The 56,731-nt window shown below is 56.0% G+C and carries 54 protein-coding genes; 14 read left to right on the top strand and 40 right to left on the bottom strand.

Annotated elements, in window-relative coordinates:
• Positions 1 to 83: 83 nt before the first annotated feature.
• The 3 genes from ACR1XV_RS16295 to ACR1XV_RS16305 all read right to left on the bottom strand — a co-directional run bounded on the left by ACR1XV_RS16295 (position 84) and on the right by ACR1XV_RS16305 (position 2,082).
• Positions 84 to 554, bottom strand: a complete 471-nt coding sequence (locus tag ACR1XV_RS16295) for a GFA family protein (RefSeq protein ID WP_480533214.1) — start codon at positions 552 to 554, stop codon at positions 84 to 86.
• A 229-nt stretch (positions 555 to 783) separates the two neighbouring features.
• Positions 784 to 1,449 carry a DUF2268 domain-containing putative Zn-dependent protease gene (locus ACR1XV_RS16300; RefSeq protein WP_480533216.1) on the bottom strand — a complete coding sequence of 222 codons (666 nt, stop codon included), beginning with the start codon at positions 1,447 to 1,449 and terminating at the stop codon, positions 784 to 786.
• A gap of 39 nt (positions 1,450 to 1,488) precedes the next feature.
• Positions 1,489 to 2,082: a recombinase family protein gene (locus tag ACR1XV_RS16305; RefSeq protein WP_480533218.1), complete on the bottom strand. Its 594-nt coding sequence runs from the start codon at positions 2,080 to 2,082 to the stop codon at positions 1,489 to 1,491.
• Positions 2,083 to 2,266: 184 nt separating this feature from the next.
• Here ACR1XV_RS16305 and ACR1XV_RS16310 point away from each other — a divergent pair, with 184 nt between their 5' ends.
• The 3 genes from ACR1XV_RS16310 (at position 2,267) to ACR1XV_RS16320 (ending at position 4,508) form a co-directional block, all read left to right on the top strand.
• Positions 2,267 to 3,154: a helix-turn-helix domain-containing protein gene (locus ACR1XV_RS16310; RefSeq protein WP_480533220.1), complete on the top strand. Its 888-nt coding sequence runs from the start codon at positions 2,267 to 2,269 to the stop codon at positions 3,152 to 3,154.
• Between the two features lie 116 nt (positions 3,155 to 3,270).
• A complete protein-coding gene (locus tag ACR1XV_RS16315; protein WP_480533222.1) occupies positions 3,271 to 3,690 on the top strand; it encodes a Mu transposase C-terminal domain-containing protein in 420 nt (139 codons plus the stop codon).
• On the top strand, positions 3,690 to 4,508 hold the full coding sequence (locus ACR1XV_RS16320; protein WP_480533224.1) for an AAA family ATPase: 819 nt from the start codon (positions 3,690 to 3,692) through the stop codon (positions 4,506 to 4,508). The genes ACR1XV_RS16315 and ACR1XV_RS16320 overlap by 1 nt, the downstream gene beginning before the upstream one ends.
• Positions 4,509 to 4,704: 196 nt before the next feature.
• Here ACR1XV_RS16320 and ACR1XV_RS16325 read toward each other — a convergent pair whose 3' ends face one another.
• Positions 4,705 to 6,045, bottom strand: a complete 1,341-nt coding sequence (locus ACR1XV_RS16325) for an IS1182 family transposase (RefSeq protein WP_480533226.1) — start codon at positions 6,043 to 6,045, stop codon at positions 4,705 to 4,707.
• An 81-nt stretch (positions 6,046 to 6,126) separates the two neighbouring features.
• Positions 6,127 to 6,681, bottom strand: coding sequence for a hypothetical protein (locus ACR1XV_RS16330; RefSeq protein ID WP_480533228.1), 555 nt, complete (start codon positions 6,679 to 6,681; stop codon positions 6,127 to 6,129).
• A 176-nt stretch (positions 6,682 to 6,857) separates the two neighbouring features.
• On the opposite strand from ACR1XV_RS16330, the gene ACR1XV_RS16335 reads away from it, so the two are divergent.
• On the top strand, positions 6,858 to 7,385 hold the full coding sequence (locus ACR1XV_RS16335) for a GNAT family N-acetyltransferase (RefSeq protein WP_480533230.1): 528 nt from the start codon (positions 6,858 to 6,860) through the stop codon (positions 7,383 to 7,385).
• Between the two features lie 156 nt (positions 7,386 to 7,541).
• Here ACR1XV_RS16335 and ACR1XV_RS16340 read toward each other — a convergent pair whose 3' ends face one another.
• From ACR1XV_RS16340 to gcvA, 6 genes are all read right to left on the bottom strand, one after another.
• Positions 7,542 to 8,126, bottom strand: coding sequence for a 2'-5' RNA ligase family protein (locus tag ACR1XV_RS16340; protein ID WP_480533232.1), 585 nt, complete (start codon positions 8,124 to 8,126; stop codon positions 7,542 to 7,544).
• A 45-nt stretch (positions 8,127 to 8,171) separates the two neighbouring features.
• Positions 8,172 to 8,606, bottom strand: a complete 435-nt coding sequence (locus ACR1XV_RS16345; protein ID WP_480533234.1) for an HIT family protein — start codon at positions 8,604 to 8,606, stop codon at positions 8,172 to 8,174.
• A 256-nt stretch (positions 8,607 to 8,862) separates the two neighbouring features.
• Positions 8,863 to 8,997: a hypothetical protein gene (locus tag ACR1XV_RS16350; protein WP_480533236.1), complete on the bottom strand. Its 135-nt coding sequence runs from the start codon at positions 8,995 to 8,997 to the stop codon at positions 8,863 to 8,865.
• A gap of 403 nt (positions 8,998 to 9,400) precedes the next feature.
• Positions 9,401 to 9,526, bottom strand: a complete 126-nt coding sequence (locus ACR1XV_RS16355) for a hypothetical protein (protein ID WP_480533238.1) — start codon at positions 9,524 to 9,526, stop codon at positions 9,401 to 9,403.
• Between the two features lie 2 nt (positions 9,527 to 9,528).
• Positions 9,529 to 10,023: a hypothetical protein gene (locus tag ACR1XV_RS16360; RefSeq protein ID WP_480533240.1), complete on the bottom strand. Its 495-nt coding sequence runs from the start codon at positions 10,021 to 10,023 to the stop codon at positions 9,529 to 9,531.
• 951 nt (positions 10,024 to 10,974) lie between these two features.
• Positions 10,975 to 11,904 carry a transcriptional regulator GcvA gene (gene gcvA / locus ACR1XV_RS16365; RefSeq protein WP_480533242.1) on the bottom strand — a complete coding sequence of 310 codons (930 nt, stop codon included), beginning with the start codon at positions 11,902 to 11,904 and terminating at the stop codon, positions 10,975 to 10,977.
• 133 nt (positions 11,905 to 12,037) lie between these two features.
• Between gcvA and ACR1XV_RS16370 the strand changes: the two genes are divergently transcribed.
• Positions 12,038 to 12,916: a DMT family transporter gene (locus tag ACR1XV_RS16370; RefSeq protein ID WP_480533244.1), complete on the top strand. Its 879-nt coding sequence runs from the start codon at positions 12,038 to 12,040 to the stop codon at positions 12,914 to 12,916.
• A 56-nt stretch (positions 12,917 to 12,972) separates the two neighbouring features.
• Here the strand turns inward: ACR1XV_RS16370 and ACR1XV_RS16375 are convergent, their stop codons facing one another.
• A complete protein-coding gene (locus tag ACR1XV_RS16375) occupies positions 12,973 to 13,599 on the bottom strand; it encodes a LysE family translocator (RefSeq protein WP_480533246.1) in 627 nt (208 codons plus the stop codon).
• Between the two features lie 163 nt (positions 13,600 to 13,762).
• On the opposite strand from ACR1XV_RS16375, the gene ACR1XV_RS16380 reads away from it, so the two are divergent.
• Positions 13,763 to 14,452, top strand: coding sequence for an AraC family ligand binding domain-containing protein (locus ACR1XV_RS16380; protein WP_480533248.1), 690 nt, complete (start codon positions 13,763 to 13,765; stop codon positions 14,450 to 14,452).
• 9 nt (positions 14,453 to 14,461) lie between these two features.
• Here ACR1XV_RS16380 and mobQ read toward each other — a convergent pair whose 3' ends face one another.
• From mobQ to ACR1XV_RS16405, 5 genes are all read right to left on the bottom strand, one after another.
• On the bottom strand, positions 14,462 to 15,727 hold the full coding sequence (gene mobQ, locus ACR1XV_RS16385; protein ID WP_480533250.1) for a MobQ family relaxase: 1,266 nt from the start codon (positions 15,725 to 15,727) through the stop codon (positions 14,462 to 14,464).
• Positions 15,728 to 16,543: 816 nt separating this feature from the next.
• Positions 16,544 to 17,524, bottom strand: coding sequence for an ATPase, T2SS/T4P/T4SS family (locus tag ACR1XV_RS16390; protein WP_480533252.1), 981 nt, complete (start codon positions 17,522 to 17,524; stop codon positions 16,544 to 16,546).
• Complete coding sequence (locus tag ACR1XV_RS16395) at positions 17,521 to 20,316, bottom strand: relaxase/mobilization nuclease domain-containing protein (RefSeq protein WP_480533254.1); 2,796 nt, start codon at positions 20,314 to 20,316, stop codon at positions 17,521 to 17,523. Before ACR1XV_RS16395 ends, ACR1XV_RS16390 begins: the two co-directional genes overlap by 4 nt.
• Positions 20,313 to 20,771, bottom strand: coding sequence for a plasmid mobilization relaxosome protein MobC (mobC, locus tag ACR1XV_RS16400; RefSeq protein ID WP_480533256.1), 459 nt, complete (start codon positions 20,769 to 20,771; stop codon positions 20,313 to 20,315). Before mobC ends, ACR1XV_RS16395 begins: the two co-directional genes overlap by 4 nt.
• Before the next feature lie 123 nt (positions 20,772 to 20,894).
• Positions 20,895 to 21,143 carry a hypothetical protein gene (locus tag ACR1XV_RS16405; protein ID WP_480533258.1) on the bottom strand — a complete coding sequence of 83 codons (249 nt, stop codon included), beginning with the start codon at positions 21,141 to 21,143 and terminating at the stop codon, positions 20,895 to 20,897.
• 155 nt (positions 21,144 to 21,298) lie between these two features.
• Here ACR1XV_RS16405 and ACR1XV_RS16410 point away from each other — a divergent pair, with 155 nt between their 5' ends.
• The 3 genes from ACR1XV_RS16410 to ACR1XV_RS16420 are packed head-to-tail and all read left to right on the top strand — an operon-like array spanning position 21,299 to position 22,711.
• Entirely contained in the window at positions 21,299 to 22,075 is a 777-nt protein-coding gene (locus ACR1XV_RS16410; RefSeq protein ID WP_480533261.1) for a ParA family protein, read from the top strand.
• Entirely contained in the window at positions 22,062 to 22,442 is a 381-nt protein-coding gene (locus ACR1XV_RS16415; RefSeq protein ID WP_480533263.1) for a hypothetical protein, read from the top strand. Before ACR1XV_RS16410 ends, ACR1XV_RS16415 begins: the two co-directional genes overlap by 14 nt.
• Positions 22,443 to 22,447: 5 nt before the next feature.
• Positions 22,448 to 22,711, top strand: coding sequence for a hypothetical protein (locus tag ACR1XV_RS16420; protein ID WP_480533265.1), 264 nt, complete (start codon positions 22,448 to 22,450; stop codon positions 22,709 to 22,711).
• 83 nt (positions 22,712 to 22,794) lie between these two features.
• On the opposite strand, the gene ACR1XV_RS16425 is transcribed toward ACR1XV_RS16420, so the two are convergent.
• Positions 22,795 to 23,190, bottom strand: a complete 396-nt coding sequence (locus tag ACR1XV_RS16425; RefSeq protein ID WP_480533267.1) for a single-stranded DNA-binding protein — start codon at positions 23,188 to 23,190, stop codon at positions 22,795 to 22,797.
• Between the two features lie 744 nt (positions 23,191 to 23,934).
• On the opposite strand from ACR1XV_RS16425, the gene ACR1XV_RS16430 reads away from it, so the two are divergent.
• A complete protein-coding gene (locus ACR1XV_RS16430; RefSeq protein ID WP_480533269.1) occupies positions 23,935 to 24,873 on the top strand; it encodes a carbon-nitrogen hydrolase family protein in 939 nt (312 codons plus the stop codon).
• An 833-nt stretch (positions 24,874 to 25,706) separates the two neighbouring features.
• On the opposite strand, the gene ACR1XV_RS16435 is transcribed toward ACR1XV_RS16430, so the two are convergent.
• A complete protein-coding gene (locus ACR1XV_RS16435) occupies positions 25,707 to 26,573 on the bottom strand; it encodes a hypothetical protein (RefSeq protein WP_480533271.1) in 867 nt (288 codons plus the stop codon).
• Positions 26,574 to 27,017: 444 nt separating this feature from the next.
• On the opposite strand from ACR1XV_RS16435, the gene ACR1XV_RS16440 reads away from it, so the two are divergent.
• Positions 27,018 to 28,120, top strand: a protein-coding gene (locus ACR1XV_RS16440; RefSeq protein WP_480533273.1) for an IS3 family transposase whose coding sequence is annotated in 2 segments (ribosomal slippage) — positions 27,018 to 27,279 and positions 27,279 to 28,120 — 1,104 coding nt in all. Because the reading frame shifts where the segments join, the coding sequence is not laid out codon by codon here.
• Positions 28,121 to 28,228: 108 nt separating this feature from the next.
• Here ACR1XV_RS16440 and ACR1XV_RS16445 read toward each other — a convergent pair.
• The 5 genes from ACR1XV_RS16445 to ACR1XV_RS16465 all read right to left on the bottom strand — a co-directional run bounded on the left by ACR1XV_RS16445 (position 28,229) and on the right by ACR1XV_RS16465 (position 33,722).
• Positions 28,229 to 29,341, bottom strand: a complete 1,113-nt coding sequence (locus ACR1XV_RS16445) for a ferritin-like domain-containing protein (protein WP_480533275.1) — start codon at positions 29,339 to 29,341, stop codon at positions 28,229 to 28,231.
• 2 nt (positions 29,342 to 29,343) lie between these two features.
• Positions 29,344 to 30,915, bottom strand: coding sequence for a GMC oxidoreductase (locus ACR1XV_RS16450; RefSeq protein WP_480533277.1), 1,572 nt, complete (start codon positions 30,913 to 30,915; stop codon positions 29,344 to 29,346).
• Positions 30,912 to 31,397, bottom strand: coding sequence for a hypothetical protein (locus ACR1XV_RS16455; RefSeq protein WP_480533279.1), 486 nt, complete (start codon positions 31,395 to 31,397; stop codon positions 30,912 to 30,914). The genes ACR1XV_RS16450 and ACR1XV_RS16455 overlap by 4 nt, the downstream gene beginning before the upstream one ends.
• 252 nt (positions 31,398 to 31,649) lie before the next feature.
• Complete coding sequence (locus ACR1XV_RS16460) at positions 31,650 to 33,227, bottom strand: hypothetical protein (protein WP_480533281.1); 1,578 nt, start codon at positions 33,225 to 33,227, stop codon at positions 31,650 to 31,652.
• Between the two features lie 9 nt (positions 33,228 to 33,236).
• On the bottom strand, positions 33,237 to 33,722 hold the full coding sequence (locus ACR1XV_RS16465) for a hypothetical protein (RefSeq protein WP_480533283.1): 486 nt from the start codon (positions 33,720 to 33,722) through the stop codon (positions 33,237 to 33,239).
• A 267-nt stretch (positions 33,723 to 33,989) separates the two neighbouring features.
• On the opposite strand from ACR1XV_RS16465, the gene ACR1XV_RS16470 reads away from it, so the two are divergent.
• Positions 33,990 to 37,637 carry a hypothetical protein gene (locus ACR1XV_RS16470; RefSeq protein WP_480533285.1) on the top strand — a complete coding sequence of 1,216 codons (3,648 nt, stop codon included), beginning with the start codon at positions 33,990 to 33,992 and terminating at the stop codon, positions 37,635 to 37,637.
• 219 nt (positions 37,638 to 37,856) lie between these two features.
• On the opposite strand, the gene ACR1XV_RS16475 is transcribed toward ACR1XV_RS16470, so the two are convergent.
• The 3 genes from ACR1XV_RS16475 to ACR1XV_RS16485 form a co-directional block, all read right to left on the bottom strand.
• Positions 37,857 to 38,795: a DUF2493 domain-containing protein gene (locus ACR1XV_RS16475; protein WP_480533546.1), complete on the bottom strand. Its 939-nt coding sequence runs from the start codon at positions 38,793 to 38,795 to the stop codon at positions 37,857 to 37,859.
• A 367-nt stretch (positions 38,796 to 39,162) separates the two neighbouring features.
• Complete coding sequence (locus ACR1XV_RS16480; RefSeq protein ID WP_480533287.1) at positions 39,163 to 40,176, bottom strand: DUF7146 domain-containing protein; 1,014 nt, start codon at positions 40,174 to 40,176, stop codon at positions 39,163 to 39,165.
• Positions 40,176 to 44,495 (bottom strand): strawberry notch-like NTP hydrolase domain-containing protein, encoded by a 4,320-nt coding sequence (locus ACR1XV_RS16485; protein WP_480533548.1) that lies wholly within the window; start codon positions 44,493 to 44,495, stop codon positions 40,176 to 40,178. Before ACR1XV_RS16485 ends, ACR1XV_RS16480 begins: the two co-directional genes overlap by 1 nt.
• A 190-nt stretch (positions 44,496 to 44,685) precedes the next feature.
• Between ACR1XV_RS16485 and ACR1XV_RS16490 the strand changes: the two genes are divergently transcribed.
• A complete protein-coding gene (locus tag ACR1XV_RS16490) occupies positions 44,686 to 46,038 on the top strand; it encodes a hypothetical protein (protein ID WP_480533289.1) in 1,353 nt (450 codons plus the stop codon).
• Between the two features lie 98 nt (positions 46,039 to 46,136).
• Here the strand turns inward: ACR1XV_RS16490 and ACR1XV_RS16495 are convergent, their stop codons facing one another.
• Together ACR1XV_RS16495 and ACR1XV_RS16500 are read right to left on the bottom strand one after the other, a co-directional pair.
• On the bottom strand, positions 46,137 to 47,531 hold the full coding sequence (locus ACR1XV_RS16495) for a S8 family serine peptidase (RefSeq protein ID WP_480533291.1): 1,395 nt from the start codon (positions 47,529 to 47,531) through the stop codon (positions 46,137 to 46,139).
• A gap of 12 nt (positions 47,532 to 47,543) precedes the next feature.
• Entirely contained in the window at positions 47,544 to 47,855 is a 312-nt protein-coding gene (locus ACR1XV_RS16500; RefSeq protein WP_480533293.1) for a hypothetical protein, read from the bottom strand.
• Positions 47,856 to 48,257: 402 nt separating this feature from the next.
• Between ACR1XV_RS16500 and ACR1XV_RS16505 the strand changes: the two genes are divergently transcribed.
• Positions 48,258 to 49,997, top strand: a complete 1,740-nt coding sequence (locus ACR1XV_RS16505) for a hypothetical protein (protein ID WP_480533295.1) — start codon at positions 48,258 to 48,260, stop codon at positions 49,995 to 49,997.
• Positions 49,998 to 50,057: 60 nt separating this feature from the next.
• Here ACR1XV_RS16505 and ACR1XV_RS16510 read toward each other — a convergent pair whose 3' ends face one another.
• The 11 genes from ACR1XV_RS16510 to ACR1XV_RS16560 form a co-directional block, all read right to left on the bottom strand.
• Positions 50,058 to 50,465, bottom strand: a complete 408-nt coding sequence (locus ACR1XV_RS16510; RefSeq protein WP_480533297.1) for a hypothetical protein — start codon at positions 50,463 to 50,465, stop codon at positions 50,058 to 50,060.
• Positions 50,466 to 50,588: 123 nt separating this feature from the next.
• The gene (locus ACR1XV_RS16515; RefSeq protein ID WP_480533550.1) at positions 50,589 to 51,116 is read right to left on the bottom strand and encodes a hypothetical protein; all 528 of its coding nucleotides are present in this window, start codon (positions 51,114 to 51,116) and stop codon (positions 50,589 to 50,591) included.
• Entirely contained in the window at positions 51,053 to 51,556 is a 504-nt protein-coding gene (locus ACR1XV_RS16520) for a hypothetical protein (RefSeq protein WP_480533556.1), read from the bottom strand. The genes ACR1XV_RS16515 and ACR1XV_RS16520 overlap by 64 nt, the downstream gene beginning before the upstream one ends.
• 67 nt (positions 51,557 to 51,623) lie before the next feature.
• Positions 51,624 to 51,929, bottom strand: a complete 306-nt coding sequence (locus ACR1XV_RS16525) for a DUF5983 family protein (protein WP_480533299.1) — start codon at positions 51,927 to 51,929, stop codon at positions 51,624 to 51,626.
• Between the two features lie 62 nt (positions 51,930 to 51,991).
• The gene (locus tag ACR1XV_RS16530; RefSeq protein ID WP_480533301.1) at positions 51,992 to 52,513 is read right to left on the bottom strand and encodes a hypothetical protein; all 522 of its coding nucleotides are present in this window, start codon (positions 52,511 to 52,513) and stop codon (positions 51,992 to 51,994) included.
• Positions 52,514 to 52,594: 81 nt separating this feature from the next.
• Positions 52,595 to 52,972 carry a DUF6915 family protein gene (locus ACR1XV_RS16535; RefSeq protein ID WP_480533303.1) on the bottom strand — a complete coding sequence of 126 codons (378 nt, stop codon included), beginning with the start codon at positions 52,970 to 52,972 and terminating at the stop codon, positions 52,595 to 52,597.
• Positions 52,973 to 52,983: 11 nt separating this feature from the next.
• Positions 52,984 to 53,457 carry a DUF6878 family protein gene (locus ACR1XV_RS16540; RefSeq protein WP_480533305.1) on the bottom strand — a complete coding sequence of 158 codons (474 nt, stop codon included), beginning with the start codon at positions 53,455 to 53,457 and terminating at the stop codon, positions 52,984 to 52,986.
• 84 nt (positions 53,458 to 53,541) lie between these two features.
• The gene (locus ACR1XV_RS16545; RefSeq protein WP_480533307.1) at positions 53,542 to 53,841 is read right to left on the bottom strand and encodes a hypothetical protein; all 300 of its coding nucleotides are present in this window, start codon (positions 53,839 to 53,841) and stop codon (positions 53,542 to 53,544) included.
• Complete coding sequence (locus ACR1XV_RS16550; RefSeq protein WP_480533309.1) at positions 53,828 to 54,067, bottom strand: DUF6117 family protein; 240 nt, start codon at positions 54,065 to 54,067, stop codon at positions 53,828 to 53,830. The genes ACR1XV_RS16545 and ACR1XV_RS16550 overlap by 14 nt, the downstream gene beginning before the upstream one ends.
• Before the next feature lie 64 nt (positions 54,068 to 54,131).
• A complete protein-coding gene (locus ACR1XV_RS16555) occupies positions 54,132 to 54,569 on the bottom strand; it encodes a hypothetical protein (RefSeq protein WP_480533311.1) in 438 nt (145 codons plus the stop codon).
• A 76-nt stretch (positions 54,570 to 54,645) separates the two neighbouring features.
• Positions 54,646 to 56,694, bottom strand: a complete 2,049-nt coding sequence (locus tag ACR1XV_RS16560) for a ParB/RepB/Spo0J family partition protein (protein WP_480533313.1) — start codon at positions 56,692 to 56,694, stop codon at positions 54,646 to 54,648.
• Positions 56,695 to 56,731: the final 37 nt, after the last annotated feature.

Below are 56,731 nucleotides of genomic sequence, written 5' to 3' on the forward strand. Positions count from 1 at the left end.
ATGAGCTGGTTTCATTGGCCGAGCATAGACAGCGTGTTCCGTTTGTTCCTTTCACGTAGACACCTACGTGAAGGTAGGAACCGCTAGGTGTCGTGATCAGGATGCTGGTTCGACACCACGGTTTCATTCCAGGATTCATCTGCCTCTTGCAACTCCAATGATTTTTCGGGGAGGCCATGAAGCCCCTCGAAACACTGCCTGCGGTAGCGGGCATTCACCTGAACTTCGGGTTGAGCAAGGTCCGGATCGTCAAGAGTTCCGATTGCAATCTCAATTCCGCCATCAAACTCATATGTGAGAGGTGTTCCGCAGTTACTGCAAAATCCTCGCCAGTTTGTCTTGGAACTCCGAAATATGGACCGTTCGCCTCGTGTCCAAACAATATCATATGCTTCAACCAAAGGCGCAAAGAGGCCGCCAAACGCTTTTTGACACATCCTGCAATGACAGATTGATGCCTTGCCAAGACGTCCGATGGAAAATCGAACTGCCCCACATTGGCAGCCGCCAGAAACACTAAGCGCATTACTGTCAATGGTCTTTGAGTTTGTCATGGAGCATTGCCTCTTTATTGGAGTCGCCTCGAGGGAACTTTCTGATCGATCATGGGTTATCTTCACCCTAGAGACCACGCCCGTCCAACAGTAGAAACTTCCGGCACAAACCTGCCAAAACTGCTTGAGTTTCGCCGGGGGTTTTTGACCGGTTTATGCGATTGATCTGTCGTGTGACCTTCATCGTTATTTGGCGCGATATTTTCTGCAATATTTGGCGGCGAGGTGTTCAGTTTCGCTTATTACCTAGGATACCTGTAACAGCTAGAATCTGTTCGGCCGACGTGCTGATCCAGCCTGCTTTATCTTTCGGACCTCTCTTGTGAAGCCACTGACCAACAATGTGATACCCCATTGTGTAACCCAGCCAGCGGGGCAATTCTTTTGTGCCAAAGAACCACTCCGGGTGATCATATTTTTGGGACCAAAGTATTTTCTCATCAGGGAAATAATCGGGAAGTTCTTTCAGATCGACAGCCGCTTCCCATAGTTCAGGTGGCGTGCCAAGTACATGCTCCACAAATCGCCCTGCAAGCCCTTCGCTGATGATTGCTTCCGCGAGGGTGGAGCCATAACCCGGCCCAGTTCTTCGCAGGCAATGATGCACTTCATGTACCGCTTGCCGCTTCAATGCACCGTTCGAGACGCTACTTGCAAAGTGCGGGTTCTCCGGGTTGCAGGCAATAAGGAACATAGAATGTGAATAGGCAAAGCCGCACAGCCCGAGTTCGGGGATCACAGGGCCTTCCCGACGATGGGCGATGAGTACATCGATTGCCTGAGCCTGAACAACAGACTGAACAGCTTCTTCGGCGGCGCATAGCTGCTCGGATACTTCATCCTTCCATGTGGACAAACTGCCTTCAGCTTCGAGCCAGTGTAAGTGCCACGTCATTGATCGCTCCTGTTTAGGCTGGAATACCTATTCTCCACATCACCTGACATCTACAGAACTTGCGGCTGTTCGCTGCAAGACTCGATAGACAGTTGGTCGCGAAACATCGAACACTTCCGCCAGATCACTGATCGAATAGTCGCCAGTGTCGTACATGCGGCGCAACTCGGTCTGACGGCGATCAGACAGTTTGGGTTTCTTGCCCTTCAGCTTTCCCTTGGCGCGGGCAATGGCCATGCCTTCACGGGTGCGCATCCGGATAAGGTCTGCCTCAAATTCAGCGAAGGTGGCCAGAATGTTGAAGAACATCTTCCCCATCGGGTCGGCTGGATCGTAAACGCTACCACCCAAGGCCAGCTTGACGCCCCGGCTTTCCAGTTCATCTGCTATGGCGCGAGCATCCGGAACAGAACGGGCGAGCCGATCAAGTTTCGACACGACGAATATGTCGCCCTCTCGCACGGCCGCCAGAGCCTGTGCCAATCCTGGCCTCTCTCGTTTGGTACCGGTCAGGCCGTGGTCTGTGTAGATGCGATCCTCCGAAACCCCGAGGTTAAGTAGCGCCGCCCGTTGTGTTGCGAGGTCCTGTTTGTCGGTGGAACAGCGGGCGTATCCGATGCGGGTTTCTGTCATGATCCTGCCTGTTGAGCCGGAAATGGCCTAGTTCTGGTTCGGGCGGCATGGACTGTAACGCATGGCACCCCTTCAATGATAATATCACCGTACCAATCAAATGAGAATCGTTTTCCGTAAGGAATTTAGGAGCGACTGGTGTGTGCTGCGCTGTCCGCTGACCGGCCCCCTTACGGACAGTGGAATGGAGGATGCAATGGAAGAAGCCATGCGCCGCTTTGCAGTTCTTAGACCTCACATCGAAGATGGTGTTGCTCTGACCGCTGCGGCACGGGCAGCAGATGTTCCGATCCGGACGGCACAACGCTGGTTGTCTCGCTACCAAGCGTTCGGGTTGGAAGGTTTGGAACGGCGGGTGCGGTCTGACGCAAAAACCCGCAAGCTGCCGCACGAGCTGGTACGTCTGATCGAAGGGCTGGCATTGCACAAACCCCGCCTATCCAGCGCAGCAATCCACCGGCGTATCACGGCGGCGGCAAAGGCCCAGGACTGGTGCGTCCCGAGTTACCGAACCGTCTACGACATTATCCGGGTTCTTGATCCAGCCATGGTCGCACTGGCGCAGGATGGGGCCGCTGCCTACCGTGATCGCTATGAACTGGTCTACCGGCACCGGGCCACGGGCCCCAATGCACTTTGGCAGGCCGATCATACGATGCTCGATATCATGATCCTTGATGCGAATGGAGCGGCGGTGCGCCCGTGGCTGACCGTGATCATGGACGACTATTCCCGCGTCATTGCCGGATATCTGGTGTTTCTGGGTGCGCCATCTGCCTTGCAAACATCCCTCGCGCTCCGGCAGGCAATCTGGCGTAAGCAGAACCCGAATTGGCCGGTCTGCGGCATTCCGGATGTGCTCTATGTTGATCACGGGAGTGACTTCACATCGGAACACCTTGATCAGGCGGCGGCAGCCTTGCGCTTTCAGATCATCTACTCTGCCGTCGCGCGGCCACAGGGGCGCGGAAAGATCGAACGGTTCTTCGGGACGGTGAACACTGAGGTACTGTCAGACCTGCCCGGTTGTCTTGCACACGGCAAACCTGCGATCCGCCAAAGCTCTCACTGACAGAACTGGACGCCGCGATTGGCGCGTGGATCATCAACACCTACAATGCGCGCATCCACAGTGAGACTGGTACGACACCTATATCGTGCTGGTGCGGCAAAGGCTGGTTGCCGCAGATGCCAGAGAGCCTTGAAGACCTCGATCTGCTGCTGGTCATGGTTGCCAAACCCCGCACCGTGCGCCGCGATGGCGTCCACTTTCAGGGATTGCGCTTCATGAGCCCAATACTGGCCCCCTATGTCGGTGAGGCCGTAACCATCCGTTATGATCCGCGCGATCTCTCGGAACTCCGTGTTTTCCACAAGAACCGTTTCCTGTGCCGGGCAATCAGCCCCGAACATGCGCATGAAACTGTGACGCTCAAGGACATTCAGACGGCTAGATCAGCCCATAGGCGCGCGCTACGCGGCCAAATCAATGAACGGATCGGGACGGCAGCTGAGTTTCTACCCGATGGAAAGAAACGCCAGCAGCCTTCGGCAAAACCTGCCCCAGCACGCAAAACAAAGCTTAGAACTTACGAGACGGACGATTGATGATGGCAGGGCACCGCAATGGCACGTTCATGGCCACGAAAGAGCATCGCCGGTTCATGGAGTTCGTCAGCGCCGTTAAAAAGCATCGCTATATCGGCATTTGCTTTGGCCCCGCTGGTGTCGGCAAAACCGTCTCGGCGCAGCGCTGCGCGCGATGGGACAAGGCGGGACCGTTGATAGACACCTGGGGGCCGCGCGATCCGTCAGACATGATCGCCTACAAAGCCCTCGCGAGATCGCGCACAGCCTTCTACACGCCAACTGTCAGTGAACCTGCCCGTCAAACCCGCGATGATCTGGGAACCCTGATGACTCGAGTCGAAGGGTGTATCGAGCTTGCACAACATCCAGAAAAGATTTTCCCCGACGGCAGACGTTTGGACCTGATCAACCTTCTGATCATTGACGAGGCAGAGCGTTTATCGGCCCAAGGCCTCGAACATGTACGCGATATCTTCGACCGAATGGGCATCAGCATCATCCTCATCGGCATGCCCGGTCTTGAACGAAAACTGGAGCGCTATCCCCAATTCTACAGCCGCATCGGCTTTGCGCATCATTACCGCACGCTGAAAGGTGACGAGCTGACATTCGTTCTCACCCGCCACTGGCGCAAACTGGGACTGCAACTGGACGATGCCGACTTCACAGACCATCAGGCCATTGCATCCATCGCTCGGATCACCGGCGGCAACTTCCGCCTCCTGCATCGGTTGTTTGTTCAGATCGAACGAATCTTGAAGATCAACGAATTGTCTCTGGTCACCGACGACGTGGTAGAAGCCGCACGATCCACCCTCGTCATAGGTGCCACATAGCGGCGAAAGAACTACGCCAGATAGCGGCAAAGGTCACACTGTCGTGGGGCAAGGCGAGGCGGCAAAAACGACCGATATTGGTAAAAAACCCTGCTTACTACATCTTGTGTTTGCGATGATCGTACTCTCCCAACCCGCTGTCATTGCGGGCAAAAGCAGTGTTTTTAACTGTCGGTGGTTGGTGCCGTTCCTGCCCTCAGTTCGGAACCATTTTGGCCATACGTTTTAGGTTCTGGGCGGTGGCGGCGAGAAGGAATTCTTCGTTGGCTCCTTTCAGTCCTCGGAGCCGGAGGCGCTTGAGGCCGAGATGCCGTTTCAGATGGGCGAACAACATCTCGACTTTTTTGCGCCGTTTTCGGCTGCGCTCATATTGCCAGGTGTGCTTCAGTTCACGGACTGTTTGACGGGCATCTTCATCCATGTGTCGGGTGACGGTTCGGAACGGCGCGTCCGTACAGGCCTTTCGGATCGGACAGGCCCCGCAGGTTTCTTTGCCTGCATAGTAGTTCTTGACCCGCGCACCCTCCTTGATCCGACGCATTGGCATCTCGTGACCTTCAAGACAGGTGTAGCTGTCGCGCTCAGCATTATACTGGAAATAGCCAATGTCGTACTTACCCTTGGTCTGGTGCTGGCGATCCAGCACCGGGACATGAGGTGTGATCTCGCGTTTAAGCAGCCACGCCAGGAAAGTGCCGGTGCCATATGATCCGTCTGCTGCGATCCGATCCGGTCGAAAGTCATGCCGCCGCGCACTGCGTTCCAGCATCACCTTTGCGGAAATGATTTCCTGGCTGAGCCGCGCGGGGGTGGCCTCAACATCCATGATGATGCCGTGATCGGTATCGACCAGATAGTTGGTCTCATAGCTGAAGCGACCCGGGCCATCTTTCAGAGACCAGGCCGCTTCAGGATCAGTCTCGGATATGTATTTGGGCGGTCTCTTCTTTGGGCCGCCCGTCGCTTTTTGATCATCGTCAGCCAGTTTGGCCAGATACTCGGCCACCGGACGGTGAACCTGCTCTTTCTGGGACCAGAGCTTTTCGACCTCATGTGTTGACCCTTTGCGGTCTTTGCAGGCATCCGCCTCGATGGTGCTGCCATCAACAGCGGCATCGGTGCCGCCGACAAATCCGAACGCAACGCATTTCTCGACAACGCTCTCGAACAGGCGGCGCAGGATTTCCCCGTTCGCAAACCGGCCATGCCGGTTCTTCGAGAAAGTCGAACGATCCGGCGCACGGCCTTCCAGCCCGAGCTTGCAAAACCATCGATAAGCCAGATTGAGGTGAACCTCTTCAACCAGACGGCGCTCGGACCGGATGCCATAGAGATAACCGATCAGCAATATGCGCAGCATCAGCTCCGGATCGACCGACGGTCGGCCGGTATGGCTGTAGAGATCGGCCAGCTCCACGCGGATCGCGTCAAAATCCAGCAGCCAGTCGATCTTGCGAAGCATGTGGTTCGACGGGACATGATCCTCGATCCGGAACCGATAAAACAGGTTTTCCTGTACCTCCAGCCGTCCCATCATCTCCCGATCCTCCTACCCTTGAGGAAGATTGAATCAGATAAGGCACGCCCGATCCAGGCAAGAAACCCTGTCGTCTTCCGGTCAACCTTTGCCCATCTCGCTCATGTTTTGCATATTGTCTTCAATCATCATGCGCGTTTCACCTGAAGCGTCAGAATCTGGCTGAAGGTAATAGGTATGCTCTGCTCGTGGAAACACCGTCTGCCGGAATGGAACGGTCGAAAGCCATTCCGCCGAAGGTCGGTTGTTATCTTCCGATCCGAAGAACACATGGCTTGGCGTTGAGATGGAGCTTTCTTCTCGGAGGCGGGTGGATGAAACACAAAAGATTCCACGAAACTGCAAACCCGCCTTCGCGGAACGCCAGATTGCAGTTCCCCCGGCGCTGTACCCCAACCCGAAAAAGTCATCTTCCAATTCATGTCTGAGGGTGCGCACCACCTCACCGATACCATCTTCCGTAAACAAGTGCTGGTGCAGAGCTTCTCCGGTTAGCTCTGGCCGCCCGCACAGATCATTCAATGCAAACCTGACCACGTCAGGCGAGTTTTGCAGGCTTGACGTGAGGCACTCAGCAGGAGTGGGAAGGCCATGAATATCGGTGACAACACAAAGTCTCATGGCTTCCCATAACATCTGCTTGGCCGGGAAACCAAAGGCTACTTACGCAAAAACCACCGCTCTATCTTACGCTCCGACACTCCAGTGTTTTTCACCAGTATCGACCGTTTTTGACGCATAGGTTCTGGCAGGGAGTTTATGTCCAGCGCGCGGGACTTTGCTGCCATTGGCTAATGTGCTTAAAACGCGGCATGACACAGCACACGATCAACACAGAGCGACTACTGCTAAGAGGGTGGAAGCCTAGTGATCACGCACCATTTGCGGCAATGTGCGCAGACCCGGACGTCATGCGCTACATCGGAACTGGGAAAACGCGAACGGCGGACGACGCGGCACGATACATCGCATCCTTTGAGAAAGAGTGGAACGAACGGGGCTTCGGGTTGTTTGCGGTCGAATCCAAGAAGACCGGCGACCTGGTTGGCTTCACAGGGTTGTCTTGGCCGGACTTCTTACCTGAAGTGTTTCCTTCCGTCGAAATCGGTTGGAGATTTTCAAAGCCGAGCTGGGGGAAAGGCTACGCAAGCGAAGCGGCGGCCGCCGCTCTTTCATTCGGCGTCAACGAACTGGGTATCACCGATATCGTGAGCATTTACCAGATCGAGAACGGCGCATCAGCACGCATCATGCAAAAGCTCGGCATGGTCTTTGACCGCCGAACGATTGATCCAACCTGTGAACGCGAAGTTGAGGTCTATCGATTACCTCAACAGTAACGGTTGGTGTGGGTTCGTTGCGGACCTTCTTCGCGCCACAGGATATGCCAAAACTCAACCGTTTCTATCACCGGCAAAAAGGACCCTTCTTGCAGCATAGGTATTGGCAGGGGGTTTGCGTCCAACTGCCGCCATTCGTAGGTCGTGCGGCGAAGGCTACCGACGAAACGGGAGCGTCTTGAGCGTTGAAAACACGCCGTTCGACAATTGCACGACCTCTAGAGCCCGCAGTGTTGCGCGAAGCGGCAGCGCGCCCGCATCAGACAAGTTGACCCGCTCAATTTGCGCGCGCGTATCACAGGTTGCGACAGTCATATGCGGTCGAAATGGATGTGCGGCGCTAAGTTCGGCGCGGTGCTCCCCGTCGTAGAGTTGATTGTGCATAGCCGTCACGTTGCAGCTTCCTTCACCGCAGAGCAGGAAGATTTTGTGTTTTTGTTCAAAGGGGTCAAACTCGATGGCGTGTTCGTCGAAGGTGATGCGAAAGACTTGGGTTTGGCGCGACACAGCCTCGGCCAATTCAGTGACCACCGGTAGGTGTATGCTCTTCACTCCGAAGACCAATGTGAGGTGTGGAGGAACGAGCTTAGCTCTTCGGGGCTCATGTTTTGCCCGGAAGTCGCGAACTCGGACCGCGCAAGGTGGGTCGAATTCTGGGTAGGCCAAAACATAAATCATCGTGGAATATTGACGGGTGTGCTTTGAAAACTCAACGTCAGCTTTGTCCCGCCGAGAAGCCATCGATGTACCGTGTGGCTATTGCTCGGTGTGAAGTCTAAGGTTACTTTATCGGTCGAGAGCATCCGCAATCTGTCTGGCCACGGTTCGGAGCTCGTTGCTTCCCGGATTCGGCATTGGTTTGAAGGTTATTCCCTCTTGCTCGATGTAGCGCCGTGAGGTGACATCGTGTTTTTCGACAAGCGGTATCAGATGCGCATGAGCGTGGGCGACATCACCACCCGAGTATTGAAATGCCACTCGCTCCACGCCAAAAACTTTCTTCTGTGCGACCGCCAGTTTTTGCCCCAGCAACATGATTTCGCACGCAATATCTTCCGGGATATTCTCAAAATACTCGATATGAGCTGTCGGAATGATCTGGAGATGACCCGGTCGAATTGGACCAGTATCCATAAACGCTAAGATGCGGTCATTCCGAAATACCTCATGCGTGGGGATTTCTCCGGCAGCAATTCGGCAAAAAAGACAGTAATCACTCATATTCCAAAAGTTGCCCTAAGAAATTTGACACTATCAAGAAACGTAGAGTTTTCGGAGTTGAATTGGAACGGCTGCTTTCGTCCGCGAACCGGACCTTTGTCTCAGCCCTTCAGTCGGTCAAAACGCGGACGGAGCGCCATTTCGGAGCGTCTGCGCCAATGTCTGCTGTCATGATTTGTGGAGGCTCCAGTTCCAGCTTAGACTTATGTTTGACGTTCCTTGGAGGCTCTCCGATGCACGCAGATAGTTTCGTAGATCAGCTTCGCGTCCAGTCCCTAAAGCCCTCTTTGGTGGCAAGCTGGCTGAGTGCCTCGTGGAGCTTGATGTCATTGTCGCGTGCCAGCAGTTTTGCTTGACGCTTAAGCGTGTAGATTGGTGAAGATAGTTTCATTTGAACCTCCAATTACGAGCGGTCTCCGCAATCCCTCCTTATGCGCGTGCTCGAACAGGATAGGTTCGAAATCGTGTCGCTCCGCATGTCAAATGCTGCCCCAGTGGAGGGGGGAGGCCCGAGCAAGGCCATGCGCAATGCTACCCGCATCGGCGAGAATACTCAATTGGATTTCGGTCTTTCGCTGCACGCTGTCGAATGGTCAGGATAGGCTAAGTTCAGTACCTTCTCCGCACGCAGGATGTGCCAAAACTCAAGCGTTTTTGTCACCGGCAGAAAGGACCGTTTTTGGCATTGTAGTGCATCTCAACGGACGACTACGTAAAGAAGACCACTACCAAAACAAGAGTGGTCCTCACGCCAAGGAAGGGGGTGCCTCGGCAGAATTTTTCAGTAGGGTTGGTTACATCTGAACCGTGTCCCCACCAATCAGTTTGCCAGCTGCCCCAGCCGTGATAGCCGGAGACATCTCTGCACTTGCAAAGACCGCAACTGCCGTTGCTATGGCCAACACAAGGTTCTTCTTCATAGTCATTCTCCTTCCATCAGTTTTGACAAGACAGCGCGGCCCTTGTCGGTGATCACGTAGTGGTTCTTTGGAACGTTGTGCTCATCGTTGCGAACTTCGATGCTGAGGAGGTCAAAGTACTCAAGCGTCTTCACAGTCGTGATATGAGAGGTCTGAAGACGCTGACGGACCTTTCTCTTTTCAGAGGCCGCCGCTTCACCCTTGACCAACGAAAAGAGAGACTCATCCATTTCCTGGTAGTCTATCCTTACCAGCTCCTCGCTTCTAAATTCGCCCGGGGTCTTTTTGTTGTTAACGCACGCCTGGGCGATCGAAGTAAACGCGATCGCTGTGCCAGCCTCCATGATTGCTCGAAAATGCTCCTTTGGCGACATGATCGCCTTCAGCTTTTTTTCGTCATCAGACCCATACTTCTCGTCGAGCTTCGCCGGGATGGCTTCCCGGTAAAACTCTGCCCAAGAGTTCAAGAATCTGGTCAGACCCTCAAAGTTGTTCATCGGCCTTCTCCCCCCTGACCACCCATAAGGATTCCCTGAAGGTGGCCCGACTTCGCAACGCGACGTTCGGTCAACCTAAGAAACAACCGTAGAATTCTAAGGTGAGAAAAAATTTCGCCGCCGATGGTGAGGCTTTTTAGCGACACTCGCAAAACCGACATTCCGACCGCCAGATTTTTCTCTCCTCGGCCTCGGATTTCTCTCCACGGGCTATAAAAAATGTGAGCTTATACAGGGGTTTATTGACTCATAGGTTGGCCTCATCAGCGGTACGAACCCGCTCGATACAACGCAACCAAACTATGGGAGTCACCCGCATGACCTACGCAAGACTGCTCTGCCCCTGGCCCTTCCCGAACCCTCTGCCGATCCCGCCTTGGCCGTGGCTTGTCACTGTCTAAGGCGCTTTTTCGGACCGCCAGGTGGCGATGCCTCCCTGCGGAAATCACCCCGATCAACCAATGGAGAACACCATGGTCATCATCATCATCATCGTTGTCGGCGGCATGCTTGCTTAAGGCGACCTAGCCGAAACCTCAGCTCAACGAAAGGAGATCGACATGCTTGCGCTTGCCCTTTTTGCGGCGATCCTGCTCGCGCCCGTTGTTGCGCGCTAATCGCCCAAAGCCTGTCCGGAAATCCCGGGCAGGCCCCCTTAAACAAGGAGACATATGATGCTCGGCATCCTCTACATCCTGAAGCATCTCGGTGAAATTCTACTCTGAAGGAGGAAGGACATGTCCATCGGACTAATTATCGTCGTGGCGATATACTACTACCACATGGGCTAAACAAAGAACGGCCCGCTCAGATCGAGCGGGCCGCTTCAGTTTTGTGTAGAAACGACGCTCACAAAATATGACTTACCCTCTTCTTTGCATAAGCTCTTGAGTACTAGGATTTGCCTGGGGTTTTTGCCCCCGGCGATAACGACCGATATTGGCAAAGCACTTAAGTCCGAACGGAAACGACTTCACGTTCTGCGTTGTGAGCCTGCGCCAGCAACCACGCTCGGAATTTCGTGACCTGCGGAGTATCCGCGCGGCCTTCCGGACGCAAAAGATAGTAGGCAAACACCAGCGGTGTGCTGAGCGCGGCATCAAACGGGCGAACCAGACGCCCGGATGCCAGATGGTCGGCCGCCATCCTGTCCCCGACGAGAGCGATACCTTCACCATCGAGCGCCGCACGAACCGCCATTTCTTCCTTGGTAAACCGCAAACCTTGAAACGGATCGACATCGCACGCGCCAGCCGCCAACAGCCAGGTACGCCAGCTGCCCTCAACCTCTTTCCATTCGACATGCAGCAGCGTGTGGTGCTTCAGGTCTTGTGGTTCACTGATGGCCGGGCCGCGCGACAGAAGTTCCGGGCTGCATACCGGCGTTGCCCGCATTGCGAAAAGCCGGTCGCTTTCCACGCCACTATAGCCACCCGGTCCGTACCGGATCGCCAAATCCACGTCGCCTTTGCCGAGGTCCACCAGCCGATCCGTACCATCAATCCGTAGCTCAATCTCGGGGTGTTGCCGACGAAAACTGTCAAGGCGCGGAACCAGCCAAAGGGAGCCGAAACCAGGGCTGACACTGATGGTCAGCATGTCGTCATCCTGTGCCTCTTTCATAAGGGCTACTCCGCCCGCGAGACTGTCAAACCCGCTGCTAACAAGTGGAAGCGCCATCACACCCGCCTCAGTCAATCTGAGCGCCCGCGTCAGACGATGGAAAAGGGGTATGCCGAGCCAATCCTCCAGAGTCCTGATCTGATGGCTGATCGCACCCGGCGTAACATCGAGTTCGTCAGCAGCCCGAGCAAAGCTCAGATGCCGGGCGGCGGCTTCAAATGCCTGTAGGGAGCGTAGAGGCGGAAGGCTTCGTCGCATAATATACCTTAGAAAATCTCATCCATTTCGTGAAATCAATTCCTTTGTCGCGGGCATTAATTTCTAAATATCTTTAGGAAGTTACGCGGGCAGTAAAAGTCTTACACACCGCATGTGCGAAAGAAAATACGGCATGACGCGAAGCAACTTATCGTCGTTGAACACAAAACCCGAATACGCCGTTGGCGTGTTTCTCCTTGTCGCATCGGCTGTGACCTTCAGCACAGCAGGGTTGTTCACCAAGGGGGTCGCTGCTGGAGCTTGGGCAGTAATTTTCTGGCGAGGCGTATTTGCGATATTGGCAACAACCGCCTGGGCTGCATCACGGACTTCACTAAGGAAAGAGTTTCTGGGCATGGGTGCAGCCGGGCTGGCTGTTGCCGTAATCGGAGCCGCCGGACAGGTCGCATTCATCTCGTCCTTCAAGCTGACATCCATCGCAAATGTTGCTCTGATTTATGCCGTGGCTCCCATACTTGCAGCCCTCTTGGCCTGGTTCGTCATGGGCGAGCGCGTCGGGCGTCGAACCATGATTTGTGCCGCTACCGCTTTCTGCGGCGTAGCCATCGTCGTCGGAGGCTCTGTAGGAAGTCTGAACCTTCAAGGAGACTTGTTGGCCCTCGCCATGACGATGGTGATGGCGACAATCATGGTCATCTACCGCGCGCGGCCAAACACACCAAGCGCCGGGCCATCGGTCTTGCAATCAGTATTGCTCTTGCCATTTGCCCTCATTTTCGGTTCTCCGTTTACTGTGGATGCCAATGAAATCGCCATCCTCGCAGCCTTCGGGCTTCTCTTCGCCATAGCCTCAGTGACGTTGGCCGAAGGCGCAAAACGCGTACCTTCGAGCCAAACCGCACTCATTGGTGCTCTTGAAACACCCCTTGCACCTCTATTGGCTCTAATAGTTCTGTCAGAGATTCCACCATCAACAACACTGATCGGTGGTTTCGTGGTCTTTGCAGCTGTACTTGGGTCGATCTGGAAGAAAACGTCGCCACATGTGTAAGAGGCACATGCATCACTTAACCTGTGGCCGCTCAACTCAAGAGCACAATAAAAATTTCACGTATCCCGCAGCGTCTTTAGACTCAGCATAACCGCGGCACCGATCAAAAACACACTGCCAATCCGATGCACCAAAGCCGTCGCCTGTCCTTTCAGCTTTCTCGTTATCCAGCTCGCACCAATACCGTAGCTCGCCAAAAACGTCCCATCCACTAGAAGATAGGTTACTGAAAGAACAAGAGCTTGGAAGACAAACGGGCCGCTGGGGTCGATGAACTGAGGAAACAGGGCGGCAAAGAAAACCACCGCTTTGGGATTGGCCGCAGAGGTCAAAAATCCTTGCGCCCAGAGTGTTTTCCATGACGCGCCGCCCGCTGCCCCGAGTGAGGTCTTTGCACTATCTGCGTTCCGCCACATGCGCACGCCCATCCAGATCAAATACCCCACCCCGGCCCACTTCACGATTGCCAAAGCATTTTGCGAGGCGATGAGGATGGCCGCGAGGCCCAGGCTGGCGGCAGTCATTTGCAGAGCATTTGCGGTCAAGTCACCCGCAGCGGTCGCCAGCGATGACCGAAACCCGTGAGTCATGCTGTTGGACAACATAAGAAGGTGGCTGGGGCCGGGCGTGACCATGAAGGCAAGCACCGTCGCCAGATATGTCATCCAGATGTCAAAGCTCATAAAACACCTCAATCGTTCTTATCTTTGCTACCTAGCTTGACCTGATTACGGGATGGGGCCAATTTTCTCTCCATCAGGCCAAACGCAAAATTGGATACGGACACTGGCAAATCGCGGGAGATCACTGGCGGACACCATTCAGGGGATCGACCGCCCTGTGGTTATGCTGTCGAAGGATTATCAACCCGGCTCTCGCACTGACTTGCACGCACATCCGCGCGCACAATTTCTCTATGCGCAAACCGGGACCATGCGCGCTTGGACCGAACAAGGCTCGTGGATTGTGCCGCCGGGTTACGGGCTTCTGATCCCCGCTGAGGTCAGGCATGAGATTGAAATGTTTGGCCCGGTGGCTTTGCGATCCGCCTACATCGAGACACGCAGCCTGCCTGGACTGCTTTCAGAAACATGCAGCGTCATTCCAGTGTCGCCTTTGTTGTCCGCGAGCATTGATCGATTTTCGGGAGGGCCACTGGAATACAGTGAGAGCAATATCTTTGGGCATCTTGCTGCAATCATCATTGCAGAGATCAGTTCTACGCGGCCCTCGGCAATGGTACTCCCGTTCCCGACATCACCAAAACTGAAGGCACTTGCCAAAGCCATCATCAGTGCGCCGTCCGATCAACGAACAATAGACGACTGGGCGGCGGAGCTGGCGATGAGCAGAAGGTCGTTCACAAGGGCTTTTCGGAAGGAAACAGGCATAACGTTCGATCAGTGGCGACAACGGCTCCGTTATCAGGCGGCCTCCGAGATGATCGCATCCGGAACGCCTTTGGCACGGGTCGCTGCTCGCGTTGGCTACAGTTCAGCCACTGCGCTCAAATCCATGATGAACAAGTTCAGCTGACCTTCGTATTCAATGACTGAGGCCTGGATCACGATCTATCTCTCGGTCGATTTCGCGTGCGTTTTCCTTCTCGTCGCCGCGATCCCGCTCGGTGTCATGCCCGCCACCCCGCTCCAGTGTCTCGCGCGGTTTGTTCAACACGCCTTCCAGCCGCTCCCGGATCGACGGCTTATCCGCGTCATCATCCCGACCCACGCCCGCCTCTTCCGACCGGCCCAGGGTTTCGCGCAAGCGGTCATTAACGCGCTGTAGATCCGAGGATTCTTCGACACTCTGCCCACCGGCCTCCGGTTCGTCGCGCCCGACGATCCGCGCCAGCCGATCCCGGATGTCACCCTCGCCGCGATCCGCAGACCGATCCTTGCTGGCCGCAACCCTGAGCGCCGCCAGACCGGCCGACACACGCCCCTGCCCGGCCTCCCGCTCGGCCCCGTAGGTGTCCCGTGCCAGTTCCAGCCGTTCCCGCATCTCGGCAAAAAGCGCCCGCACCTGACGGGCCGCATGAACCGCCCTGCCCCGCTCGGTGACAGGTTCATAGTCGCGACCATCACGCTCGGCAGCAGCCCTCTCACGCCGTTCCATCGCATTGGCCGCTGGCCCCAGCTTCACCTCCGGATCGCGGTCCAGCTCCTCGGCCTTCAGCGCATCGCCCTGGCTCAGAGCATCCTCCCGCTGCGCCTCCAGTGACCGGTGATCGACACGCTCCACCTCGCCCGCACGTTCCAGCGCCCGGTTCTGCAACTCGGCCCAGAGCCCGCGCATCTGCTCGATCTCGGTCCCGCCGGTCTTCGCGGAATCGAGAACGCGGGTCTTGGCCGTGAACCCCTCCGGTTCCAGCTTGCGGGTGGAGGTCAGAACATGGGCATGGTGATTGCGCTGATCGCCCTCACGATGCGGCGCGTGGATCGCCACATCCACAGCCACGCCGTAGCGGCTGACCAACTCCTCGGCAAACTGGCGGGTGATCTGCGACCGGTCCTCGGCGCTGATCTCGGACGGCAGGGCCAGCTCCCACTCGCGGGCGGTGACGGAGTTGCGGCGGGTCTCGCTCTCTTCGGCGGCGTTCCAGAGCGCCGCCCGATCCTGCGCCCAGGACGGTGCATCCTTGGGGGTCAGGATAAAAGTTTCCTCGATGCCACGCTTGGCGGTGTAATCGTGGACACGGCCTTCCCGCTGACACTCGATGCGCTCCCCGGCACGGTAGGCCCCAGCCGCCGTCGCGGTGCGCCCGGCGCTGCGTTTGATCGTCTTCACAGAGAGGTGGTAGCTGGCCATGCCCCCTCCTCTCTCGCAGATGACAAACACCATTGCGGTGCCCGCGTGCACCGCCGGTGTGGGCGTTCCCACCGCAAAGCATCTCCCGGCACACCCGTGTGGCCCGGCTCTTGGCGCGTGACAAGAGCCGGGGCGCTCGCGCAGAATGGGAGATGCAACCTGTCCACCATCCTCGGTGTCGGACGGGCTGCACCTCTCCCTGTTGGGCGTAAGTCGATGGCTTCGGAACGGTATGTTCCGGGGCCATCGCTGCCGCGACCAACCGTCTTTTTCTCTCCGGCCCGCGACCCACAACGCTGGGGCCGGAGAGAAAAAGACAGCCCCGACGAAGCCGCCCAAAGGGCGACTGAGGCGCGGACTTGCCAGTGACCTGCCTCCAAATCCCCAGCCTTATGGGGGGCGGGATATGGGGACAGTTCACTGGCGGTTTGCCTTGGGCAAACCCGGTGGAGATCGGGGGCCACAGCCCCCCAGATCGACGCCCACCGGAACGGCAGAGACAAGAGCAGACCGGCCCCCATAGAGGGGCATCGGTCGAGATTTTGGGGCTGGTGTTCCGGACGCAATCCAACGGCGGACGTTGGGCTGGGATGGCTTGGAAGGGGCCGCGCGCCCTTCCATGTCGATGCGGATAGCATCGAAGGGGATGGCCATCGGCCGGGGCTTTGCCCCAGAGAGATCGCACGCAAATCTTGGAGCCATAGGCGGAGAGTTTGCATAAGTGCGCTCTTGGGCGCTAGAAAAACTCCAGAATTGGCTCAGAAAATTGACGTACGGGCTTTTTCAGACGGTGCCAATACGTGGCGCTCAATTCCGCTATGGATATGCCCTCTCCGTCAGCACCCTCACCGCAACAGGCCGCCTCTGATCCCCTGTCTTCCGAAACTGCACAATCACGTCGATCATCGAGCGGCAGTATTCGAGGATCTCAGAATAGGTCAGCCCGGTATCCGCCTGCATCACCATCAAGGCCAGCCGTGACAGCGCGGATTCCGGTGACGCCGCATGTAGCGTGGAAATCCCGCCCGGATGGCCGGAGTTGATTGCCGAGAGGAAATCATAGGCTTCTGGCCCGCGCAGCTCCCCCATGATGATCCGTTCCGGCCGGAACCGCAGGCAGGCTTTGAGCAACTCGCTGCTCGTGGCGTGTTTGTTCACCACAAGCGAGACCGCATTGGGTTGTCCGGGCCGGATTTCCAACACATCCTCGATTGTCATGATCCGCTCTGATGCATCGACCTCCGCTAGACAGGCCCGCAGCCAGGTTGTCTTGCCGGACGATGTGCCTCCCGACAAAAGGATGTTCCATTTGGCCTTCACTGCAGCGCGCAGGAAATCACCAAACCCTCCATTTTCATAAGCTTCAAACACAGCGGCATCTGCCGGATCAACGCCGGATTTCAAATCGGCCATGTTGGCTTCCAGCTTTGGCAATCCGGCCATCAGATCATCCAGCGACATTTCCTTGGCCACGGCCCGCCGCAAGGCAAAGGCCACGCCCTCTTCCACCGCCGGCTTCACGGCCACCTGCGCGCGCCAAAGCGATCCGGCGATTTCAAACTGGGACCCGGCCAGGGGTGTTTTGGCTGAAATCGGATTGTCGCCTGCGAGATCCTGCGCCAACGCCTGCGCATCATCTTCGCTGAGAGGCTCATCCAGCGGCTGCATGGCGGGATCGCCGCTGCGCTCAACCCAAACCCGACCGTCGGGGTTCAGCACAATTTCAGAGAGGCTTGGATCGGAGAGCAATTGCTCTCCGAACACACGGGTCAGTGTGGCTTCAAGATGGCGGCTCACCGGCTGATGCCCCGATCGCCCTTGGCGCGGTCTTCACGTTCCCGCTGCCTGCGATCCTGAGTGTCCGGGTCCCGGTCGATGCGCCGGTCGATGTTGGTCACATCCCAGGCCTTGCGGGTGACATTGACCTTCTCGATCTCGTCGGTTTCCGAATTGCGCCGATCCCGCGTCACCACCTCCTTGCCAGCCTCTTTGAAGGTGGCCTTGTCTCCGATGCTGAGATTGTTGCGCTCCATCTGATCCTGTAGGGCCGTACCCCAGAGACGTTTCGGCGCATCCTGCCCGTCGAGCTTCACATCCACGTAGAAGGACTGGCTGTCCGGATCATTAGGCCGGGCCAATGCTTCTTTTGCATCCACAATGACGCCGGTGACACCGGTTTGAACGGAGACCTCTTCCCGAACCGCGCGTTCATTTTCCCCCTTCTCGGCCTGTTCCGGGCCTAGCCCACGCGTTGCCGTGGCCTGGTCTTGCTCCCGGTCCTGAGACCGCTCTGCCTCGCGAGGACCGCGTTCAATGTCGCTGGCCTTCCAGGCCCGACGCTTGGCCTCAACGGTCTTTTCTTCACCGGTCTCCCGATCCATTTTTTTGACGGACACGGTCTTGAAGCCGTCATGAGCGAGCGTCGCGGTGTCCCCCACCGTCAGATTCTGGCGCTGCATCATATCGGGTAGGTCGACACCCCAGACACGGTAGGGCTTGTCGCGGGTTTCCATCTTCAGGTCCACATAAGGGGAAAGGCTGTCCTTGTCCTCTTTGTCATAGAGCGCTAAGCCGGTGCCCACGATTTCACCGCGGACACCTTCCACAAGATCGATGCGCGAGGATCGGTTTGGGTGTTCCGTCTGAGTTCTGGACCTGTCCTCTGACCGGCGTTCCCCTGATTGCAAACGCTCTAATGGCGAGACCGCATCTTTCAAGCGCTCGGGAACATAGCCCAATACCTTGTCAGACACGCGGGCTTCGATTTCGCCGAGTTGTCCGCCGAGGTCCGCGTCATTATGGCCAAGGGTCTTCAACCGCTTGAACTCCGCCTGCATGCCTTCGCTGACTTTATCGGACAGGTATTCATCCCCCCTGCCCTCTGCAAAGGCGCGGTTGACCTCCCGGATTTCACCACGGGCATCGCGGTAGATCTCGGCCGCATCCTTGTAAGCCGCTGTCATATCCGCCCGCGCCTGTTTTTCGCTAAGCGAATGGGCATTGGCGAGGGTCTGCACATCGCGATCGAACCATTTCTCGCGAGTTTCCCGATCCACATCCGCCCCATTGCGAATGCGGGACATGACCAGGTCCCCATTCAGGCCCATCGCCTCAAAGCGTTCGGAGACCTGCCTGTCTGCCTCACTCAAGGCCGCCTTTGTGGCCAAGCCACGCGGATCGCCCGGGATGGTGCGATCATGACCAAGAGGCTGTGTCTGTGTCGGATCAGCCGTGTCCCGCTCGGCAGCGCGGCGTTGGCGGAAAGGATCGGTGTCATTGCGGCCAACTTCAAGATCATCATCGCGCTCCAGACGCTTGCCAAAGTAGCTGCGGGTTTCTTCGTCCATCAAGGGCTCATAGTCCCGTAGAACCCGGGAGATGGCCGCCTCTGTCTGGCTGCGTTTATCTTCATCCTCCATGACATCCGCCTTGTCGGACATGCCTTTGATGAAGCCACGGATGTCGGTGCCGATGTTTTTGAGCTCGGCTTCCACGCCGGATGCCGCTGCGGGATCCAGACCGTCTGAGATGTGTTGGTTCACGTCGATTTCCTCTGTTTTGAGAGCCCCGTCCCGCAACAGGGTTTTGGCTGCGCCGAGAACAGCCGTTCCATAAGTGCCCAGGGTCTCGGCTCGCCCGGGGGTTTGAATTGAAAAGACGCCCTGCATCACCCCGGCCTGATGCGACCGAAGAGTTTCGCCCAAGGCGGCATATTCGGTGTTGCGCTGATCTTTCAGGGTTTGAAGCACATCCGAGGCGAGGGGTTCCTGCCGCCCCCGACCGTGATACGGAAAGCCTGATCGCGTTTCTCGCGCCGGCTTCTCAGCCAGCTTCCGACCCTCACGCCGCGCATGAATGCGCGCGCTGCTTTCATATTCCGGTGCCAGATTGCGGCTGAACCGGCTGGTCGCATTCAGAACGATGCCGACCTCCCGCGCGGTTTCGACATGCAGGTCCCGCAAATCGTCGACCGTAACACCATAGCGGCTCAGATGCAGTGTTCTGCCATCCTGCGCGGCCCGGTTGATGATCAAATGGGTATGGGGGAAGTCCGTATCCCGATGATGGGCCATGACGAATTTGTAGCGGCCACCATATTCGCCCCCGGTCAGACGATGCGCAAAACTCTCGGCCGCCACTTCGGCGGCATAAGGATCGGTCTCCTTCGGATAAGAGACAATCACATGGTAGGTGTAGTTGGTTGTCCGCGCATCCATGTCCTGCCAATCCCGGGCCCAGTCCTTCTGAACCGCCTTGAATCCGTCCATGCCATCGATGCGTTCTCCGGTTTCCCCGCGCTCAGTCGTGAGCTTTCCATGGCGGGAGATATAGGCCAGCTGGCCAGCCAGACGGCCTGCTGAGGTGACGCCACCGCCCCGCACGATCTTGACCACGGCCTGATGGGTCAAAAGCGCGTTGTTGATCATTCCGAACGAAGAAGATCCTGCCCGCGCGCGCGACGCAGACCTGCCCGGTCGGCAGTTCTGGGTGCGCATATCACCGGGACGCGGCTTGAGGCTCGGGATCAGCTCAAAGTCGCCGAAGAGCTGCTCCCAGGCCGGATCATAGGCCGCACTCTGCGTGCTCACGTCTCAGTCCCTTGATGGGCTTTGGTGTTTGGCGAAACGCGATGCGCCCGGCGCTGTTCTGCCACCTGCTCGGCTTTGACGGCCCACACAATCGGCCGACGATCCGCGGCGGCGCAATATTCGTTGAGCAGATGGGTCAGTTCCGAGATTGTCCCATTCATCTCGGCCATCAGATCTTCGGTGCGTTTGTTGGTGCGGAATCTTCCGGCATTGGCGGCTTTGGCCATCTGGTTGAGATTGCTGGCCATGCCGCGCAGTTGCACGATCTGCTCATCGATGCGCAGCAATCTTTTTTCTTCAAGATTGGGAAGTCTGAGCGCAACACGCAGCCCAACACGGATCAGACCGCCGAGGCTGCGCAGCTGCATTGCTTTGCGATAGGCCTTCAGAGACGCCAGTTCATCGCGCTCAAAACGCACAGTTGTGGTGACGGTCTTGGATGCTCCAGACGGCATCGGGGCGGCTCTCCTCGATCAGAAATCGGGCGAGGTCCCCGCAGACCGCGCATTTGTACCATCTGTTTTAGAGCGAAGAAAAAGCCGACTGCAAGTCCAGAGTATGTGTGTAGCACAACTCTATTATCTCGCAATGGAAACGCAGCGTATCGGCCCGATGTTGCGCGGGACACCAACCGTTCCCGGCCTTTGCTGATCGGTCGACGGGTTCTGCTGATCGGCGCTCGCGCACCGATCATTGCAAGCCATGTCGACCATCTTCAAGCGCTGCTGCCCGGCAGCCGATCTACCGCTCGCAACCATTGCAAGCCTGCCTTTGCTAGTTGTTTGTTGCTGGTGGCTGGTGGCTGGTGGCTGGTCAGCAATTTCCATCTGACCTCCATATGGCAATCGTTGCAAAAGGCCGGGAAAAGAAATAGCGTCCGGATCAGCGCGGGTGCGGGATCGCGCGATAGTTTGAAATCGCGAGCCCGGAACCGGCACGCCGCAAAGCGGCGTGGGGGTCGGGCATAGATCCGGAGACCAACTTGAAAATCTATGCCGCTGTAAACTCCAAAGGCGGAGCTGGAAAGTCTTCCATGCTCATCGCTTTTGCCTCCGCTTTGCACCGCCAGGGAAAACGGGTGCGCATCCTTGATCTGGATTCGCAGGGAACACTCTCGAAGTGGTTGAACCCTGAAAACGGCCTTGAACCGATCCCGAGGGATGAGCTTCTGATCGAGGCCGGGCAGTTTTCCAAAGACGATGCAGAGAACGCCAAACAAGCCTATGCCCATATCCTTGAGGCGGAACAGGCTGGTGGCTATGACTATCTGCTCATCGACACCAAAGGGGAGCCAAGCATGACCGCCGCGGTGACAATGGCAGTGGCGGATCTGGTGCTTTGCCCGTCTGACGGGTCGTCTGCAGAGTACAATCCGATCATGGTGACATACAGATCCTGCGAAGCCGCGTTGCAGCAGGTTGGCAGCAAAACGGACCCGAAAGAGAAATTCCGGATCGTGTTCACACGCCAGTCTGTCGCACAATCTGCGGGCATTCAGAAAGGCAAACAGGCGCTGGAAAAGCATTTCCAATGCGCCGGTGGGATTGCCGACACCGCTGCAATGGATGATGCGCTGCGGACAGGAACAACGATCGGGCGGTTGATGGGCTTTGCCGAGGAAGCGATGGCGCAAGCCGAAACACAAACGGCACGGTCAAATGCGCGACGCATGGCGGAGCGGTGCAAAAAAGCATTGAACAATGCCGATTATGTGCTGACCGCGCTTATGGAAAGTGAGGTGCAGCATGTCGCGGCCTAAAAGCATCGATAACCTGTTGGCGGGCGCCGCGTCTGACATCGCTCCGACCGTTGCGGATTTGAGCAAGCGACGGGATGGCAAACCATCAGTTGAGCAAACCCCTGAGCCTCTGAAGGAGGCGAAAGAATCCGTACCCGAACGCAAGCTCCGGAACCCGGCTCGAAGAGCTTCAAGTGAGCATGGCCCGATCAGGTTTCAGATATCTGCACCAGAGGGCAGCGAAGTGGAACGCGCGCTGGCGGATATTCTTGACGCAATCCCGCAAGCGTTTCGATCAGGTGTTAGTATGGGTACCCTGTTCCGACAGGTCATGATCGACAACGATGCCGAATTGGCTCTCATGATCCGCAAAAGTGTTGGGGGGTAAGACCGATGAGCAAAAAGAAAACCGCCGGGGCCATATCGAGTTCTGTTTCGCCGAAAAAAGGCGAACAGGGGCAGCCCATTCGCATACAGATTTCAACATCTGACGGCTCGGAAATCGGGGATGCACTGGAAGAAATCCGCGGCAAGATACCTGCGGCTTTCCGGAAAAACTTTAACTTGGGGGCCTTTTTCAAAGAGGTCCTTCGGGACAACGATGCAGAGATTGCAAAGATGATCCGAACTGCGACCAAGGATCGGAAGTTACACTGATCCCGGCCCGATCTGTCGTTGCAAAAAACTGGCCTTTCGCATCTCCCCCGACCGGCTATGCCGGTCGGGGGTGTAACCGGGGCTTAGTAGTCCCGGTCATGGCGGTCGATCATCTCGGGGTCTTCGTTCTCAGTTTTGCGGCTGAGGAAGTCCACGGTTTCTGCAATGATCTCGCAGCCGTAGCGGTCGATCCCGGTGTTATCGGTCCATTTGGTGTAGTGGATGCGGCCCCGCACCAGCACCTTCATGCCCTTGTCGCAGTGCTCCTGCACCGTCTGGCCCAAGCCGTTGAAACAGGTGATCCGGTGCCATTCAGTGTCCTGCACCCGGTAGCCCTTCTCATCCCGCAGAACCCGACCTTCGGCATAGCGCGGACGCGAGGTGGCGAGGGTGAAATGGGTGATCTTGGTGCCGCCCTGCGTGGTGCGGGTTTCAGGTGTCTGACCGATGTTGCCTGCGAGGATGACGATGTTTTGCATTTGAATTCTCCGTTGCTTCCGCCGGGGGACCGTCCCTCCGACGAGACCCGGCCAAGACCGTCGCGAGACGCCCGCACGGATGCCCTGGCATCCGCTTGACCCCTAAGAACCGGACTGGTGCGGCCCGCAGGCGCAGCCGAGGACACGGGTCCGGTGCGCCGGGGTTGCTGGCGGGGAGTGAACGGGCTTAGGGGATCAGTCAGTCGGAGGGACGGTCCCCCGGCGGATGCGCGACGGAGGGACAAACTGCCGGTCCAGCGTCCTCGCAGGCAATATCGGGCAGATGCCAGGTCCACCGGTCAGGACAATATTCCATCACCCATTCCACCCTCGTTACCGGTCCGCACATGACATCGCTGGTGTTGTTCATGGATGAGAAGGGCTACCGGGTGCAGGGGTCAGGCACAGATGCAGGCTTCAGCGGATTGGGCAAGACAGCCACAGGGGCCGGAAAGAAAAGAAGGAGTTGGTGCGGGGCGTGTAGCGCCAAAGGGACCGGCGGCACCGCCATCGATCACCAGGCGAAAGACCCTCTTGATGGCGGGCTTCGTCAGTTGGGAGAAAGAGGATGCCGACATCGATATCCACAGCACATGAGCACAGAATTCACCCATTCGCCGCCTGTCGGGCAAACCGGGTTTGGGATGATGGAAATATAGCTTCGAGATTTCTACCCCTAGGTGTAAACTGGTGGCGTTTTTTATGACCGTTTTTCGAAATAATTCGCTCTGGAGACGATTGACCATGTCTATATTGAAGAAAACTACATTTGCTCTTTCGCTGACCGTGTTCGGTGCGGTTTCACAAAGTTTCGCTGAAGGCACTGATCAACCCGCTCTTCATGCTACGTCGGTTTTCCGGGGAGAGGACAGCGCAGCAGTTGCGCTGGTACAACTCAATTCGACAAATACGGGGAACTGGAGCGTCATCGAGTCATGGGTTGCCCAAGCAAAGGCCAAAGGGGCCGAATTCGTAGTGTTTCCGGAGTCATCCTATCTGGGATGGCTGAACCCGGAAGCCTTTTCGGATGCCACCGTCGTTCCCGGCCCAGTCACAGAAGCTTTGGCCGAAATCGCTATTGAGCATGAAGTGTACATCGCCTTTGGGTTTGCCGAACAAGGGCCGCAAGTGTCCGAGGATATCTTTCTGCCCTACGATGCCGGAACTCTGATCGGGCCGGATGGATCTATCCTGATCCACAGCCGTAAACACCAGGTTCTGAAGAATGCCTTTAACCCGGCAAATTGCCCGGAAGGCACCACCGGCCCAAGCGGCGGATGCAGCTATTATCAGGCAACTGTCGATATGATCCCGGTTGTCGATACACCGCTTGGCAAGACAGCCGTTCTGGTCTGTGCTGACGCCTACACCTACGACACAGCTGCGTTGGATCACGTGAAGGCGCTTGGCGTTGAGACGATCATTGTGGTTTGGGGCGTCGCTGCCGGACAACAAGATCAATGCGGCGCTGAAGGTTTCAACGCAACAGGGTACGCCAGCCAGACGGCAGAATATACCGGTGCGATGGTGATTGGTGCCAACGCAGTCGGAGAGCGACCTTACGGCCGGTTCCTGCCTTCCGTCTATTGCGGCTATAGCGGTATCGTCGCTGCAGATGGGACAATTCTGGGGTCCGCACCTGTTGACGGCGGCGTTTTCGTTTACGATGTCCCTATCCCCTGAGCACTAAAGCCCACGGGGTCGGTTGGGTTACTGAGGCCCCCCGTTCAGCTCTTGCAACCGTAGTAAGAACACGGAAATGGGGGGCTACATATGCCGAGATATTTATTGTCGGAACACTGATACGTGTAGCACGTCTGCCCGATGCAAATGCAGTACAAACCGCTCAATTGTTCAACCGAGGCATCTGTCTGAACAGGGGGGCTTAGGAGTCGGGGGCGCACTTCCGGCGGCACGACAACGCCGTCATGGCTGACCTCAACATGGTTCTTCCTGAAGGCAATAGCGCCTGCGCCATCCAGACCCTCAAAAATCAAGTCGCCGTCTTGCTCGCGGTACGGACCAGTCAGTGTATAGGGGGATTGATTGTTATCGGTCATCGCAAATAATCCTCTAGTCTGAAATTGGTTTAAGTCATTGGTCATATATTACAGGCCAATCCGCATGATCAGGAAGCTTTTGATGGGGGTTTCTACCTCCGGTATTGAGCCACCAACTGAGAAACAACAATCGAAAGCCCCTCTTCCGTCCATCAAATAACCGAACGGCGCGGGTAAACTGCACGAGCGATCGTTACCGGATGGCGGAGACCACGGATGTGGGCTCCGGGAGCGAAGCGAGTAGAGCGCGGTCGGTACGACGTGCTATTTGAAAGTTATTTCTGCTTCGTGGGCGACCATGCCTTAAACTCTGGCCCAAACCGCACTTTAGGCTGTCATAAGCGGCCATTCGTGCGAACGCAGACAAAGCTAGCTTTGTCTGCCCTCCGAGGCGTCAGAGCAGGTTGCAGGGAAAGTGCCGTGTCAGTTTGGGCGACATCAACGCCTGCAGAACGTTCAGCGCTCCACGTCGACCACGTCTTCATAGAGTTGCAAAGCCTTTGCCCTGACAAGCTCATTCGTGTTCGATGGGGTCAAGCCGTCAACAGCCGAACCCGGAAACAGAATGTACTCGACAGTCCGGCCAAGACTGTAGTTTTTGATCTTTTCACAAAACCGATTGTCTGTGGTCGCCCTTCTGGCGCATCGCGTGTCACCCAACGCATCAAAGAGAGCCAGTGACCCCTCGCCTATCTTGTTGTGCGGACCACCATCCGCGACAAAAACGGGTACTACCGTGTCACCATCGACAACAACACCCAGATCCCCCATCGACACCCCGGTTCTATCCCGGAACTCCCGTGACTCTGGATCATTTGGGCGCCCTGAGCGCAAGCTATCGTAAGGGATGACGACATAAGGAACCAGATCTGATGTCACATATGTCTTGCGCCACTTGGGCAGTTTTTCATCGCCCGGAGACAGGGTCTTGTACCGGTAAGTCGTTGGACATTGGTCAGTACTGCCCCCTACCCCAGTGCAGGGCGCGTATCCTCCATCAACGTCAACGGACATCTTAGCTTTGAATGAAATCGCCTTGCCGTCGATGTCATAAAAGCCATCGAGCACATTCAGGTCCCGACGTCGCGGGTTTGGATGTCGGCACCGTTTGTTGCCCTTCATGACACGCCCATTGAATATGTTTTCGCGATCGCAACGCTGAAACTGTGCCGCATAGTCAGCATGGATCTGAGTGCGTTCTTGTCCCGTCCGTGCAAATTGTTCGGAATTTTGCGCCGCTCCAGTCTCTGGGCCAGTGTTGTTACCGTCCAATTGGTTGCACGCACTCAAGGCAAGGAATAGACAAATAGTTTTCAGTCGCATGTAATTATTTTCCCTCAAATAAATGGCTGTTAGAGAGACAAAAACTGTCCCTCTTTTTTTGGAAGAACACATTGAGATGCAACTCAAATTTGAACTTACACTTTCGGAAAAGCAACACTCTACTGAATTGTAGTTTAAACGATCATCATTGAGGCCATCTCATCAGATAACCACCGTATCCACGAGCTATGACTCCTTAAAAATGATCCTTTTCGTCAACGTTCGTATTGCATCGCATGGGAGTCGCCGGTCATAAGAAAAACGCAAATCCCTACCCTCAAAAACAACCTGCTTATCTCCCAGATCAACATCAAGTAAGCCGAACCGGGAACGCTCCCAGCCGAATCGTCGCTGGTCGATGATGCTGTGATCCCTGAAAACGTCCTCGTTTCTGGCTAGAGTTTTCCGCTAGATTTCCCTTGGCTGGGAGAGGAGCGGATGACTATGAAAGCATCGAAATTCACTGACGCGCAGAAGGCGTTCATCATCAAGCAAGGCGAAGAAGGCACGCCAGTTGCTGAGATTTGTCGGAAGGCTGGGATCAGCCAAGCGACGTACTTCAATTGGAAGAAAAAGTACGCCGGGATGTTGCCGACGGACATGAAGAAGTTGCGTGAGCTGGAAGACGAGAACAGACGGCTGAAGAAGATCGTCGCAGACTTGTCGCTGGACAAAGAAATGCTTCAGGATGTGATCAAGCGAAAGCTCTGAGGCCTGCTCGCAAGAGAACGCTGGTCGATGAGATCAGGGCTGATTGGCAGGTATCGATCCGGAGGGCCTGTGGTCTCATTCGGTTCGATCCGCGGACATATCGGTACAAGTTCCGTCGGCGCGATCAGGCCGCGTTAGAACAGCGGATTAGAGAGATTTGTGAGACACGCGTGCGGTTTGGTTATCGGCGCGTCCATGTGCTTCTGCGTCGGGAAGGTTGGGAGATCAATGCAAAGAAAACCTATCGAGTTTACAAGGAATTGGGCATGCAGCTGCGTAACAAGACACCCAAACGGCGTGTAAAGGCGAAGCTTCGCGAAGACCGCAAAGAGGCGGTGAATCCAAATGATGTTTGGGCGATGGACTTCGTGCACGACCAACTGGCGACGGGCCGCAAGATACGCATTCTGACAGTCGTCGATACGTTCTCTCGCTACGTGCCGGTGCTAGACGCGCGGTTCAGCTACAAGGGCGAAGACGTCGTTGCGACTTTGGATCGTATCTGCCGTAAGACCGGCTATCCCAAGACAATTAGGGTCGATAATGGCAGCGAATTTGTCTCTCGTGACATGGACCTCTGGGCTTACCAACGGAACGTCACGCTGGACTTCTCAAGGCCGGGAAAGCCGACCGACAATGCCTACATCGAAGCGTTCAACAGCAAACTCCGATCCGAATGCCTGAACGCTCATTGGTTCATGGGCCTTGAAGATACGGCCGAAAAGTTGGAGGCTTGGCGTAGAGACTACAACGAAGAAAGACCGCACAGTGCAATCGGGAACAACGTCCCAGCTGCGCTCATGAAATTGCCAGACGCATCCAGCCCGTCTGTGTGATCAAACGGCGGAAAATCTAACCCCAAGCGGGGGCACTTCCGGTAGCACAGCACAGACCCGCAGACTCTCGTTATGAATGAGGGACCCTCGGGGGGCAGGTCAATGAGATTAACGGTCTGCAATCTCAAGGAAGCGAAACTCTGGTACGAACCCTTGTCCGGTTTTGCCGCCAAAACACATCATGCTCTGCGCGATCGGCCGCAATTCAAACATGAGCTCCAACGATTGCAGGAGAGATGCGTGTCCTCCGGCACCCCAAGCGCGCTCCAGTGCTGTGAGCATGTCAGAATAGATACTATTGAAGGCACGCGAATAAGAAAGGATTTCAGCTGGATAGGTGTTGTCATAACCGCCTGCGGGTGGTGATGTCACAATGTGTGTCGCGGGACGAGCAAATTGGTCCCCCAGTTTTAGGGACTTCGTTTGCTCATCCCATAAAAGGCGCCGCTCCAACGCAACTTCTTTGAACCGATAGTAATGTGCCAGATCGTCGGGACCGGTTTCAAAAGGTGTACCAGTCGCCCCTTCACCCTGAGCGAGAATAAGGTCGATTGCATCATCTAAAGTCTGCAGACTGGTTATGACGAAAGGTACAAGAGGACCTGTCAGTTGTGATCCAGACAGAAACTCTGGGTCAAGTGCGTAGACCGCCAATCGAACCGCTTCGTAAAACTCACCGATCGTATTGTCACCATCCGGAAAATCAGGATTGGCTTGGCCTTCTATCGGGACAATGGACTCGGGGCGTTCAATTTCCAGGAAGACGGGAAGGGTTGAATCATCCAGCGGCCCGAGTTTGACAACCAATTCGGGATGCACGCCTCCCGGCAGCGTCTGAGGAAACTGAGGAGCTTTGTCTCCAGTGAGACTTGGCGTTCCACCTAAACTGGCAATCATGTTACAAGCCAGCCCAAGATGTGTCATTTCTTCATGGATGATACTCCGGATTGACTGAGCAATCGGATTCGTTTGATCTTTGATCGACCAAAGCGCCGTCAGATAGGGCGGGATAGTGGCAAATTCGAGGGCCGCCGCCGCATCTAGAGCATCCAAGACAGTGCTTCGAACAAGGGCTTCATTCGACAGCGTAACCTTTTGTGAAAGTGCATCATAGGGAGCTGCCTTGCGCGCCACCTCGGACATCACGGCAAATTCGTCAGGTGGCATTTGTTCAGAAACGAGCGCTTTAAGTTGATCTCCTATCTCTTTGAAAGTCGCCATCGTCATATTTCCCCATAGGTTCTACCAGACAAATGCGCTCCAAGCCGCAGCGAGAGAGCAGCCAAGGTCAATGTCGGGTTTACCGCAGCGGCCGTAGGAAAGACTGCGTTGGAGCAAACGTAGAGATCTTGAACATCATGCACCTGAAGATTGAGGTCGGTTACGCTGTTTTCAGGACCGGTCCCCATACGGCAAGTCCCGGACGTATGATCACCTCTCGGATCACGACGGAGTCCTGGGGATGTCTCATATCCGGCAGTTTTCAGGATTTCACCCATCTCACCAAGCACCTTGTCGGCGGTCGCCGGAAGGTCAGGAGCCATTGTGAAATCGGCGACTGTCTTTGGAAGACCGAATTTACCTGTGCCTTCCCCAAGCGTAAGACGATTGTCGAACGTTCCGAATTCTTCGATAAAGGCGCTAAGGCCAGCTTGCCTTTCACCGATCAAACGAGCCTCGATATCCGACCTGGTTTTTCCGCCTATCATCTCGCGTGCGATGTCGACGTTGGGTCGGCTTGCACTATTGAACAGAAAAACCTTTCCTTCGCGCTGTCGTTCAGGCGTGTCCCAACTGCGCGACATCAAAGTTGGGAAATCATACTCCTGTAACAAGCGATCAGGGTTAGAGGATTTTTCCCCCTGAATGACCAGCATAGTATGTGTGACCAGATATCGACCAACCTGATCGTTCTTGTTACCTACACCGTTCGGCCAGTCTCCTGATCGTGACCGCATCAATAGCTTTGGCGATTCATAGGCGCCAGCGCATAGGACAACTCGATTGGCCTGAGCGACTATCTCTTGATCCCGTTCCCCATCGAAATACCGCACGGCCTTGATGGCAGATTTCGATGCGAGCAATTCGAGTGCAGGAGAGGAGGTTTTAATTTCGAGATTTATGAACGCCGAATTGCACTCCAGGTCTTCCAAGAGATCTTGTGCCGTAAACCGAGAACCAATCGGGCAATATTTGCAGGTTCCCGTCGTCATACAGCGATTGTATCGTGCCAACGGCATGTGACCGGGCAACAATCCTCGCGCTTCAAATGCTAGAGAGAGTTCCGCTTCATGCGCTGACCATGGAAAAGGGATAACAGGGAAATCGCCACTTCTTTTCGGCCCTCCCTCGCCGGTTTTTCCCGATACACTCAAAACCCGCTCGGCGAGTGCATACCAAGGCTCAAGATCATCGTAGTTTATTGGCCAATCTGCACCGCGACCCGTGCGACTGTAGCACTCGAAGTCTTCTTCCTTGAAACGAAGCGACCAACCTCCCCAATGCATTGTTGAACCGCCAAACGCTCGGACGCGGGAATTCCTGAAGCCCCAATCCGTCTGGCCGACAGAAATACTTTCTGCGGTGGAGCCCCGATCTTCATCGTAGGTTTGAAAATAAGGTGTACGGTTGCTTAGAACAGCGTCCCACCAACTTTTTCTATCTCGGGATGCTATGCGTTCACCAGCTTCCAAAATCAAGATTGAAGTTGACGGGTTTGAGTCCAGCAGAGACTTCGCTACAAGAGTTGCCGCGACCCCGCTCCCGACGATGATATACTCATAGTCTTCACTCAAAATCGATCCCCCGTGCGCGCCGGCGGAGTATCCCTAAATCTCGATCCTCCCATGAACCCGCGGTAGTTCCGCGCGCCAAATTGTTGGAATGCGCCTGAAAGGATCAAAAATCGGATAAAGTCGTTGATGACATAGAACTTCGCGTGTTCCAGCCTTGTATGCGCATCATTTGAGCGTTCAACAATTGTATCAAAGAACAGCAATTGATTGAACTTGGAAGGTTCCAGAGTTTCAAGCTCGATCAGGACGGCAACAGCGTTTTTGAACTCGGCCAGGTATGAACCTGGCTCTCGGCACCGAGATTCAATCATATCTTCCCACTGGCTTCGGAGGTTTTGAACCAAGGGACTAAGCTGCCAAGACCCTTCTATAGCCTGCATGACCCGCCAGAGTATTGTCCGATCAACGTCGGTCAATTTGCCTGTCGGTCCTACCAATTGATTGGGGCCTATGTGTTCGTGGCTAAACAGGAATACCGTCATTGCTGGAACCATCAATTCAAAAGCGTCATATCAAACACGTTCATCGTGCCAAAGAAACTACAATAACACAACGCTCTTGCCCAATACTCCCGCTCCAGATGCTCAACAAGCAGGCGGAAATTCTCGTTGATCACACCATCGAATTTCCTAGTGCAGATCATCTTTGTTTCGCTGGACCGGATGTGATGCGTCTACGGCTCCGAAAAGAGTAAAGGGGCCGCAATAGGCGGCCCCTTTTTCCAGATTGCGGGGTTAACCAAGAACAGAGTGCAAATTCCCTGCATTTTTCTGTTCTTGTTTTGCGGGCTCTTCCATCCACTTTTTGTCGTCGACGTTACCGTATTCAGAAGACTGCGCGCGATCGGACCATAATGCCAGAGCACAAAGTCGCTTGTGGCGTTCAAGACGATCGTAAGTGTCCTGATCTTCAATCGGGTAAATCGAGATGGATTTCGCACCCCCGCTTGCAAGCCGCAACCTGTCGACGAACGGGCGGAAAGCCTTCGGCAGAGACGTCATTGGCGTGAATTGCCGTGCTGCATCAACGTGTAAACCGAAAGCAAACGCGAACTTTTCTGCGTCATCCGTCTTGTCCCCATCCCCCCCATGCGGAATGACTAGATAAGCTTCTTCCATAATCGGAACATCTGGATCATCAGTTGGAGACTGTCTTGACGGGAATTTCCAAATGAAATTCTGTAAAATCCAACGATGCTTATGGAGCTCATCTCTCTCGCGTGTTGTGAGGCGACGCCCAGATGCTGTTCCGGCTTTCCAAGCGGCAATTGCCCCAATTCCATCAAGAAACAACGCAAACCCAAGAAAGAAGGGTAACGAGGTCATCGTGTTCAGTTTGGAAGACTTAGATCCCTCTCCAACGAGCAGACCCCAAAACACCGCATATGCATCAAACAGAGTCGCCTCGAGTTTAGTTGGCGCAACAGGTTCGAGCACAATGGGCTCCACCGTTGCAGACAAAAGCCGATCTAAAGCTTCAACCATTTCCGGGTCATCACAAGACCTATTCTGACCTTCCCATGCAAACCCGGCGCCTGCGTAACCTTCCCGCAGTGTTTTGGCCACACCGGAGATGCGCTGCGTCGCAGGGTCAAGCACAAGGGCTTGTGCATTCGAATGAACGCTGTCGATTTTCGCTTGGGTAAGTGGTCCAGAAAGCCGGCCAAGAAGAGAGAGCGCCCGACCTGATACGGATGTTGCCGATGTGCTCAGATCCGCGAGCGTCCCTGCATGACTTGCTCTTAGTCTCGCAAACGGCCCTTCTCCAGTTCCGGTTGGCCCACAGGTTCCGCCAGACGTCGCTTCGATTTCCGATTGGGCAGCAGCCAAGTCGCTGACATTACTTGCTTCGACAGAAATGCTTCCGAAGGTCACAGCAAGATTCTGCAAAGGTTCGATGATAGTCGTATTGGCTCGGCGATCCAATTCAGACTGAATCGTCGTCTCGTACCGCAAATACGCCATGGCAGAAAACGACGTCGCCGTAGAAACGCCTATCATCGCCAAACCGAACGCTAGCGACAAGCCAACAAAGCCACCACGGCGGTTATGCAAAATACCCTCAAACTTTCGAGAGGCAAAGAAATACCCGGCACGGCGAATGGCGATGTAAATTGATGCTGTGATCAAGAACGTGATTGAACCTGCTAAAGCAACGCGCAGGAAAATCGCCATAGAGAAGACCTCCAACGAAAAGAGAACCCCGGACCCAGATAAAACCGTCGAAATTCCAAGTGCTACAATGGCAGTAGCTTCGCTGATGGGCGCGTGGTCGCTTGATGTGTGAGAAAAGCGGATTGGATTGATGGGCATTGCGGCCTCCTAGACAGAAACATTGATGGGGGAAATTTGCGTACAGCGGGCGATGATGGCGTATTGACCCGTGTCAAAACCGAAGAAAGCTTGGGCTGCCAGAAACTGACAAAAGAGTGGGCGTATGCGGTGAGCAGCGGGAAGATCGCCCACGTAACGGCTGCCAGCGGCATTGACGCACAACACGATGAAAACCACCGAGATGGACGTCACGAACGTCCACAAAATGGGTTTCTTGATTTGAAACTTGTGCCCAGGTGGTCGCCACGAATAGAGCGAATTCAGGATATTGATTCCACGTTCAGCATAGTTGTCTGGTGATTCATCCAAGAGTTCGCTCGGATAGCGCAGATCGGGACGAAACAAGGCAACAGCATTCTTTCGAAATCGGTCACCAACAGGTATGCACTTCTTTTTGAAGGGCGATCCCTTAATCTGTCTTGTAGTTTTTGTTTGAGTGTGGTTTTGGCTGTCTGGCTTTCTTTTGGCTTGCATGGGTGATCTCCGGTCGGCATGAGAATCACTTTCCGCCAAGAAAGTTGGTTAACAATTTCTAAATTGCGCTGAATTTGCCAAGAAAGTTGCAACCATTGCTGTGTGCAGCTTTTTGAGATTTTTTCGTCAAGAGCGAAAAAAGTTGCTGGCAACTTTTTGCCAAGCCTCTAGTCTCGTCGGAATATTCGACGCCTTAGAGAGAGCGGTACTCAAATCGCATCTCGGAAGGAGAGTCAAGGAAGTAAATTTCGGCTCCAAGGAGAAGCAATGCCACCATTAGATGGCCCAAAGCAGACGCAATCCCATTTCCGTAGCACGAGTGTTCAGCAGGCAATTTTAGCACTGCATCAACGTTATCCTGATCCATTTCGCAAATCCGGGCATAACAAGACATTCCTGAAGTTATTCCAAATAGAAAAAAACTCAGACTATACTGACGAACTGATGAGCTTAGGCTATGGAAAGCTCGTGAAGGCCGATGACGGCGCCCAAAGGTTTGAAATTGGGCTTGTAGGTAAAATGTGGGCATTGCTGTGTTTACTGCCCTTGTCCGAAAAACTTCAAGAGGACGCCGGAAAATCCCCTCTAAAGGCAGCATACTCGATTTTGAAGCATCGAGTGGAGAAGGTCGACGCAGTTCGTCTTTCGCTGCTGATCAAACTCGCGACTACAAACTATTCAGACGCGAACAACAGACTGACAATTACTCCACACGAATTGTCTGCTTACTATGAGAATGTCAAAGCCCACGCAGCCAGATGTCTTGTCCACGTAAGAGTGTTCGCCTCAGATGCGTCTGCAGCGGCTCGTTTGAACGAGTTGTTAGACCAAAGCTTCCCAAGCCCGGAAACCTGCGCAGCCTATCTATACAAAGCGTTGGGCCTCCAAGAATGTGAGCGAGGCCCATCCCCAGAAGCTGAGAAACTTGGTCCGTTGCATGACTTCGAACCAGTACTGCAACAGTTCATAGATAACGAGATAGCCGCAGAAAGGGAAAGCGACACTGACATCGAGGACGCGCTCAATCAGGTTCTGACACGACTCGAAAATTACGAGGAAAATCCACGAAAACCCCACATCGCGTTGTTGTTGGGAGATGAGCAATCTGGGAAAAAAAGCGTCGTCGGGGACCTGCTTCGCAGGCTGCGTGCGCAATGCATCGATGATGCGCCTATCACTCTGCCTGTGCGCTACGCATCCAAGACCAAAATGCGCCTACCCATTCTCGCGTTGAGCATTCGAAATCATGACTACGGATCTCTGTGCTCATATGTCTTGGCGTTTTTGATGCGGGCCAACGAGAAACTGGAACGCGATGCCAATCTTGCTCATCATGCGAGACTATTGAAGCAATTGCACATGAAAGGAGGATCACTAGACGAGCTCCTACGCCTGATTGAAATTGAACACAAAGAAAACGCAGCGTTATTTGTCTTTTTGGATGCCCAAGGCTTGGATAGAGACAGCCTGGAACGCGTCCTACAAAATTCCGGTCTTTATCGGCTGATGAGTCGGCTGTGGCGATCAAATCGGCAGTCGCGGTACATCATAACAACAACCGCAGTCGATCACGCCTATGCTCCACGCGACCTCAGTCTACGGCGTGCAATCGTGCAGGTGCCCCGCCCGCAAATTGATCGGTTCGCGTGGTATTTGTCCACTGGTGACTTGTGGCACTATCGTCAGCCTGACGCAAAGCTCACGGATGAAAGAGGCTACACGCAGTCCCTAGAGGAGGCTCTGAATGCATTCGCGGCATCGCTCGAAAAAGGCGTTCAAGTTTCCGGAGACATCCTGCTCTCTCTATCTGCTCTCTATGGAATGGGCGTCCGGAGCCGGGCATTTTATGAAGTGTGTCAACTGTATCTCAAAGATCAGGCTAGCATTGGGGTCACAACGAACCCGGCCGGAGAAGCTCAGATCTACAAGGCTTTAGTCGATGAAATCGACAATTTGGGAATCCTTTTACCCATAACACTCATTGCAGCGACACGCTTCACTGAAGACGTGTTAACAACCGCGAGCCTAAAGGAGTTGTGTCGACGCTATTTTATGTCGTCTTCACCGGAAGAGTTCCTGGACTATTGGTCCGAGGCAATTCGGAATTTGGAACATATTTCCGACGGCGCACGAACGCTCTTCCTAAGCCGATACCATCAAGTAAGAACGGATCCCGAAGAGCTGGGGTATCAAGAAGAGAGACAGGAACGCGGGGACAACTGGTATATGAGTTCGGCGGTCGCCACTTCAATTTTGGAAGCATTGTTGGCGGATGACGCGCATCATGGGTTGGCCAAGGACGCGTTCCGTTTGATCGCCACCGCTTCCAGGCGAAAGGCCCAGCTGAAACGGATGAGGAGATCTGAGGATGCGAGTTCGTCGGACCGAGGCGAGATCGCGCGCGACATTCAGTGCTTTGTTGCACTGCTTGCCAGTCTGCCGAACGACTATAGTGCAATTATTGAAAGAGGGTCCGAAAGCGCGACCAATCGTGCTCTACGCCTTTCCCTCGACGAAGTTTTTACAATCGGATCCACGTTTGATCCGGTACATGCGCTACGATTTGCAGTTCAATGTGTGCTCCGGCAGGACATAGACGAAGGGTACCGCCTCTCGATGGTCACCGACCAAGACGAGTTACGACTGAAACTATATCTTCTGATCTTTTTTTCAACCGGACAATTGCACATCTGGACCATTTCTCATCTGCGGAACTTAGGACCTCGGGTCTCTGATTTCTTGCCAGAAAAAATTCCGACCCATGTGACAGAATTGTTTGAGACGCAGACGCAGATCGACTTATTGCTGACAGTAGCGCTTGCAGCTTACCACAGCCAATTGCCACATGTCGTCGCATGGGCCCTCGAAATGTCTCACCAGGTTGAATGCGCTACGTCGCCGCGCGAGCGGCATCGCCAATTGGCGATGCGAGCCCGAATTGCCAGTACAGTTATCGACGCCGGTATCGCGTCCGGGAAAAACATTGTAGATGGCGGAAATCTAAACGACGTTTTGGCGTGGACCATCGACCAATCCAAGACTATTACATCCGAGATTGGTTTTGATCCGCTAGGTCAAAATGCTGACGTTGCCAGTTTGCTTCCGGATAAGCTCAAACTTGTCCAGTCTCGAATGAGGCTCGCGGCCAGAGAAGCAGAATTGAATTGGATTGCGTGCAACGACTTAAAAGCTGCTCGTCGCACTTATGAGAGGCTCGAATGCCTTGAACATTTAATTGCACGATACATTGATCATTCAGAACCAGTGGTACTCAGCGGTCGCACGGCTCGTCGCTTTGCACGTCTCTTGTGTCGTGACTATCCAGTTTTTGCGGAGCCGTGGTTTTCGAATGATATCCGAAAGATGCCAGACAACGTAACGCGAAAGGTTAGGCACGTCATCGAGGCCAATATCGGCAGACTCAATCATTATGCTGGCGCTGATCGTATAGGCGTTTTGGTCGACCAGGCGAGACGCCACAGCGTCGCCCGTGACTATGAGTTGGCCCTTGATTACATCAAGGATGCGCACGACAGGTTGGAAAACAGCAAGATAAGCCACGGCGGGCGCCTGGATCTATTGGGTGTCAAGGCGGGGGTTCACCTTACCTTGGGGGAATGCGCCTTGTTGGAAGGAGCGCCCGTCGGAAAGCACTTGAAGGCAGCCAATACTCATATCAAGACGCTCGTCTCCGTCAGTAAGAGCCTAAAATATGACTGCCCAATGGTCGTCGGAAAGTTCCTGCGTTCGAGATCGCAGATCCTTGAGAATGCTTCAAAAGGGGATGATCTGCTTTCACATAAGGCCGAAAAGTTGCTCGAGAGCTGTATCGAAGACGCCAAAAAGTCCGGCTACCTGTCTGCTGAAGCCATAGCACTTAAATGGAAGGCGCTCGCAAAGGCTCGTGCGGAGTGAGTATGTCTTGCCGTCGCATCGCAGTATATATCATATGTTCGCCGCCGCGCCTCAAAATGGTTCGAAGGCAATTGGGCTGACCAACTGTTCTCAACTTTGGCTTCGTTTCCGGGCTCCTATTGCTCTAAAACCTTGCATCGGTAACGCTCCAAGACCGTCGCGCAGTTTCGCGTCGAAGCGAGTTGGACGATCGGTTGATCGCCCAGAAATTGGGAACGCTCACACGCTCCCTTCCTCAATCCGCAGAACCGGGATACCCATCTTGCGTGCTTTGTCCGCGAGGTTTTCCTGGATCCCCGTGCCCGGGCAGACCAGCACACCCACCGGCATGGCATCGAGCATCGCATCGTTGCGCTTGAAGGGGGCTGCTTTGGAATGCTTGGTCCAGTCTGGCTTAAAGGCGATCTGCGTAACCTTGCGGGTCTCGGCCCATTTGGCACCGATCAGTTCGGCACCGCGCGGGGAGCCACCGTGCAGCAGAACCATCTCCGGATGTTTGGCCAGCACCAGGTCGAGCGTGTCCCAGAGCTTGCGGTGATCGCCATAATCGGCGCCACCTGTCAGGACCACTTTGGGGCCTGCGGGCAGAAGCACCTCGTTTTCCGCCTTGCGTTTGGCAGAGAGGTAATCCCGGCTGTCGATCATCGCCGAGGTCATGTTGCGGTGGCTGACGCGCGAGCCGGAGCGGGGTTGCCAGAGGCTGCCGGTGTGCAGGGTGAAGGCCTCGGCGGCGGTGTCGCGGAAGATCTCCAGCGCATTGCGCCGTTCGATCAGGCTCAAGCCTTCGGCCGTCAGGCGTTCCAGCTCAACGGATTTCACCTCGGAGCCATCCTGTTCCCGCTGCCCTCGGCGTTGTGCCTGCTCGTTGTCATCGAGACTGCGCTCAATCCGGGCGGCGGCGCGGTGGAAGGTGTTGACCGTGGACCAGAGCAGTTCCTCAAGGTCGGGTTCCAACCGTGTGTCGCCCAGGGTGGCGATCATGGCGTCGAAGATATCTGCAACAGCGGTGGAGATCGCCTGCGCTTCCGGCAAAGGCCGGGGGTCGGGCTCATCCTCAAAGGGACGGTAGCCGTAGAGTTGCAGCTCTTCGAGGGTGTGGGCGGTGGATGAGGCCGTCTGGTTCGGCTCATATGTGTTGGGGGTGAGATCGTTCATCATGTCTCGGGTGCCTTTTGTCTGGCGGACCGCGCCCGTCGCGGCCTTCATGCGACGATCAGCTGACGGGCGGGGCGGATTGGCAGGCCGGGCCACTCCAAATCAAAAATGCTGCAAGCAATTGATGGCCCGGCCCTTGATGGCCAAGCCCGGTTCTTTTGTTTCGCGATGCAAAGGCGGGCCTGCCCGCCGGCGGAAAAGAACCGGAGCGCGGCCATTGCCTGTCCGCCCGGGCTGTCGGCCGCTCGCATATGAAGAAGGCCGAGGGCGTGGTCTGGCAGATAAAAGGTTCCCGTTTATGGGATGCTCTCTGCCCCCAATGCAGAGGGGCCGAACGTGCCCGCCTCTCCCCACACTTGAGATGAGCAGCTTATGCCGCCCGATCCTTGCCCAGCATCTGCGACCTCAGCGCCATTCGAAGCGTATCCGTTCCCACCTGCCGCAGATCATCGTTGAAATCGCCATGCTGAGGCCGGAGCACAATTACCTCAATCCCGGCCTGCTCTGCGCGTCTGCACAATCTTGCCACCGCCGCGTCGCCGGCCGGATCGTTATCGCGCAACACATAGAGCCGCCTCAGCCCCTGCGGGAACTGGATGGCGCCGAGATGCCCCGAAGAGAGCGCCGCCATCATCGGCAGATGGGGCAGAGCCTGACGGACGGACAGCACGGTCTCGATCCCCTCCCCCGCAGCCAGAACCTCACCGGTCACACCAAAGCGCACCCCGTTGCCGAGCAGATTGCCCATCGACTTGCGCGGATCGTCCAGCGGGGCTTTGTCGCTGCCATCGGCGGTGAGCCAGGTGCGATGCGCGCCGGTGATTTCACCTGACAGGTCAGTGACAATCCCGATCATCGCGGGCCAGGCCTCGACCTCATCGCTACCCTCCGGACGGAAATAGCAGCTGGGATGGAACCGCAGTGCCGAGAGACCCGCCAGATGGGTGATGTCCCGCCCGTGCAGATAGCGTTCCGCCAGAGATCCGATCAAAGGCTTCGACGCCTTGATCAGACGCCGCGCCGCCTCCGGGGAATTGGGCTTTGCTTTGCTGGGCCGCTCAGACTCCGGCTGGTCTCCCGGTGGCGGCAGGGACAGGAATCGACGTGCTTCCCGCAGGACATCGCCGAAGCTGCTGAGACCACAGCGGGTCTCAATGATATCGAAGAGATCGCCATGAGTCCCCTCGGCTGCATCGGTCCACTTACCCGATGGCGCGGATGTCCCACCGTTCAGGCGCACATACATTGAGCGACCCGGCGTGTTGTGAATGTCACCGACCAGCCAGTAATTGCCCTCCCGCCGTCCGGCGGGAAGGTAATGACGGCAGACCGCTTCGGCCTGATCGGCCAGCCGGTCTTTGATTTCAGATACGCTTTCCCGCATCACGCCGCCCTCCGGTCACTGATCCGCGTCACTGGATGACGCGGTACCAGACGTTCGATAGTCTCCACACCCCGTAAATCTACTGAGATGAACAGGCGCAGCTTCCAGGAGATGATCTCCGAAAAACAGCCATCCGCCTTGAGGCGCTCCAACTGCGCATCGGTGAACCCAGTCAGCTCAATCCGCTGCGCGCCCATGACCCGCGCGCGGCGCAGTTGAAGGCCATCCTGAAGCTCGAAGATGGTCTGGCCATCGAGCAAGGCGGCATGAATGTCAGCCGCAGGCATGTCGGGCCCATCCGATGTGGCATTGATGGCAGCAGCCCAGGCCGGTGTCACTCGCCGCCCGATGATGCGCTCGCCCTCATCGGTCTGCAGACGATAAACCCGCGTACTGTCCTGCGGCAAGCGTTTCCAGATTGGCAGCAACAACCCCGTCACCACATGCAACGTGCTGTCAGAGAATTCCGGGATGCTGGACAACTCGAGCTGCCAGGCAGCGGAGAAGACGGCGCGATCCGCTTCAGCCCAAAGCGTGTCGGGCATAAGTTTGAGCGGGACCGCACTGGCCTCCATCGGACGGATCAGACGGACACGCGGTTCCAGCACTCCGTCATCGTCCATGACCGATGTGGTCGGCACCTGCACCGCCGCCCGGTTTGACCGCTCGTTGACCAACAGCTTCGCCTTTGGATGATCCAGATAGTCAAACGCGTCGTCCAATTGCAGGGGATGGTTGCGTTCGCGACGCAGCAGGGTCAGCAGGCGCGTCTCTGCACCAGTGCCGGGATGGGTATGGATGACCTTGCGGTCGGTCACCACAAAGCTCTCGGCCCGCAGCGTTTCCAGCCCGATATCATAGATCCCCGCCGCGATGGCCCCTTCGATCCGGGCGGTGAGCAGATCTTCAAAGGCCGCGAAGAGAATGCCCTGCATCTCGATGGTCAGCGCCAGAAGGCGATTGAGGAAAGTGGTGATTGGCGGCAGGTCATCCTTGATGCCAGTGTCATCCATCAGCTTCAGCCCGGTTGCCTCTTCAAACCGCGCGAGCGGACAGCCATCGACTCCGCCGCGTACGATCATCAGGTAGAGTTGACGCAGCGCGTCACGGGCATAGGGGCTTTCCAGATTGTCCTCCGGGCGAAACAGCCCCTGCCCTCCGGTCTGGCGCTGGCCGCGTGTGATCGCGCCAAGCGTGTCGAGGCGGCGGGCAATCGTGGACAGGAAGCGTTTTTCTGCCTTCACGTCTGTGGAGACTGGCCGGAACAGGGGCGGTTGCGCCTGGTTGGTCCGGTTGGTGCGGCCAAGGCCCTGGATTGCCGCGTCGGCCTTCCAGCCCGGCTCCAGCAGGTAATGCACCCGCAGGCGTTGGTTCTTCGCGCCAAGATCGGCATGGTAGCTGCGCCCGGTGCCGCCGGCGTCGGAAAAGATCAGGATCTGTTTCTGATCATCCATGAAGGCCTGGGTTTCCGACAGGTTCGCTGATCCGGCGCGGCTTTCCACCATCAGCCGGTCTGGTGCGCCGGGGGAGACCTTGCGGATGATCCGACGAGATCGCCCGGTGACTTCGGCCACCACATCCGTCCCGAAATACTGCACGATCTGATCGAGTGCCCCCGGCACCGATGGCAGGCTTGCGAGCCGTTCGATCAGCGCATCGCGCCGGTCGGCAGCTTCGCGGCATTCCACAGGTTGTCCATCGCGCATGACCGGCCGGGAGGTGATATTGCCCTCATCATCAGAGACCGGCTCATAAAGCTGGGTCGGAAAGCTGTGCGCGAGGTAGTCCAGAACATATTCCCGCGGCGTGATGTCGATCTGCAGATCATTCCAGTCTTCTGTCGGGATTTCCGAGAGACGGCGCTCCATCAGGGCTTCACCGGTGGACACGATCTGGACGACAGCAGCATGGCCGTCTTCCAGATCGCGGGCGATGCTCTTGATCATGGTAGGCGCCTTCATGCCGGTCAGCAGATGGCCGAAAAACCGTTGCTTGGCGCTTTCAAAAGCCGAGCGCGCCGCCGATTTGGCCTGCCGGTTCAACGTCCCGGTCTCTCCGGTTATGTTCGAGGCTTCCAGCGCCGCGTTCAGATTGTTGTGGATGATGGCGAAGGCCCCGGCATAGGCGTCATAGATCCGGGTCTGTTCCGGCGTCAGCTGATGTTCGACCAGCTCGTATTCGACGCCATCATAAGAAAGAGATCGCGCCGTATAGAGGCCAAGGGCGCGCAGGTCGCGGGCCAGCACCTCCATTGCCGCCACACCACCGGCCTCGATGGCTTCGACGAATTCGGACCTTGTGGCGAATGGGAAATCCTCCCCGCCCCAGAGGCCGAGCCGTTGCGCATAGGCCAGGTTGTGAACCGTGGTTGCCCCTGTGGCCGAGACATAAACGATGCGCGCGTCCGGCAGCGCATGCTGCAAGCGCAGGCCCGCCCGGCCTTGCTGTGAGGCCGCAACATCTCCCCGTTCGCCTTTGCCACCGGCGGCATTCTGCATGGCGTGGCTTTCGTCAAAAATGATCACCCCGTCAAAATCTGGACCCAGCCATTCGACAATCTGCTCGACGCGGCTGGCCTTTGATCCCCGCGCCTCGGAGCGCAGCGTGGCATAAGTGGTGAAGAGAATGCCCTCATTCAGCGTGATCGGTCTGCCTTGGGCGAAACGCGATAAGGGCGTGATCAGCAGTCGCTCCATGCCAAGCGCCGACCAGTCGCGCTGCGCATCTTCCAGCAGCTTGTCGGATTTGGAGATCCAGAGCGCCTTGCGGCGGCCCTGAAGCCAGTTGTCGAGAATAATCCCGGCCGATTGCCGCCCCTTGCCCGCGCCAGTGCCGTCGCCCAGCATGAAGCCGCGGCGGAACCGGACTGCATCCGCGTCGCCTTCAGATGCTGCGGCAAGGCTGTCATAGGTCTCATCCACGGACCAATGACCAGCCAGATGGTCTCCATGGGCTTCACCCGCATAGATCACCGTCTCCAGCTGTGCCTCGGAGAGATGATCGTGGATATTGACCGGCAGATATGGGCGATAGCCCGGCTTGGGCGGCGCGACCGAAGCCATGGCCGCTGATTGCACCAATTTGGTCGGGTGCGGTTTGGCATCCGGGATGCGGATGGATTGTAGCGCATAACTCTCATAAATCGCTTCGCCGAGCCGTGCGCCCTCTGATGGGGCCCAGTTGATGGTCTCATAGACAAGCGCTACGGCATCTGGATCGCGGCCAAGGCCGGGGGCCGAAGCGGCAACCCCGCGTTTTGCGGAGATGGGCCGGGACAGAGAAGATGGGGCGTGCTTTGGCGCAGATGCGCAAGACGCTTGCATCGGCAGGCGTTCGGGGAGGTCGGCCAGCAGTGTCATCAGCGCGGCGCTGTCTTCCGCCAGACCGGGGTCGAAAGGAAAGGCCTTCGGATCTTCGGCCGGGCGTTTGTCGATCACCGTCAGGCGGGTTTCCGTGCTGGTGCCGTGACGGGCATAGGCGCTGCCGGAGATCGGGGCCGAGAACAAGATCGTGCCGGTGTCCTGCAATTTGGTGATAGCGTCGGACCATGCCGGATTATTTGGTGCAAAGCTCGATCCGGTGATGGTCACGAGCCGCCCGCCTGGGGCAAGACGCGCAAGCGCTGAGGCCACATGGCGATAGGCGGCATCCGCCACCCTGCCCTTGACCTGCGCCATCACCGAGAATGGCGGGTTCATCAGCACCACACTGGGAACGACGCCCGTGTCGAGGTGGTCGTTGATCTGCGTGGCATCAAACCGGGTGACATCTGCGGCCGGAAACAGACCCGCCAGCAGACCGGCGCGGGTGTCCGACAGCTCATTCAGAACAAGCTGCCCGCCGAGCATCTCCGCCAGCGCCGCCATCAGCCCGGTGCCGGCGGAGGGCTCCAGAACCAGATCGCCGGGTTGGATTGCAGCTGCATGCGCTGCGGCCAGCCCAAGCGGCAAAGGCGTCGAGAATTGCTGGAGATCAACGGATTCCTCGGAACGACGCGTGTGGGATGGCATCAAACCCGCAAGACGATCCAGCATCGGCAGGACCGCCTCAACTGATCCAGCCTTGCGCATCAGCGCAGGCCCATACTGGCGAAAAAACAGCACCAGCGCCGCCTCGCAGACATCATAGGCCAGCTTCCAGTTCCACGCACCGGAAGCGTCAGACGCGCCAAACGCATTTTCCATCGCCTGGCGCAGAAGATTGGCATCAATGCGCTGGCCGCGCTGGAGGTGGGCAAGAAGAGATCGGGCCGCTTTGAGATCTGGGGAGGACGTATCAACAGGTGCGACCGCCGCCCCATGGGCGGCAGGGGAAACCATCTGGTTCATGGGATGACCTTTCGGGGAAAGAGGAACGTTGCTGACCCGCACCACGCTCTCACCCGGCCAGGTCACGCCCCTTCAGGCCACCCTCTCACTCTCGGGAACCGTCGTAGCTTTCCAACTAAGGGCATTTTGAAAATTGAGTTGCTTTGCGTAAACTCAATAAACAATTTTTCAGGAGGACATTATGAAAATAGAGAAATTTGTTGCTACAATTTGTGCAGGGCTTGTCTGGTGTACTTATGCCAGCGCGGATGTTTGTGCACGCTTCGAAGACAGCTCAATGATCATTGAAGGCGTTGATCCGAAGGAGTGGCGCGTCGATTTTCCAAACTCTGCAACTGTTTCGGTGGATGAACCATGGAAAGCATTTGACTTTACCAGTGACCCACGCGGATACATGTACGCGGTTCTGAACACAGCACGCGATGATTTTGAGCGCGTAGGGCGCCAATTGACCGGAAGTGGTTCAGAGAAATGGTGGATAGTTCCATGGATGGACTATGCGGGTTTCGGGCGAGAACCTTTGATGGGACTGACTAAGGAGCGCGGTCCGGACCCCGGCGACCTATCACCTTCGAATACTGGCAGCCATCAAGTTTGGGCGGTAGGATTTTACAACGCACCGGGGGCAGCTGTTGTTGGGGAGATCTTCGCAGATCCATGTGACCCGGTTTTTCCGGAGAATGTACGATTTCCTGAAGGCACCGTATCGATCAAGTTTTTGTTTACGAACGCTCCCGCAGATCAAGTGCGATATCTCGAAAACGCGCCAATCTATCATGCTTTTATCGACCCGGCTGGAGAGAGAGTGGAACCACAGGATCGGGTCCTCAGCGAGCTACGGCTCTTGCAAATGGACATTGCGGTTCGAGACAGTCGTGCAAATCCCGTTGGCTGGGTCTTCGGCACATTCGCCTGGATTGGCTTGCCGCGTGGCGACGCTGTTTTCGACAATCTCGAACCTGTATCGCTTCAGTGGGGAGATGACCCGAACGTAACATCACCAAGACGCATACAAGAGTCATGGATTAACCCGGTTTTGGAAGGGGTTCTCTATGGTTGGCCCGAAAGACCGACGCTCGGCTTCCATGGTCGCGCAAATGGTCCCGCTGACAATATTCGGTCTTCTTGTCTTTCATGCCACGCCTCCGCCCGCCTGCCATCTGCGCCTGGGAAGCGACTGCTGAATTCTCGTTTCCATATGGTGATAGATTTGGCAGATAGCGACAAAGTTGAGGAACATGTTGATACTTGGTTTGTTAACTTACCAGCCGGGGAATTGTTCGCGCCTGAGGTGCCTGCTGTGGCGGCGCTTGACTATTCGTTGCAGCTCGACGCTGCGGCGTTCAGAATGTGCCTTGCATGTCGAGACGGGGCACTGAAAGGATCAACGCCGGGAATCTGCAAAGAAACAAAATGGTTTGAACAAGATCAATGTAGTTCGACGCCAAGCGCCATGAGCCTGTCAGTGAAGGACAGTTTGAGCGACGTCGAACGGTTTCTACAACAGATCGAAGAACATCCGCCCCGCCAATGATGCCAGATCCAAAGCGTGCCATTTAAACTCTGGTATCTATACTATGGACCCCGGCCGTTTGCACCGGCCGGGGGATGTATGAACGTTTTTCCCTTGGCTCAAGCAACCGGGCTGACAAATCCACAGGCGCGTAAGGCATCTACAAGTCCGGCTCCCGTTGCGAGATCGGGGCCGACCGTGGCGGTTATTCCGGTAGCGGTGGTGCCCTGTTGAATATCGAGGCTTCTGGCAGCCAAAACTTGTTTGACCTGCGCTGGAGTAAGCTGTTTGTTGATCTGTTTAAGAAGCGCAACGACACCAGCAGCCTGTGGACAGGAAGCAGATGTGCCGGAGAAAATCCCCCAGCCCAAGCCAGTTGTACCAGATGGAAAATTCTCACCATCCAAATCGCTTTCAATCGGTACGGGCAGCATAATATGTGCCCTTTGGGGCGAGGGCTCGCTACGTCCAACGATTCCGCAAAAGTCCGGGACTTGGCGTCCAGGATAAAACTGGCTCTCAAATGCACTTGCGTAGGAGGAAGCCTCAAGTGATCCGTCTTCGTTGACTGTGACACCACCAACGGCAATGACATCTGGATTACAAGCGGGGAATGCCAAATGTCCGTTTCCGGCCGAAAAAAGGACAGTTATACCCTTGTCGATGGCGGACTGGATAACGCTTTCAATATCCATAACCTCCAGAAACATGTTGGGATCATTTGCGTTTAGCTGGTCTAGAGTTTGGTCATCGATGTTGTAGCCCCATGAATTTGTCATCACATCCGGATCCTGATCAATACAAGTTTCCAGTGTGGCCGCTGAACTGACGCCGGTCTTGACGCCAAAAACCTGACAGTCAGGAGCAACAGAAAATACATTTGCTACCTCACCGGTTCCATGACCGGAAACATCGACATCTGCCGGGCCAGAACCTGGAGATTCTGTGGGAATGAGTTTTGCACCTCGCCGTACAAACCAAGGATGGATATAGAATCCACTGTCGGCCATCGCCACCTTTACGCCCTTCCCAGTCCAACCGTTCCTATGGCACCGCGGCGCATTCAATGCCATCTGAACGTCAGACAGTCGAAGATGATAAATATCTTCCTTAGGTGGCAGCGGTTGCGGCGAGTAGAACTCTGCCGGCCTTGGAACATATGCAAACGCGATCGTATCTTTCAGGCTGTCAGGGACTTCCAATCGTTTTGCAGGGCGTGAATAACTTTCTGACAAAGAAATCGCATTTTCTCTGGTTGAAGTTGGCCTGGACGCCATGTCCGGCTGCGCAAACATTTCATTCAGTTCCCGCTCCGTCATAGACAGGGTGAGCCTGTTTAGCGCACTGGCAGAAGGTTTTACCGCCTTGTCTGTCAGCTCTCGGACGGCGCGATTCATAGTAGTTTTGTTGGGTGAGACAAAACGTGAGAAGGACCCGGCTTGCTCAGAGGAAAAATCCAACGGCCGTGGATGGGTCGAAGCATGCGGCACGAGTCTTACTGTGAAATTGTCCATAATATTTCTCCATTAGAAAAATGTTGGCTGTGTTGGCATATAGACAACCGGCCTGTCCCCTGCTGAAAAACTGTCGGGATCTAACTTATCTTTAATTTTCAATGTCTTTCCGGCTTCCAAAATCTCAACACCAAGTGCATCCTGCAATGATTTCTTTGTTCCAGAAACGTCAAATGAATGCCTCGAAGACAACGTGACCTCCACGTTGCTATCAAGCAGATGTTGATACCAAGCCTTAACCTCAGCAGGCGTGTTCTGCCTCAGAACAACCCTTAACCTGAGAAATTCAGGTTCGCCTTTGTGATCCCTTGAAAGGTGCATCATTGCGAAAGCTCTTTGTCTAGAGGTTTGATTTTAGCACAGTTTAGCCGGGCGCCATAGGGAATTGCCTGCGGGTCCATAGATCTAGAAAAGAGACGCAAACGCTCTCCGACCCTGTCACTGTTGATGTAGGGACGGCATGTCGCGGATACTATCACGTAAGCGCGGACTGACACCCAAATTACTCATACAGTTGACTTCCAGCCACGCTATACTTTGAACCTGCATCTCACTTGAGTTTTTTGCATCCGGCAATGTTCCGACGCGATCTGGAAAATCAAGCAATCGCAATGAGTACTGGTTTCTCACTCAGATTTCCGACGGTAATATGAATGCAAAAAAATCTGTGTTAGATACAATTCATTAGAAGAAGATCATTCAAGCTTTTCTATCCGCGGATTATAAATGGCCGACTTCGAAGGCGAAACGCCAACAGACATCAATGAGAAGCCACCTGAACTGGAACCAGCAGCGGATTCCGGTTCTTTACCGGTTCCGATCGCAGCCCGAAAAACCGCTGAGGCCGGATCAGGCGGACGGTGGCATGGATTGTTATGGGGTGCAATGCTTGGAGCAATTGGTTCATTGCTCGTTGCCATCCTGCTGCTTGACAATGACCCGCCCAAGCTTGGGGTAACTGCAAAGCAAATTCGACCTCAAGGTGTCCCCGGTGTACCTGCCAACTTCGAGGTTACGTCCCAGTTGCAGACCTTTACTTTGGAGGGGGATGGTTCAAGGTTCGAACACTTACAAATCGACGCGATTGCAGAAGATCCTGACAAACCAAAGAATCCGCCTGAGACTAAGGACATCGAGTGGAAAATATTGCCGCCAACGAATGGGGCAAAGGCAATTCAACTGTTGTGTAATGACAAATTGCTGGAAGGGTGGTCGTGTGAGACGGGGCGAGTTGTCGCTCATGCAGAACAGCCCGGAGAACAAGACATTCATGTTTCATACACGGACACAGGAAATTGGCTTGGATTGTTCCGGAAGCCTGATAGCCGCACTCTGCGCGTAAGTGTGGTTGAAATCCCAGAGCCACGCCCAGAAATTCGCCCAAATGGCGCACGTATTTTCACAAACTCGGACCAAGTTCTTACTGTCGGTGGTGAGCATCTTCGGGGTGAAACGAGATATCAGTGGCAGGTCGAAGACCCAAATGGTAGGATTCATCTTTCTGGCGAAGGTAGTCGCTTTCCGTTTAAGGCAGTGACACCAGGGATATATTCTGTTGCTTTGATGGCATCTGACGCCTGGCACACTGTTCAAGCCAACCCGGTGGAACTTGAAGTCGTCCAACCCGAAGTCGTTCCGACCGCCCAGTCGCAGTTAATCGAAGCTTCTGCGCAAGGGCTTGTTAATTTCCCGGACCAGACCGTGGAACTGCGTGGTGAAATTATCACCTACGGTCAACCTCTTACCATTAGGGCGCGAAAAATTGTCGCCATAGACGCAATCATCCGTGCGTTCCCTGTCGATGCCACGGCACTCAACGGACAAGCCGGCAAGATTGGTGTTCCAGGACGAAATGGAGGGGGCGGGGGACAACGCGGCGGTGATGGTAGCGCAGGACAACCTGGAACTGCCGGAACGGTTGGTTCAAGTGCGGAGATCATTACAATCGAGGCCGCACTGTTCGAGGGCAATCTTGCACTCGATGTATCCGGTCAGTCAGGTGGCCGCGGTGGAGACGGTGGAAACGGCGGAAACGGCGGTGCTGGGGGACCTGGATCAAACGGAGCATCTGGCGCCTTTGATTGTAGCCGCGGACCAGGCAACGGTGGTAACGGAGGCAATGCTGGCGCTGGAGGGAATGGGGGGTCAGGCGGCAATGGAGGCGACGCCGGAGATGTGACAATTGATATCGGTGAAATTGCACAGAACGCTCGCATATCGATTGATGCAATAGGGGGTCTACCCGGTGCAGCAGGCAGAGCTGGTCACGCAGGCAATCCGGGCTCGGCCGGCTCACGCGGTAGTGCTCCGGGTTGGTGTCAGCAAACGGCGAGCAACGGGGTTCCGGGTCAATCCGCAAGCACTGGCAGAGAAGGTGTTTCCGGAACGCCCGGAGATGACGGATTACTCTCCCTAACGATTGGAGAAGTGCGCATTGACGGAAGTGGGAAACTAAACTGGCCCTGATTTGTGGATCACTACGGTGTAAACCCCAAATTTTGGGCAAAACACCGGACATCCAGAGGTTCACACCTCCAGATAGTCAACCGGCAACCCGGCCTCTATGGGCCAGCTCCAGCACAAGCAATCCACCCTTTGTGCGTCCGCATCGCCGCCAACCGGCACATTCAAAACAATAACCCGGTCGGCCGGAACGCAAAGCCGCCGGATTGACATATGTGTAATGCCTCTCACCAGGCCAGCAGAAATCAGCGACAAGGTCAGCCTGTCGGATAAGGTCCGAGGCGCGGTGAGCGCTTTCGTTACGGAAGACAGCGCAATTGACACCTTTTTGACCGGAGGCGTCGATGAATTTGCGCCAGACAAAGAAGGCATCTCCGGACCAGGTTCTGAGGACGATTTTCTGACCCGGTCCGGCGAAGAGCTTTCGCTTTCGGTCGTCTTTGTAGTGGTAAGCGGAGTAATGTCGTTCATAGAGCTTCAGGCAGGTCCGGTCGCCATCCTTGGTGATCCACCAAAGAGGCTCCGGCCTGCCTTCCCTGATTTGAGGTGTTGGATTGTGCGTGGCGATGGCTCCGGCGTGCCCAATGAGCGACATTAGCCGAACCGTTGGCCATCACCAGTGAAGGTGAAGCCATTTGCCGAAATGCTCTCATCCACCACATCGTCCGAGGACAGGTACTCATATTCAGATTCCAGCTTTCGATAAAGCCAGTGCGCCAGATCACGGAGCGCCTCGATGACATTTTCCTCGGCGTCCGCGGTCATGTCCTGCCAGACCGGGCTGTCCCGCGTCACCGCAATCGCCATACAATATTCATGGGAATAGCGGCCCTGTTTGCCGATGTCGGCGCTGAGTTGGTAGAAATTGCGCCGCTGAATGGCAGTCAGATCATCGGCGATCCGATGCAGAGCATCATCCGAAGGCGCATAGGCCCGTATTGCAGACGTGGCACTCTTGGCATAGCTATAGTATCCTTCGAAGGATGCCCCATCGCCCTGAGACCAGAAGCCGGTAAACCAGATACAGGGGTCCTGTCGGATACCACCACCCATCAGGCTCACGGGCCGGGTCTTGAGATGCACGCCGAGGATCTCGCAAATACTGCCAAAATCCTCAAACAGGAAACTGTACCACTCATAGTCGAAGGCCCGTGCGCGATACCAATCCCGTGCGTCGGTTTTCGCGGCGTCGGACAGTTGGTCCAATCAACGGTTTCCCCGCTTGAAAGATCAAGCACATATGCCCCACCACCAAAACCATCGGGACGGGGACGGGAACAGGTATTGGCGTATTGGAAGCCCCACAGACCCGACAGATCAAATGTGACAGCGCAGTGTTTGACGAACGTGATCAGGGCCTCGACATCACCGGCGCCACCATCGGCTATCAAAAGCCAATGGCCTCCCTGATCTTCGGCAACCATGAGCTCAAAACCATCGGAAAAATTTGACTGGTCCGACGGTTCCTGCTGGTTGGCAGCGTAAATCTCCAAAGCAGAGACTGCATTCTCTGGCGTCAGCACATCGAGCAGGCAAGAGAATTGGGTAAAGTAGTCAGCCATGGTGGCCTCCTGAAGTAATTTGCCCGGGACAGGCCCGGGCAGTGAAGATGAAATTGAAAACCCGGGATCAGCCCGCATCCTCAAAAACCGGCAAGTCGGGGTTCTCTGGCGCATCACAATCAAAGAGGATGTATTCGGCCCCCTTGGACCGAGCATGGGCCATGATCGCGGCAAGCTCATCCGGCAGGTCTGGCTGCGGGTCTTCTTCCGCCCAGACAAACCAGCCATAGGGCGTTGATGCGGTGAGAACCGCCCCGCCATCGGCCATCAGCTCAAGCATGTCATACGTTGACTGTTTCAGATGCGCCGTTGAGCAATCAAAAAACAGCCGCAACGGATATGTGGGGCGGTGAAGGTGAGATAAGTCCGGCATTCTATGCCTCCCGAATGGAATTTTGCCGGTCGTGAAACCGGGGTTTTGATTTGGAAAGAGGATCAGGCCGCGCGCGCAGCGCGTACCGGGTCGGCAAAGCGCCAAACGGGATCGATGAGACGCACCTCCAGCACCGCCGCCTGAAAGCGAAGCCGCCGAGCCTCATCACCTTCGTCGCGATCCAGCGCCGCCATGGCGCGAGAGCGGATGCTGGATGCTTCCAGCACGACGTTGCGCGCTTCGACATCTGTGGTCACCGGGGTGCACCAGTCGAAATCGAACGCCGCTATCTGACCACCCAGACACAGGCGCAGGTGTCTGTCAGTGATGGTCAGCAGATTTGGCGTGAAGCTTTGGAAGGCATCGACACAGAGGTTAACCTGCCGCCCGCGCCGTTCGGCGCAGGCGACGGCCCCGGCAAAGCTGCGAAATCGGCCGATCTGAATGCTGGTCGAGACGGGGTAACTTCCCAGATCAGGATCATGGGTGATGGTCTCGCCGACGCAGGACAGGGTGAACGGGCCCGTGTCGCCGATCAGGGCCGGTGCTGCATCGATTTGGAAGTCTGAAACAAAAGCGTTCATGGCTGGTTCTCCGATGATGGGCGCCGGGAGCCTCTCCCCCGGCCTTCAACCCGTCATGGAAACCCGAACCCTCCTCTTCCTCTATCCGTCGGCTGGCACAGCATCAGACAGCGCAGGCTCGACCAGCGGCTCGATCTTCTGTGTCCGCCCCATCCAGGGCTCGGGTCGGATCGCATGGACCCAATCCGCAAAAGACGGGATATGTCCCAGGTCTTCCTTCACATGCTGCTCACCCACCCACCGGGTCGGAATGACCCGGCCAGTGGAGAGCGTGATCGTCGGGCCGAAGATGGTTTCGGCCATAAAGATACCTTCTGCATGGTGGCGCAGGGCACGGTGGCGAAAGTCGGCGGTAATCTCCTTGCTGGCGTCAAACCAGCTATGGATGGGGAGGTAGTCATCGACCTCGCCGCCCCATTTCTTCACCGAGGAGAGCGCATGGTGGTAAGGATGTGCCATGATCGTTGTCCTCAGAGTTCATATTCGTAGGATTCGGTGGCGGTGTAGCGCTCGTTGTAGTCAAGCGTGATGGTTTCGTCCCCGACACGGAAAATGAACTCGCCGAAGGCCCCGTCATTGTTCTCCCATCCGCAATGGGTCTCTTCGAGGCAATCATAGGCCATGCTTTCGATCGCTTCGCGCAAGGGCTCGGCTCGGGTCTCAGACTCGCGGCCATGACGCGCAAAGGTCAGTTCGACGATATCATCGGGCATCGCGACGATCTTGTCGTTTGATGTGGCTTCCGCATCTTCAACCTGGCCGCTGTCCCCATAGCCATCGAAGCTGACCACAACCTGAGTGATGTCATGGGACTTGAGGGCTTCAAACAGGGTAGCTTTGTTCTGCACGCGCAAACGGGCGGCCTCGGTCTGGTAGGCGGCGCGATCCGCCTCAAAGCGCGACATTGATGCAGCAAAGTCAAAAGGTGTATTTTTCTCGGTCATCGGGACCCTTTCGGATGAGAGCGGGACAGGACGAACCCGCCCTCGCTCTCGATCGGACAGGTTCACCCTGTCCCGGACCACCTTTCACTCTGTCCAGAGCCCGTCGGCAAGTTCACGGACAATCAATGCGCGGGCGCTCATCAGGACATGGTCACCGCAGGTTTCCGGATGTTCGAAGAATTGCGCGGCAACCCCGTTCTCTTGCCAATCCTGAAAGTAACAATACCAGCACTCGGTCAAACGATAGACCCGGAGGTCACGCGCCCAATGGGGTTTCGGCTCCACGACGACGCGCATGCCGCTGCGGCATTCTTCCCAGGGAAAAGACCGATCGGCCACTGGCCGTTTCAGATCATCCGCGAATATCTCATCAACCGTCAGCATGTGCCGCGTCCTGCATAGGTGGGGTATAGAGGTCAAATGGGTTTTCCTCGCAGAGATGACCAAATGGCACCAATTGACATACGCCTTCCTCGACATTGACGGCGCAAACGACGTGCCGGAATTCACCCGTCGCTGTTTCCGCGCATTCCACCAAAGCCAGTCGGTCATCATGAGCGGCACGCAGAAGCGTTGTGAAGTTATTCCTAACATGGTCTGGAATGGACATTGGCACTCTCCTTGAAGGATGAAGCGCCCGGCATTTGTTTCCGGGCGATGTTGAAAAAACCTAGTCATTCACTGTCGGAAACGGTCTCACAGCGGGCATTGCGATAGCCTTTTTCGGCCAGCCAGATTTCGGCCGTTTCCTGGTCTTTTGCGAGATGCAGCAACTCGGTTTGACCGCCGGTTTCATTCAGAATCCGTACCGACCCTGCATTGGGTTTCTGGACGATCTCGAACCGCAATGCGCTGTGCAGACCATGCGTCCGCAAGAAAGTCATGCAGATCACGCCATTGGATGCGAAGTCACCCTCATGCAGGGTGATCGAACCGGGAAGCGAGAACGTACCTTCTTTTGGTGCTGTTTTGCTTACCAGCCGGGCTATGCCGTTGCGCCTTTGCCAATCGGCCAGTTTGCGGTGGTGTCGGGCCGGCGGTTCTTTGGTCCCGTCGGAGTAGCGGATGAGCGAGCCAAGTGGCGCTGTGTCGTAGATGGTCTGTGCAGACATGATGTCTCTCCTTGAAACAAATCGGCCCACCATAAGGGCAGGCCGATGAATGTGACGGACTTTGAATTGATGCTGCTCACTCGGCAGCGATCGGGACATCCGCGTCCTGATCCTCAGTCAGGAATTCCGGCAGATCGGACTCGGCAACCTCTGGTTCCACGTCTTCAAACAGGCGGAACGGCTCGGGCAACCAGCCACTATCTGCCAGAAGGCGCTCAGCCTCATTGGCCATGTCGCCTTTCTTCAGGTGGTCGATCAGCTGTGAAGCCTGCTCTCCCGCGCCTTCGCCGACCGCCTCAAGAATGCGTGGCTTGGATACCCGGCTGAGATAATTGTCCGCAGTGGGCACCCAGCCATCGGCGACCAGATCGAGGCCCGTCGCTTTGGCCAGGCGGTCTGCTTCCGACATCCGGCGCTCAAGCCCATGAGGTGTCACGCCGGCCCCGCCATAGGCATTGGGCTTCTCGTGCAGAGCATTCACCCCAAAGGAGACACAGTGTGCCAGAAGCGACAGCTGTTGATCCTGCGACAGCGCCGCGATCCAATCCCACAACGCGGTTGCGTCCTTGGGAATTTCCGCTTTCCAATCCTCGTGACGCTGGTCGATGGCCTGGGCCGCCGGGCAGCTGTCGAGATCGGGACCGCGCTCCGGGAAGCGGCTTTCGTGAATACTGGCCTCGACGGATGCGCCGGACAGGTAGGTACGGTGGAACAGGTCTTGTACCAGCTTGTGCAGGAGTGCGACCAGGGCCACCTCCGGATTACCCGCCACCGCATTGCGCAGCGCTAGCGTCCGGTAGGCGGTCAGTTCCACAAGCAGTTTGTCGGGCAGAGGCTTGATGGTTTCCGGCGCTTCAGGTTCGGGATCACCAACAGTCACAGTCGCGGACGGACCAGGCTCGCTGCCGTCTGCCGATTGTGGATCGGTTTCATCCTCACCCGCAATATCTTCAGGGCGCACCCAGCCACGCTCCTGTTTCAGAGACCCGTCATGATCAATACTCAGGAACACGCCCGACTGTGCTTTGTCTTCGTCCGAATAGACCAGCGGTCGATCATCGAAGGCTTGGAGCTCCTGCTCGATCTCTTCCATGCGATCATAAGCTTCATCCGGATATTCATCCGCTTCCGCGTATTTGGCTTCAATCTCCTCATTCTCCGCAACTAACACATCGCGCCGAGCCTGTTGCGCTTCGCTCAAAGGCACCTCCATTCCCTGCACCCGGCCATACTCACGCGTATGCCCGTAGGGATATTCGATATTGGCTGCGACCCATTTCCAACCTTCGCCCGCGACTTCATCGGCGCAGAGCTTCAGCTTTTCCATGGTCAGTCGATCCAGCAACGCCGCATCTTTGAGATACCCGCCATTGTCACTGTCGAAGAGATCGCGCAGGATGGTCCCGCCCGCAGCCTCATAAACCTCCTCGCCAACAAAGCGCGCACGGCGGTCTTGTGCCCGGACGGTGGTTTCTGTCAGCGTGCGACGGATGCAATGTGCGTTGTTGTTCCAGCTATCCTTGAGTGCGGCCCAGACCTCCTCCTGCCGCGCATGATCAGGGTGCACAGTAAAGGCCATAAGCTGTTCGAGGGTGATTTCCTCGTCTGCATAAGCGTCGAGTAATGACGGTGCCACGGTTGTCAGTTTCAGGCGCTGTTTCACCACTTGCGGAGTGACGAAAAAGGCAGCGGCAATCTCTTCATCGCCGAGGCCCTGATTACGCAAGGCGGCAAAGGCGCGAAACTGATCCAGCGGATGCAGCGCTGCCCGCTGGGTGTTTTCCGCTAGGCTGTCATCCTCCGCGGTGATGCCATCGGCGGGATCGCGGACAATGCAGGGGACCTTGGCGGTGATATTCAGACGTTTCTGGCCCACCAGCAGCGCCAACGCCTGATAACGGCGCCCTCCGGCAGGCACCTCAAATTTGCCAGTTTCCGCGCCATTCTCGTCCAGTTCAGGACGCACAAACAGACTTTGCAGCAAACCGCGCCGGGCAATGTCTTCGGCCAGTTCTTCGACCGACACGCCCGCCTTGATCTTGCGGACATTGCTCTGCGACAGGGTAAGTTTGTTAAAAGGAATGCCGCGTGCCTGCGACAAGGTGATTTTCTGGGACCGTGCCATATCGTGTCTCCGTTGGAAGGTTTCGAAGACGGGCCCG

The sequence above is a fragment of the Ruegeria sp. AD2(2025) genome, from assembly GCF_056542385.1.

Bases quoted from the DNA above. Each gene is read 5' to 3' on its own strand.
- ACR1XV_RS16295 (WP_480533214.1), bottom strand. From the start codon at position 554: ATGACAAACTCAAAGACCATTGACAGTAATGCGCTTAGTGTTTCTGGC.
- ACR1XV_RS16300 (WP_480533216.1), bottom strand. From the start codon at position 1,449: ATGACGTGGCACTTACACTGGCTCGAAGCTGAAGGCAGTTTGTCCACA.
- ACR1XV_RS16305 (WP_480533218.1), bottom strand. From the start codon at position 2,082: ATGACAGAAACCCGCATCGGATACGCCCGCTGTTCCACCGACAAACAG.
- ACR1XV_RS16310 (WP_480533220.1), top strand. From the start codon at position 2,267: ATGGAGGATGCAATGGAAGAAGCCATGCGCCGCTTTGCAGTTCTTAGA.
- ACR1XV_RS16315 (WP_480533222.1), top strand. From the start codon at position 3,271: ATGCCAGAGAGCCTTGAAGACCTCGATCTGCTGCTGGTCATGGTTGCC.
- ACR1XV_RS16320 (WP_480533224.1), top strand. From the start codon at position 3,690: ATGATGGCAGGGCACCGCAATGGCACGTTCATGGCCACGAAAGAGCAT.
- ACR1XV_RS16325 (WP_480533226.1), bottom strand. From the start codon at position 6,045: ATGATGGGACGGCTGGAGGTACAGGAAAACCTGTTTTATCGGTTCCGG.
- ACR1XV_RS16330 (WP_480533228.1), bottom strand. From the start codon at position 6,681: ATGTTATGGGAAGCCATGAGACTTTGTGTTGTCACCGATATTCATGGC.
- ACR1XV_RS16335 (WP_480533230.1), top strand. From the start codon at position 6,858: ATGACACAGCACACGATCAACACAGAGCGACTACTGCTAAGAGGGTGG.
- ACR1XV_RS16340 (WP_480533232.1), bottom strand. From the start codon at position 8,126: ATGGCTTCTCGGCGGGACAAAGCTGACGTTGAGTTTTCAAAGCACACC.
- ACR1XV_RS16345 (WP_480533234.1), bottom strand. From the start codon at position 8,606: ATGAGTGATTACTGTCTTTTTTGCCGAATTGCTGCCGGAGAAATCCCC.
- ACR1XV_RS16350 (WP_480533236.1), bottom strand. From the start codon at position 8,997: ATGAAACTATCTTCACCAATCTACACGCTTAAGCGTCAAGCAAAACTG.
- ACR1XV_RS16355 (WP_480533238.1), bottom strand. From the start codon at position 9,526: ATGAAGAAGAACCTTGTGTTGGCCATAGCAACGGCAGTTGCGGTCTTT.
- ACR1XV_RS16360 (WP_480533240.1), bottom strand. From the start codon at position 10,023: ATGAACAACTTTGAGGGTCTGACCAGATTCTTGAACTCTTGGGCAGAG.
- gcvA (WP_480533242.1), bottom strand. From the start codon at position 11,904: ATGCGACGAAGCCTTCCGCCTCTACGCTCCCTACAGGCATTTGAAGCC.
- ACR1XV_RS16370 (WP_480533244.1), top strand. From the start codon at position 12,038: ATGACGCGAAGCAACTTATCGTCGTTGAACACAAAACCCGAATACGCC.
- ACR1XV_RS16375 (WP_480533246.1), bottom strand. From the start codon at position 13,599: ATGAGCTTTGACATCTGGATGACATATCTGGCGACGGTGCTTGCCTTC.
- ACR1XV_RS16380 (WP_480533248.1), top strand. From the start codon at position 13,763: ATGCTGTCGAAGGATTATCAACCCGGCTCTCGCACTGACTTGCACGCA.
- mobQ (WP_480533250.1), bottom strand. From the start codon at position 15,727: ATGGCCAGCTACCACCTCTCTGTGAAGACGATCAAACGCAGCGCCGGG.
- mobC (WP_480533256.1), bottom strand. From the start codon at position 20,771: ATGCCGTCTGGAGCATCCAAGACCGTCACCACAACTGTGCGTTTTGAG.
- ACR1XV_RS16405 (WP_480533258.1), bottom strand. From the start codon at position 21,143: ATGGAAATTGCTGACCAGCCACCAGCCACCAGCCACCAGCAACAAACA.
- ACR1XV_RS16415 (WP_480533263.1), top strand. From the start codon at position 22,062: ATGTCGCGGCCTAAAAGCATCGATAACCTGTTGGCGGGCGCCGCGTCT.
- ACR1XV_RS16420 (WP_480533265.1), top strand. From the start codon at position 22,448: ATGAGCAAAAAGAAAACCGCCGGGGCCATATCGAGTTCTGTTTCGCCG.
- ACR1XV_RS16425 (WP_480533267.1), bottom strand. From the start codon at position 23,190: ATGCAAAACATCGTCATCCTCGCAGGCAACATCGGTCAGACACCTGAA.
- ACR1XV_RS16430 (WP_480533269.1), top strand. From the start codon at position 23,935: ATGTCTATATTGAAGAAAACTACATTTGCTCTTTCGCTGACCGTGTTC.
- ACR1XV_RS16435 (WP_480533271.1), bottom strand. From the start codon at position 26,573: ATGCGACTGAAAACTATTTGTCTATTCCTTGCCTTGAGTGCGTGCAAC.
- ACR1XV_RS16445 (WP_480533275.1), bottom strand. From the start codon at position 29,341: ATGGCGACTTTCAAAGAGATAGGAGATCAACTTAAAGCGCTCGTTTCT.
- ACR1XV_RS16455 (WP_480533279.1), bottom strand. From the start codon at position 31,397: ATGACGGTATTCCTGTTTAGCCACGAACACATAGGCCCCAATCAATTG.
- ACR1XV_RS16460 (WP_480533281.1), bottom strand. From the start codon at position 33,227: ATGCCCATCAATCCAATCCGCTTTTCTCACACATCAAGCGACCACGCG.
- ACR1XV_RS16465 (WP_480533283.1), bottom strand. From the start codon at position 33,722: ATGCAAGCCAAAAGAAAGCCAGACAGCCAAAACCACACTCAAACAAAA.
- ACR1XV_RS16470 (WP_480533285.1), top strand. From the start codon at position 33,990: ATGCCACCATTAGATGGCCCAAAGCAGACGCAATCCCATTTCCGTAGC.
- ACR1XV_RS16475 (WP_480533546.1), bottom strand. From the start codon at position 38,795: ATGATGAACGATCTCACCCCCAACACATATGAGCCGAACCAGACGGCC.
- ACR1XV_RS16480 (WP_480533287.1), bottom strand. From the start codon at position 40,176: ATGCGGGAAAGCGTATCTGAAATCAAAGACCGGCTGGCCGATCAGGCC.
- ACR1XV_RS16485 (WP_480533548.1), bottom strand. From the start codon at position 44,495: ATGGTTTCCCCTGCCGCCCATGGGGCGGCGGTCGCACCTGTTGATACG.
- ACR1XV_RS16490 (WP_480533289.1), top strand. From the start codon at position 44,686: ATGAAAATAGAGAAATTTGTTGCTACAATTTGTGCAGGGCTTGTCTGG.
- ACR1XV_RS16495 (WP_480533291.1), bottom strand. From the start codon at position 47,531: ATGGACAATTTCACAGTAAGACTCGTGCCGCATGCTTCGACCCATCCA.
- ACR1XV_RS16500 (WP_480533293.1), bottom strand. From the start codon at position 47,855: ATGATGCACCTTTCAAGGGATCACAAAGGCGAACCTGAATTTCTCAGG.
- ACR1XV_RS16505 (WP_480533295.1), top strand. From the start codon at position 48,258: ATGGCCGACTTCGAAGGCGAAACGCCAACAGACATCAATGAGAAGCCA.
- ACR1XV_RS16510 (WP_480533297.1), bottom strand. From the start codon at position 50,465: ATGAACGACATTACTCCGCTTACCACTACAAAGACGACCGAAAGCGAA.
- ACR1XV_RS16520 (WP_480533556.1), bottom strand. From the start codon at position 51,556: ATGGCTGACTACTTTACCCAATTCTCTTGCCTGCTCGATGTGCTGACG.
- ACR1XV_RS16525 (WP_480533299.1), bottom strand. From the start codon at position 51,929: ATGCCGGACTTATCTCACCTTCACCGCCCCACATATCCGTTGCGGCTG.
- ACR1XV_RS16530 (WP_480533301.1), bottom strand. From the start codon at position 52,513: ATGAACGCTTTTGTTTCAGACTTCCAAATCGATGCAGCACCGGCCCTG.
- ACR1XV_RS16535 (WP_480533303.1), bottom strand. From the start codon at position 52,972: ATGGCACATCCTTACCACCATGCGCTCTCCTCGGTGAAGAAATGGGGC.
- ACR1XV_RS16540 (WP_480533305.1), bottom strand. From the start codon at position 53,457: ATGACCGAGAAAAATACACCTTTTGACTTTGCTGCATCAATGTCGCGC.
- ACR1XV_RS16545 (WP_480533307.1), bottom strand. From the start codon at position 53,841: ATGCTGACGGTTGATGAGATATTCGCGGATGATCTGAAACGGCCAGTG.
- ACR1XV_RS16550 (WP_480533309.1), bottom strand. From the start codon at position 54,067: ATGTCCATTCCAGACCATGTTAGGAATAACTTCACAACGCTTCTGCGT.
- ACR1XV_RS16555 (WP_480533311.1), bottom strand. From the start codon at position 54,569: ATGTCTGCACAGACCATCTACGACACAGCGCCACTTGGCTCGCTCATC.
- ACR1XV_RS16560 (WP_480533313.1), bottom strand. From the start codon at position 56,694: ATGGCACGGTCCCAGAAAATCACCTTGTCGCAGGCACGCGGCATTCCT.